This is a genomic window from Streptomyces sp. NPDC045968, from assembly GCF_056430475.1.
Map to the genome: position 1 here is coordinate 419,649 of NZ_JBWKLF010000001.1, position 46,459 is coordinate 466,107.

The window sequence follows — 46,459 nt, forward strand, 5'->3', positions numbered from 1 at the left end:
ATACCCATCCCCCCCCCCCCCCCCCCCCCCCCCCCCCCCCCCCCCCCCACCACCCCCCCCCCCCCCCCCCCCCCCCCCTCCCCCCCCCCCCCCCCCCCCCCCCCCCCCACGGTCGTGTCACAGCAACCTCCACACCTGTACGGGAGCCGACGTGCCCGAGGGACACACGATCCACCGCCTCGCCGCGGACCACAGCGAGCGGTTCTCGGGTGCCCCGGTACGGGTCAGCAGCCCTCAGGGCAAGTTCTCCGGCAGCGCAGCCCTGCTCGACGGCCGCACCTTCACGGGCGTGGACGCCCACGGCAAGCACCTCTTCCTCGGCTTCGGGGACATCGGCTGGGTCCACATCCACCTGGGCCTCTTCGGAAAGCTCGGCTTCGGTACGGCCCCGGCCCCGCCACCCACCGACACGGTCCGGCTGCGCCTGGTGAACGCGGACCACCACGCGGATCTGCGCGGCCCCACCACCTGCGCTCTGATCACCCAGGCCGAGAAGCAGGCGATACACGACCGCCTCGGCCCGGACCCGCTGCGCACGGACGAGGACGGCGAGCGGGCCTGGCGGCGCGTCTCCAGCAGCCGCGTCACCATCGCGGCGCTCCTGATGGACCAGAAGGTCGTCGCGGGCGTGGGCAACGTCTACCGGGCCGAGGTCCTGTTCCGGCACGGCATCGACCCGTACCGCCCCGGCAAGGACCTCAGGCGCGCCGAGTGGGACGCGATCTGGGCCGACCTCGTGCTGCTGATGCGCGAAGGCGTCCGCAACAACCGCATCGACACGGTCCGCCCCGAGCACCTCCCCGAGGCGATGGGCCGCCCCCCGCGCGTCGACGACCACGGCGGCGAGGTCTACGTCTACCGCCGCACGCACCAGCCGTGCCACATCTGCGCGACGGAGATCCGCACGGCCGACCTGGCCGCCCGCAACCTCTTCTGGTGCCCCACCTGCCAAGCGGGCTGAGCCCCACGGACCACCCGCTCTAGAACCCGTGCGGCAGCCACGGCTCGACGTCCGACGAGAACGCCGTCGCCGCCACGCCCAGCGCACCCGCCCGAAGCTCCCGCACCCGGCCCGCCGCCGCCAGCGGGACGAGCGGCACACCCCCCAGGTACACGGACCCCAGTTCCCGGACAGAGAGCGCCAGATCCGCCTCGTCCTCGGTCCGCCGGCAGCTCGCGCCGCCCTTCGCGTCGGCCTGGAGCCGCCAACGCCCCGCGTTCCACGGGCAGAAGGCGTCCTCCACCTCCAGCACCACGTCCACCGGCGCCCGGTACGCACGCGCCTCCAGCGCGGCCCCCACGTCCACCAGACGCACGTACAGCCCGTCCCGCAGCCGCACACCGCAGCGCCGTACGTCCGAGACGAGGTGCAGCAGCGCGTCGTCCGCCGGCCGGTTGGGGCACTCGACCGTGGAGGTCAGGTCGATGTCGAACAGGAACTGCCACAGCGCCGCGTACGAGGCCGGGTCCAGTGCCGCCAGATCACGTACCGCGATCGTGCCCTTGGGTCCCGACCGGTCCCACGCGGGCCTGATGTGGAACGTCGCGTACCCGACGACCTCCCCGCCCCGCTCCGCGAGCACGCACTGCAACGGAGAGCCGCCGCCCCGGGCGGACTCGGGATCGAGCACCGCGTTGCGCTCCCACCCGGGCCTGCGCACCGGCGTTCCCGGCCGGCCCGGAGCCAACCGCGCGTACACCGCCTCGCAGGCGTCGAGTGCCTCCACCGGGTCCGCGAACCGCAGGCGGACCTCGGCGGAGCCGGCAGGCGCCCGGAGCCGCACCCGCGTGGTGTCGATCTCCAGCCCCATCTCCCGGCTGGCCACCCCGTAGCCGAAGCGCCCGTAGATCGCGGGCTCGGAGGCCGTCAGGACGGCCAGCGGTTCACCCAGGGCCCGCACATCGTCCAGTTGGCGCCGCATCATCGACGTCAGCAGACCGCGCCGCCTGTGCGTCGCGGCCACGCTCACCATCGTCACCCCGGCGGCGGGCACGGCCGCCCCGCCGGGCACGGTCACCCGGAAGCTGAACGCCCCGGCCGTCCCCACGCACTCCTCGCCGTCCCAGATCCCGAGGGACCGCTCGGGCTCGGTCAGCGCGGCCCAGAGCTCACGGGCCTCCGGTGACGTCGGCACCGCGCCGAACGCCCGCTCCAGCTTCCCGAACCAGGTGTCCCATTCGGAAGGCCGCAGCACGCGAAGTTGTGTCGTCATATGCCATCCCTACCAGCGGTGCGCCGGACGAGCTACCCGATTTCGAACGCATTGTCGCCGGGGTCCCCCTGCACTGGAGCCCCCAGGGTGGATAAGGTCCCCGCAATGGCACGTCGCGGAGGACCAGACTCGTACGCGGCCCGGTGGCGAAGATCGGCGCACCGGGCCCGCATCGCGCTGCGCAAGTCCGGCGTGGACTACTTCCGCGGCGACGGCTCCGACTGGATCGCCCTCGTCGGCCTGCTGCTCACCGTTCCCGCCATCACCTGCGCCACCCTCCTCAACCCCCTGTGGTGCGCCCCCGCCGCGCTCGTCCTCCCGATCGTCGCGGGCGGCCTGCTGCTGCGGCCGGCCAGCCTGCTCGGCCTGTACGCGACGGCCGCCGCCGCGCTGATCGTGGAGTCCATCGCCCTCGGCCCGTACGGCGCGGAGCCGGTCCGCGTCACCCCCGGCACCGTCCTGGTGGTCGCGGCCTGCGGCTTCTTCGGCCTGGTCCTCGCCCAGTTCAGGGCACGAGTCGGCGTCCCGTGGCGCCGCGGCGGCACCATGCTCTTCGACCTGCGCGAACGCATCCGCGTCCAGAGCGCCCTGCCGAGGCTGCCCCAGGGCTGGCACCGCGAGATGGCCCTGCGCCCCGCGGGCGGCCAGTCCTTCTCCGGTGACTTCGTCGTCGCCGCCCGCACCAACGGCGGCCGGACCCTGGAAGCCGTCCTCACCGACGTCTCGGGCAAGGGCATGGACGCAGGCTCCCGGGCCCTGCTGCTGTCCGGAGCCTTCGGCGGTCTCCTCGGCTCGCTGCCCCCGCACGGCTTCCTGCCCGCCGCCAACGGCTATCTGCTGCGCCAGGACTGGGACGAGGGCTTCGCCACATCGATCCACCTGGTCCTGGACCTGGAGTCGGGCGACTACGAACTCCTCTCCGCGGGCCACCCGCCGGCCCTCCAGCTCCACGCGGGCAGCGGGGTGTGGGAGGAGATGGCGGCGGAAGGCCCCCTGCTCGGTGTCTACGACGGCGCGGAGTTCGACGCGGTCAAGGGCCATCTCGCACCCGGCGACGTCCTGATGCTCTTCACCGACGGCCTCGTGGAGACCTCGGACCGGGACATCGCCGAAGGCATCGACCGGCTGACGGGCGAGGCCGACCGCTATGTCGCCACGGGCTTCGAGGGCGCCGCCTGGCACCTGATCGAAGCGTGCGCGAAGGACGTCAACGACGACCGCGCGCTGCTCCTGCTGTCCCGCCGTACCTCAACCGCCCCCGAACCCTACGGAAGCGGTTGATACACCCCGCCCGTCAACCGGGCAGGGCCCCGTACTCCTTGTCGCGCCCGCCGGGCAGAATCCGGGCCAGTACGTGCGAGCGCCCGGCGGCCAGCGGTGCGAGGACCGCGAGGACGAGTACGTATCCGGCGATGAACGGGGAAAGCCGTTCGTCCAGCCCCGCGCCCGCCGCCATCGTGGCGAGGATCAGGGCGAACTCGCCGCGCGCCAGCAGCGTCGTGGAGATGTTGGCCGTGGCCTTCGGCCCGAAGGCGTACACCTTGGCGGCGGCCAGTCCCGCGCACACGTTCATCGCGACGGTCACCGCGACCGCCGCCAGCACGGGCCACACCACGCTGGGCAGGTCGCCCGGGTTGATCGAGAGCCCGAAGGCGAAGAAGAAGATCGCGCCGAAGGCGTCCCGCAACGGGTGGACCAGCTTGAGGATGCGTGCGCCCGAGGTCGTGCTCCCGAGCATCAGACCGACCATGAAGGCGCCGATCGCGTCGGCGACACCGAACCACTCCGAGACACCGGCGACGAAGACCGCGGCCCCGAGGAAGGAGATGACGAGGAGTTCGTCGTCCTTGGTGTCGATCAGCCGGGAGACGGCCTTGGTGCCGAAGCGGGCGACCAGGGCGAGCAGCAGCAGGAAGCCGAACGCCTTGCCCCCGTCCAGGACCGCCGCGCCGAGACTGTCCGCACCGGACAGGACCGGCTGGAGAGCGGCGAGGTAGAGGGCGAGGAAGACGTCCTCCACGACGATGATGCCGAGGATCGGCTTGGTCTCCGGATTGCCGATGCGTCCGAGGTCGACCAGGACCTTGGTGACGATGGCCGACGACGAGATGCCGAGGACACCGGCGAGCACCAGCGCCTCCGAGGTGCCCCAGCCCAGCGCGAAGCCGAAGCCGAGCCCCGCGCCGACGTTCAGGGCGAGGTACGCGCCCCCGGCGAGCGCCATCCTGCGCCCGCCCTCCTTGAGGTCGTCGAGGTGGAACTCGAGCCCCAGGTAGAAGAGCAGCAGCACCAGACCGAGCGCGGACAGCATCTCCAGGTCGTGCGGGTCGTCGACGAGGACGATGCCGGGGGTGTGCGGGCCGAGCAGGATCCCGGCCAGGATGAACAGGGGAATGGTCGGCAGGCCGATCCGGCCGCCGACGCGGGCGAGGACTGCGGCGGCGAGGAAGGCGCCGCCCATGGCGATGAGGGTGTCTGCGTGTCCGATGAGCCTGATCCTCCGGTCGGTCAAGAGAGCGTCAAGGAATCGTCAGTAATTAGTTTACCGAACGATTGACGTTGCAACTCTCCGTACGGTCCGGACCCCGCCGAACCCCGCCCCCACCTCACAGTCCGTCCGTAGAGTCGGCACCGTGACCACTCCCCAACTGACCCTGGCCGAAGTCGAGGCGATCGCCCGCGAGGCCCACGCAAACCAGACCGACAAGGCAGGACGCCCGTACGCCGACCATCTCGCGGCGGTCGCCGAGGGTGTACGGAAGCGGGGCGGCAGCGACGAACAGATCGCCGCCGCCTGGCTGCACGACGCGGTCGAGGACGACGCGCTCACCCGCGACTGGCTGGACGGGGCGGCCCTGCCGCGGCCCGTCAAAGACATGGTCCTCGCCGTCACCAGACGGGACGGCGAGGACCTCTCCTCGTACACCGCGAGGATTCTCGCGACTCCTGGCGCCCTGCTCGTCAAGGAGTCCGATCTCGCCCACAACGCCGACCCGGCCCGGCTCGCGGTGCTGGAACCGGCCACGCGTACCCGTCTGACCGCGAAATATGCGCAGGTACGAAGGCTGTTGGGGCTCATGGACGGCGAACCGCCCACCGAACAGCGGGTTCAAGCCAACCCGTCGTCGCCCTGACTCAGAGCCTGGCGGCATCCCGGCGGAACGCCCAGTTCATGTCCGGTTCCGTGGCGAAGCGCAGGATGCGGCGTACCGGAGGCGTGCAGAACAGAGTGACGGCCGCCGCCGCGACCAGCGAGACGAGCACGAGCCCGCCGGGCGAACCCAGCCACTCGAAGCGGTCGAACAGCCCGGCGTATCCGGCGCCCTTCACCAGGAAGCCGTGCAGCAGGTAACCGCAGATCGTCCCGGCGCCCAGCACCGTGAACCACAGGTGCCGACGCGGCACCCAGGCCAGGAACGCGGCGGTCAGGACCAGTGCGCAGCCGAACATCGCCAGTGACATCACGGCCCCCGACCACCACGGCGCGCCCATCTCCTGCGCGCTGTTGCTGCGGTAGAACCAGCCGAGCTGCATACGCGGCGCGGCCCAGTAGGCGAAGAGCAGGGCCCCGGCGAGCAACGGCAGGCTCAGCAGCCTGACCTCGCGCCGTCGGACCAGCTGGAAGTGCTCGGGCTTCAGGACCAGTCCGAGCACGAAGAAGGGCAGGAACTGCAGGACGCGCTGGAGATCGAGGTCGTCACCGATCGCCGGTGTCACGGAGGCGAGCACGGCGATCGCGAGCGCCACCGGCAGCGGGTGGCGCAGGGCCTTCCACACCGGAGTGGTGACCCGCCAGACGAACAGCGCGATCAGGAACCAGGTGAGGAACATCGGGTCGAGCAGGCTGATCTCCTGCTCGGGCGCCCCGCCGGCGTACCGCTTGAACAGCGAATAGGCGGTCTCGAACAGCACGTAGGGCACGGCGACACCGGTGATCAGGCGCTTCACCTTGCCCGGGGTCATCTCGAACGAGCGTGAGAAATAACCGGAGATGAGGATGAAGGCCGGCATGTGGAACGCGTACACGACCATGTACAGCGCCCGGGCGGCCCGGCTGCCGTCCATCACCGGTTCCCAGGCGTGCGCGACGGCGACGAGCACGATCGCGAGGAACTTCACGTTGTCGAAGTAGGCATCACGCTTTTTGGCCGGTGCGGTGGCGGCGGGACGGCTCGGCACGGGGGTGGGGGGAGTGCCGGGGGCCGTCAGGGTCTGCACGTGTCTGGGCTCCGACTCCCGGGTCGCAGGGGGGAGTGGGGCCCTCTGAAATACGCTCGGAGCTTGGAACATCTAAGGCACCCTAGACCCGGCGATTGCAATTCGTAAAACCCTCATCAGATATCGCGTGTTCCCGCTCATTCGGAAGTGAAACCACCGACATCTGACCGCTATGCACCATTTAATCCCCCTTAAATAGTGCATAGCGGAGGGTAGTTGGGGCACGTGAATTTCGTCCCACTCTTCGCTGGGAATGGGCTGTGAACGAAGTGTGGGGGTATGGAAACGATCACACTCATTTAAATTCCACTTATCCGGCGCACAGAAAGCTCACAGCTTCCGCGCGGCCCGTCCCGCAGCCCTTGCCCCGCACGGCCCGGGGCCGCCGGGGCGCCCGCCGGGAGCCATCCGCCCCGGAGTGCGCGCGGGCGCGAGTATGGCGCGATTCGGACAGGTTGATTCGTCACCTGGCAGCAACCACAGGGGAGTTGGTGGCACGATGGATGCGACGGGGCGTGCCGCAACGCACGCAGCCGGGCCGGCAAGGCGGACCGACCAAGGGTGTGATCAGTCGTGGCCATTTCACTGTCTGTGGTGCTTCTGTTGGCGATCATCCTGGTGGTGCTGATCCGTGGTGGGTCCATCAAGGCCGGGCCCGCGATCGTCGCGGTGCTCTTCGGCTTCTTCCTGGCATCGACCGGCATGGCGCCGTCGATCAACAGGTTCATGAACTCGCTCGCGGACACCATCAACCAGATCAGCTTCTGATCCGTACGGTCCGAGGGTCCTCCGAGGGTCCGGGGTCAACGCGGAAGGCCCGGTTCGGCAGTCACTGCCGAACCGGGCCTTCGCATGGAGCGGGCGACGGGAATCGAACCCGCGTAGCTAGTTTGGAAGACTAGGGCTCTACCATTGAGCTACGCCCGCACAGACCGCACCGCAGGTCCGTGGACCTCGGCACGAACAGCATCGTAGCGGGTCCGCGGTGTGCTCCGCACACCCGTTGCGGGACCGGCCGGCCGAGTCGGCGGACACCCGCTGTGAAGCGTCCGGTGCAAAGCGTGCGATGCACTGCCCGACTGCATGTACCCTACGTGTCGCACCGACGGGGTGTGGCGCAGCTTGGTAGCGCGTCCGCTTTGGGAGCGGAAGGTCGTCGGTTCGAATCCGGCCACCCCGACCACAGGCAAGATCGCATTGGGGGAGTCATCCCCCTTGCCGTTACTATGCAAATTGCGTGCCCGTGTGTCCGATGAACCGGGCCCGATCCGCGAAGCCGCCGCTGGCGGTCCAGCAGAACCCCAAGAAGTCAGCCCCCAAGGAGACCGAACCGTGAAGAGCGCCGTGGAGACCCTGAACCCGACCCGGGTTCGGCTCAGCATTGAGGTGCCCTTCGAGGAGCTCAAGGACAGCCTCGACGCGGCGTACAAGAAGATCAACCAGCAGGTCACGGTGAAGGGCTTCCGTAAGGGCAAGATCCCCAACCGGGTCATCGACCAGCGGTTCGGCCGTGGTGCTGTGCTGGAGGAGGCCGTCAACGACGCCCTCCCGAAGTTCTACACCGAGGCTGTCAACGAGGGTGAGCTCAACGTTCTGGGCCAGCCCGAGGTCGACATCACCGAGCTGAAGGACGGCGAGCTGCTGTCCTTCACTGCCGAGGTTGACGTGCGCCCCGAGATCGAGATCCCGGACTACTCCGGCATCGAGGTCACCGTGGACGCCCTCGAGGTCACCGACGAGGACGTCGAGAAGGCCGTGGAGCAGCTCCGCGAGCGCTTCGCCTCCACCAACCCGGTCGAGCGCGCCGCCGCCGAAGGCGACGTCGTCACGATCGACCTGGAGGCCAAGGTCGAGGGAGAGGTCCTTGAGGACGGCGTGGCCGCCGGTGTCTCGTACACCATCGGTTCCGGCGAGCTCCTCGAAGGCATCGACGAGGCCGTGACCGGCCTGGAGGCCGGTGGCGAGGCCACCTTCACCTCTCAGCTGAAGGGCGGCTCCGCCGAGGGCAAGGACGCGGAGGTCACCGTCAAGGTCACCTCCGTCGCCGCCCGTGAGCTTCCCGAGCTGGACGACGAGTTCGCCCAGATGGCGAGCGAGTTCGACACGCTCGACGAGCTCAAGGCGGACAGCCGCAAGCGCCTCGAGAACACCAAGCAGTACGACCAGGCCACCCAGGCCCAGGAGCGCGTCCTGGACGAGCTGCTGAAGCTGGCCGAGGTCCCGATCCCCGAGAAGCTTCTCGCGGACGAGGTCCAGACCCGCAAGCACAACCTCGAGCACCACCAGCTCGGTCAGATGGGTCTCGACCTCGAGAAGTACCTGGAGATCCAGGGCAAGACGCTCGAGGAGTTCGAGGCCGAGACCGCCGAGCAGGCGATCAAGGGCATCAAGACCCAGTTCATCCTCGACGAGCTCGTCAACAAGGAGAAGCTGAACGTCAACCAGGAGGAGCTCACCGAGCACCTCATGCGGCGCGCTGCTTCCTCCGGCATGAGCCCCGACCAGTTCGCCCAGGCCGTCGTCGAGGGTGGCCAGGTGCCGATGCTCGTCGGCGAGGTCGCCCGCGGCAAGGCGCTCGCCGTCGTCGTCGAGGCCGCCAAGGTCGTCGACACCAACGGTGAGATCGTCGACCTCGAGGACGACGAGGAAGAGACCACGGAGGCCGTCGAGGCCGCCGAGGGCGACACCGAGAACGCCGAGGACAAGCCCCAGGGCTGAGCCTCGTACCGATCCGTTCGACGGGCTCCGGACGCTGTGCGTCCGGGGCCCGTCGTCGTATCGGCGTGCGACCGTCGGAACCCTTGTGCGGACTGCTTACCTTGCGCTCCCAGCGAACAGTTGGGGAAGCGGGATGGCGTTGTCCTACCTGCGCGTTAGGGTCCATGAAGGAAGGGTGGGGGAGTCCCCGCCCACCCGGTACGAAGACGCTGAGACGGCCGGAGCCGTCAGAGACGAGCAGGTGGATACGTGACGAATCTGATGCCCTACGCCGCCGGAGAGCCGTCCCTCGGTGGTGGCCTCGGCGACCAGGTCTACAGCCGACTGCTCGGCGAGCGCATCATCTTCCTCGGACAGCAGGTCGACGATGACATCGCCAACAAGATCACCGCACAGCTGCTGCTCCTTGCCGCCGAGCCGGACAAGGACATCTACCTCTACATCAACAGCCCCGGTGGCTCGGTGACCGCAGGCATGGCGGTCTACGACACCATGCAGTACATCCCGAACGACGTCGTCACGATCGGTATGGGCATGGCGGCCTCGATGGGCCAGTTCCTGCTGACCGGTGGCGCGGCGGGCAAGCGCTTCGCGCTCCCGAACACCGACATCCTCATGCACCAGGGTTCGGCCGGCATCGGCGGCACCGCCTCGGACATCAAGATCCAGGCCCAGTACCTGCTCCGGACGAAGACGCGTATGGCGGAGATCACCGCCCGCCACTCCGGTCAGACCGTGGAGACGATCATCCGCGACGGCGACCGTGACCGCTGGTACACCGCGGAGGAGGCCAAGGAGTACGGCCTCATCGACGAGATCATCTCGGCCGCGTCGGGCATCCCGGGCGGCGGCGGCACCGGCGCCTGATCCGGCTTCCACCGGACCGGCACCACCTTCCGCACCTCTCGTACGCCGAGAACCCAGCCCACAGAACGCCACCAGGATGGTGAACACCCACATGAACAACTTCCCCGGCGCCTCCGCGAGCGGCCTCTACACCGGCCCGCAGGTGGACAACCGCTACGTCGTCCCGCGCTTCGTGGAGCGCACCTCGCAGGGTGTGCGTGAGTACGACCCGTACGCGAAGCTCTTCGAGGAGCGCGTGATCTTCCTCGGCGTCCAGATCGACGACGCCTCGGCCAACGACGTCATGGCGCAGCTCCTGTGCCTGGAGTCGATGGACCCGGACCGCGACATCTCGATCTACATCAACAGCCCCGGCGGCTCGTTCACCGCGCTCACCGCGATCTACGACACGATGCAGTTCGTGAAGCCGGACATCCAGACGGTCTGCATGGGCCAGGCGGCCTCCGCCGCCGCCGTCCTGCTGGCGGCGGGCACGCCGGGCAAGCGCATGGCGCTCCCGCACGCCCGTGTGCTGATCCACCAGCCGTCCTCGCAGACCGGCCGTGAGCAGCTCTCCGACCTGGAGATCGCGGCCAACGAGATCCTCCGGATGCGCACGCAGCTGGAGGAGATGCTGGCCAAGCACTCCACCACCCCGCTGGAGAAGATCAGCGAGGACATCGAGCGCGACAAGATCCTTACCGCGGAGGACGCTCTCGCGTACGGTCTGGTGGACCAGATCGTCTCCACCCGTAAGACCACAGCAGGCGCTTCCGTCTGAGTCGGTCTTTCCCCTTGGCACGTTCCGTTTGCACGGTCTCGGCCGTGTGAACCGTGCCAAGGGGGGCCCGTACGGGGGGTCAGGCAAGGTACCGTCGGATAGAGGCACCAGGAGCCGCTGAACCAGGCGTCTCCCAGGCGAAGGGGAAGCACCTCGTGGCACGCATCGGTGATGGCGGCGACTTGCTCAAGTGCTCGTTCTGCGGAAAGAGCCAGAAGCAGGTGAAGAAGCTCATCGCGGGACCCGGTGTGTACATCTGCGATGAGTGCATCGATCTCTGCAACGAGATCATCGAGGAGGAGCTCGCGGAGACCTCCGAGGTGCGGTGGGAGGAGCTTCCCAAACCGCGCGAGATCTACGAGTTCCTCGAGGGGTACGTCGTAGGGCAGGAGCCCGCGAAGAAGGCCCTCTCGGTCGCTGTGTACAACCACTACAAGCGGGTCCAGGCCGGCGAGAACAGCAGCGGGGCCAACCGCGACGACGCGATCGAGCTCGCGAAGTCCAACATCCTGCTGCTGGGCCCCACGGGCTCGGGCAAGACGCTCCTCGCGCAGACGCTGGCCCGCATGCTCAACGTCCCGTTCGCCATCGCGGACGCGACGGCGCTGACGGAGGCCGGCTATGTCGGCGAGGACGTCGAGAACATCCTGCTGAAGCTGATCCAGGCCGCCGACTACGACGTCAAGAAGGCCGAGACCGGGATCATCTACATCGACGAGATCGACAAGGTCGCCCGCAAGAGCGAGAACCCGTCGATCACCCGCGATGTCTCCGGCGAGGGCGTCCAGCAGGCCCTGCTGAAGATCCTGGAGGGCACCACCGCCTCCGTACCGCCGCAGGGCGGCCGGAAGCACCCGCACCAGGAGTTCATCCAGATCGACACGACGAACGTGCTGTTCATCGTGGGCGGCGCCTTCTCCGGTCTGGAGAAGATCATCGAGTCGCGGGCCGGCGCCAAGGGCATCGGCTTCGGCGCGACGATCCGCTCGAAGCTGGAGATCCAGGCGAGCGACCAGTTCCAGGAGGTCATGCCGGAGGACCTGGTGAAGTTCGGGATGATCCCGGAGTTCATCGGCCGTCTTCCCGTGCTGACCTCGGTCCACAACCTGGACCGCGAGGCACTGCTCCAGATCCTGATCGAGCCGCGCAACGCCCTGGTGAAGCAGTACCAGAAGCTGTTCGAACTCGACGGCGTGGAGCTGGAGTTCGAGCGTGAGGCGCTGGAGGCCATCGCCGACCAGGCGATCCTGCGCCAGACGGGCGCCCGCGGTCTGCGCGCCATCATGGAGGAAGTCCTCCAGTCCGTGATGTACGAGGTGCCGTCCCGCAAGGACGTCGCCCGCGTGGTCATCACACCGGATGTCGTCCGCAACAACGTCAACCCGACGCTGGTCCCGCGCGAGCCGCGCACGATCGGCAAGAACGACGGCGGCCGCCACGAGAAGTCCGCGTAGCGGCAGCGGTTCTCACACGTACGCCGAAGGGGCGCCCGGCCGGTTGAACGGCTGGGCGCCCCTTCGGCGTCGTACCGGGATCAGATCTTGGTGCGAGAGGTGTTGTAGAGCTTCGCGGCCAGCGCGGCCACGTCGTCCTGAGCCATGCCCTTGCCGCTCATGGAGAGGGCCACGTCCACACCGACGAGCACGCCGACGGTGCTGTAGTCGGCCCAGACGCAGATGGGGACCTGGAACTCCTTGGGGCCCTTCGCGGCGCTGCCGTCGCCCTCCTTGTTGACCATCTTCATGTCCTGGCACTTCATCAGTGCGCCCTTGAATCCGGCCGGTGTGACGGCCTTGGGACTGCCGATCAGCGAGACCTCCATCCCGGAGCCTCCGTTGAAGTCCTCACCGGCGTTGTCGAAGGAGCCGTCGATGACCTTCGCCGGGTCGGTGACATCGCCCCAGATGCCGCTGAGGGTGAGGACCTTCCCGGAGAGCTCGGCGCCGGAGTTGTACGAAGCGCCCGCCTGCTGGGGGTTCTTGATCCCCATGGCCTCCGCCTCGGTCTTGTCCTTGCCGGTCAGCGGACCCGACGCCGCCTGGCCCGCGCCGTCCTTCTTGTAGTCGTCCACGGAGGCCGCGGGCGTCAGCTTGTAGCCCTTGGTGGAGTCCGAGACGTCACTGTTGCTCGCGCCGCCCCCCGACGTCGCGAAGTACACGCCGCCGCCGATGACGGCCAGCGCCACGACGACGCCCGCCACGATCAGACCGGTCTTCTTCTTGGGCGCCGCCGGCGGCATCTGGCCGCCGTAGGCCGGCTGGCCGCCGTACGGGGGCGTGGGCGGCTGCTGGCCGTACGGGCCCGGCTGCTGGCCCTGCGGGTAGCCGTAGCCCTGCGGGGGCTGCTGCTGCGGCGGGACACCCTGAGGGGCCTGCTGCGGGTACCCGTAACCGGGCTGGCCCTGCGGCGGACCCTGCGGCGGCTGGCCGCCGTACGGGCCCGGCTGCTGTCCGTACGGTCCGGGCTGGCCCTGCGGCTGCTGCCCACCGTACGGGCCCGGCTGGTTGTAGCTCATGCTGCTGTCCCCTCCAGAATGCTTATGCGTTCCCGACATCCTCGCGGACACGGCCCTGACGTGGGGCACCGGGCGGCACACCGTTACTGAACCAACCGGTTTCAGTGCAGGACTGTGACGGCCCTAAACTGTCCCTCGTGACCGAGAACACTCAGCAGCAGACAGCCAGCAACCCCGAACTGCCGACCCAGTACGCGCCGGCCGAGGTAGAGGGGAAGCTGTATGAGCGCTGGGTAGAACGTGGGTATTTCGAAGCCGACGAGCACAGCGACAAGCCCGCGTACAGCATCGTCATCCCCCCGCCGAACGTCACCGGAAGCCTCCACCTGGGGCACGCCTTCGAGCACACGCTGATCGACGCCCTCGTCCGCCGCAAGCGGATGCAGGGCTTCGAGGCGCTCTACCAGCCCGGCATGGACCACGCCGGCATCGCCACCCAGAACGTCGTCGAGCGCGAGCTCGGCAAGGAGGGCAAGTCCCGCCACGACCTGGGCCGCGAGGCGTTCGTCGAGCGCGTCTGGCAGTGGAAGGACGAGTCCGGCGGTCAGATCTCCGGTCAGATGCGCCGCCTCGGCGAGGGCGTCGACTGGTCCCGTGAGCGCTTCACGATGGACGAGGGCCTCTCCAAGGCCGTCCAGACCGTCTTCAAGCGCATGTACGACGACGGCCTGATCTACCGCGCCGAGCGCATCATCAACTGGTGCCCCCGCTGCCTCACCGCGATCTCCGACATCGAGGTCGAGTACCAGGAGGACGACGGCGAGCTCGTCTCCATGACGTACGGCGAGGGCGACGAGACCATCGTCGTCGCCACGACGCGGGCCGAGACGATGCTCGGTGACACAGCCGTCGCCGTCCACCCCGACGACGAGCGCTACAAGCACCTCGTCGGCAGGCAGATCAAGCTGCCGCTCACCGAGCGCACCATCCCGGTCGTCGCCGACCACCACGTCGACCCGGAGTTCGGTACCGGCGCCGTCAAGGTGACCCCGGCCCACGACCCGAACGACTTCGAGATCGGCAAGCGCCACGACCTGCCGTTCCTCACGGTCATGGACGAGCGCGCCGTCATCACGGTCCCCGGCCCCTTCGAGGGACTCGACCGCCTGGAGGCCCGCTCCGCCATCGTCGCCGCCCTGCGCGCCGAGGGCCGGATCGTCGCCGAGAAGCGGCCGTACGTCCACTCCGTCGGCCACTGCTCGCGCTGCAAGACCACGATCGAGCCGCGCCTCTCCCTCCAGTGGTGGGTCAAGGTCGCCCCGCTCGCCAAGGCGGCCGGTGACGCCGTCCGCGACGGCAGCGTCAAGATCCACCCGCAGGAGATGGAGAAGCGGTACTTCGACTGGGTCGACAACCTCCACGACTGGACGATCTCGCGCCAGCTCTGGTGGGGCCACCGCATCCCCGTCTGGTACGGCCCGAACGGTGAGGTCGTCTGTGTCGGACCGGACGACGAGGCCCCCACGGGCGAGGGCTGGACGCAGGACAGCGATGTCCTGGACACCTGGTTCTCCTCGGGCCTGTGGCCCTTCTCGACGCTGGGCTGGCCCGAACAGACCGACAGCCTCGCGAAGTTCTACCCGAACTCCGTCCTGGTCACCGGCTACGACATCCTCTTCTTCTGGGTCGCCCGGATGATGATGTTCGGCCTGTACGTCAACGACGGCGTCCCGCCGTTCGAGACGATCGTCCTGCACGGCATGGTCCGCGACGAGCACGGCAAGAAGATGTCGAAGTCCTTCGGCAACGTGGTCAACCCGCTGGACTGGATGGACAAGTACGGCTCCGACGCCCTGCGCTTCACGCTGGCGCGCGGCGCCAACCCGGGCGTCGACGTCCCGATCGGCGAGGAGTGGGTCCAGGGTTCGGCGAAGTTCGCCAACAAGATCTGGAACGCCACGCGCTTCGCGCTTATGAACGGCGCCACGATCGAGGGCGAACTCCCGTCCGCCGACGAGATGTCGGTGACGGACCGCTGGATTCTCTCGCGGCTCAACAAGACGGTCGCCGAAGTCGACGCGTTCTACGACGACTTCCAGTTCTCCAAGCTCAGCGAGGCGCTCCGGCACTTCGCCTGGGACGAGGTCTTCGACTGGTACGTCGAGCTGTCCAAGACCACGTTCTTCGCGGGCGGCAAGCCCGCCGAGGTCTCGGGCCGCGTCCTCGGAGAGGTCCTCGACGTGATGCTGCGCCTGCTGCACCCCGTCGTCCCGTTCGTCACGGAGACGCTGTGGACGGCGCTCACCGGCCGTGAGTCCGTCGTCATCGCCGACTGGCCCACCGACTCCGGCTTCCGCGACGACGCCGCTGAGCAGGAGATCGAGCTGGTCCAGCAGGTCGTCACCGAGGTCCGCAGGTTCCGTTCCGACCAGGGGCTCCAGCCGGGCCAGAAGGTTCCGGCGCGGCTGACCCTGACCGGCACGGCGCTCGCCCCGCACGAGGCGGCCATCCGCCAGCTGCTGCGTCTCCAGCCCGCCGAGGACGGCTTCCAGGCCACGGCGACGCTGCCGGTCGCGGGCGCCACGGTGGCGCTCGACCTCTCCGGCACCATCGATGTCGCGGCCGAGCGCAAGCGCCTGACGAAGGACCTCGACGCGGCCCGGTCGGAGGTCGCTCAGGCCAACGGCAAGCTCGGCAACGAGGCGTTCGTGGCGAAGGCCCCGGACCACGTCGTCGACAAGATCCGTGGCCGCCTGACCAAGGCCGAGGCGGACATCGCGCGAATCCAGGGACAGCTGGACAGCCTGCCCGCGGCCTGACCACCCGCGCGGCCTGACCACCCGCGCAAGGCCCCGGACCCCACGGTCCGGGGCCTTGCGCGTCCCGCGGGGGAGAGCCGGGGAGGCCGTGTCGGTGGTCCTCCGTAGACTGGACCCGTGACCGAGCAGCCCGACCCCAGCGACAACAGCTTCGACGAGATCGTCGACGCCGAGACCCAGCGCGACCCCGACCTGGCGGTGATCGAGGCCGGGAGCCGCACACTGCGCACCCATTCGGGACCGCCGCAGGGCGCCGAGGTTCCCGCCCGCCCCACCGACCCGGAGATCGACAAGGCACTGCGCGCCGTGGAGCAGGAGCTCGCCGGCCGCTGGGGCGAGACCAAGCTCGAACCTTCGGTGACGCGCATCGCGGCACTGATGGACGTGCTCGGTGAGCCGCAGCGCGCGTACCCCTCCATCCACATCACCGGGACCAACGGCAAGACCAGCACGGCCCGCATGATCGAGGCCCTGCTGAACGCCTTCGACCTGCGCACCGGCCGCTACACCTCGCCGCACGTCCAGTCGATCACCGAGCGGATCAGCCTGGACGGCGTCCCGATCGAGGCCGAGCGCTTCGTCGAGACGTACGAGGACATCAAGGCGTACGTCGAGATGGTCGACGCCCAGCAGGACATCCGGCTGTCGTTCTTCGAGGTGCTGACGGGCATGGCGTACGCGGCCTTCGCCGACGCGCCGGTCGATGTCGCGGTCGTCGAGGTCGGCATGGGCGGCACCTGGGACGCGACCAACGTCATCGACGCCTCGGTCGCGGTCGTCACCCCCATCTCGCTGGACCACACGGACCGCCTCGGCAACACGCCCGCGGAGATCGCGGGGGAGAAGGCCGGCGTCATCAAGCAGGGCGCGACGGTCATCCTGGCGCAGCAGCCCGTGGACGCCGCTCAGGTGATGCTGAAGAAGGCCGTCGAGGTGGACGCCACCGTGGCCCGCGAGGGCATGGAGTTCGGCATCGTCTCCCGGGAGATCGCGGTCGGCGGCCAGTTCCTGACCCTGCGCGGGCTGGGCGGTGAGTACGACGGGATCTTCCTCCCGCTGTACGGAGCCCACCAGGCGCACAACGCGGCGGTCGCGCTCTCCGCGGTCGAGGCGTTCTTCGGCATCGGCGCCGAGCAGAGCGGCTCGCTGGACATCGAGGCGGTCCGCAAGGCGTTCGCCTCCGTCGTCTCGCCGGGCCGCCTCGAAGTCGTGCGCAGCAGTCCGACCGTCGTCCTGGACGCGGCCCACAACCCGGCCGGCGCGCGCGCCACCGCGGACGGGCTGTCGGAGGCGTTCAGCTTCTCCCGGCTCATCGGCGTGGTCGGCACGAGCGGTGACAAGGACGTGCGCGGGCTCCTCGAAGCCTTCGAGCCGATCTTCGCCGAGGTCGTCATCACGCAGAACTCCAGCGGGCGGGCGATGGACGCGGACGAACTGGCCGCCATCGCCGTCGAGGTCTTCGGCAACGACCGCGTCCAGGTCGAGCCGCGCCTCGACGACGCGCTGGAGGCGGCGATCACCCTGGCCGAGGAGGAGGACGAGTACGCGGGGGCGGGAGTCCTCGTGACCGGCTCGGTGATCACGGTCGGCGAGGCCCGGCTGCTTCTGGGAAAGGGCTGACCTGTGCGTATGCTCTGCGCGTCGACGCTGCTCGGCGAGTTCTTCGTCATCGGCTTCGCCGGTCTGGTGGCCATGAAGTCCGACGACCTGTCGACGGCCACGGTGTGGACCGTCTGCGGTATCGGCATGCTGCTGTCCGTGGTCCTCTGCGGTCTCATCACCCGTCCGGGCGGCATCCAGCTGGGTTGGGCGCTCCAGGTCGCGCTGGTGCTGAGCGGCTTCGTCGTCCCGATGATGTTCGTCCTCGGCCTGGCCTTCGGCGGCCTGTGGTGGGCCTCTCTGCACTACGGGCGCAAGATCGACGAGGCGAAGGCCAGATGGGCGGCGCAGGAGGCCGCGCGGACACCGGCCGCGAGCTGACGTCCACCGTGCCGCCGGGCGCACCGGCGGCACGTAAACCCGCCCGTCGGTCCGTTCACGCGCCCCTGTAATCTCGCTTCACCGCACCCGTATGCCTGCAAGGAGCCGTACATGACTCAGCGCACCCTCGTCCTTCTCAAGCCCGACGCCGTCCGGCGTGGGCTGATCGGCGAGATCGTCGGCCGCATCGAGCGCAAGGCCGGCTGGCAGATCACCGCGCTGGAGCTGCGCACGCTCGACCAGGAGACGCTGGAGCAGCACTACGGCGAGCACAAGGGCCGCCCGTTCTACGAGCCGCTCGTCGAGTTCATGGCATCCGGCCCCGTCGTCGCTCTGGTGGCCGAAGGCGAGCGGGTCATCGAGGGCGTCCGCGCCCTCGCGGGACCGACCGACCCGATCGCCGCCGCGCCCGGCTCGATCCGTGGCGACTTCGGCACGATCACCCGTGAGAACCTCATCCACGCCTCGGACTCCGAGGAGTCCGCAGAGCGAGAACTGAAGCTGTTCTTTCCCGGACTTTCCTGACCCCGGATCAGCCAAACAGCGCTCATGACCTGGGGCGACCGAAGTAATTCGGTCGCCCCTCCGCATAGGGTCTGCGATCGCGGGAACGCATCCCTCCGACGTATCGTCACCATGAGTGGAACGGACACCCGTTCCGCCCACAATGGCGCAGGACCGTCGCGCTGTGTCCGTGCTCACGGCACTACGATGGAAGCTTCCACGCCCACAGCGCCAACCTCGCCTACCAAAAACAAGCCAATCGCTTCAATTGGGAAGGCCCGACGCATCCTCATGGGGAACAAGGGGAACTCAATGTCGTTCATCGGCCGTGACATGGCTATCGACCTCGGGACTGCCAACACGCTGGTGTACGTCAGGGGGCGCGGCATCGTTCTGAACGAGCCGTCCGTCGTGGCCATCAACACCAACACGGGTGGCATTCTCGCGGTCGGTTCCGAGGCCAAGAAGATGATCGGCCGCACACCGGGCAACATCGTCGCCGTGCGGCCACTGAAGGACGGCGTGATCGCCGACTTCGAGATCACGGAGCGCATGCTCCGCTACTTCATCCTCAAGATCCACAAGCGCCGCTACCTGGCCCGTCCGCGGGTCGTCGTCTGTGTGCCCTCCGGCATCACAGGGGTCGAGCGACGCGCCGTCATCGAGGCATCGACGCAGGCCGGCGCGCGTCAGGTGCACATCATCGAGGAGCCCATGGCGGCGGCCATCGGCGCCGGCCTGCCGGTCCACGAGGCCACCGGGAACATGGTCGTCGACATCGGTGGCGGCACCACCGAGGTCGCGGTGATCTCGCTCGGCGGAATCGTCACTGCCCAGTCGATCCGGGTCGCCGGTGACGAACTGGACAACGCGATCATCCAGCACATCAAGAAGGAGTACTCGCTCCTCCTCGGTGAGCGGACCGCCGAACAGATCAAGATCACGATCGGTTCCGCGTACGACCTGGACAAGGACGAGCACACCGAGATCCGGGGCCGCGACCTCGTGTCCGGGCTCCCCAAGACCGTCGTCATCTCGGCAGCCGAGGTCCGCAAGGCCATCGAGGAGCCGGTCAACGCGATCGTCGACGCGGTGAAGACGACCCTCGACAAGTGCCCGCCGGAGCTCTCCGGCGACGTCATGGACCGGGGCATCGTCCTCACCGGCGGCGGCGCGCTGCTGCGCGGTCTCGACGAGCGGCTCCGCATGGAGACCGGCATGCCGATCCACATCGCCGAGGACCCGCTGGACTCCGTGGCACTCGGTTCCGGCAAGTGCGTCGAGGAGTTCGAGGCGCTCCAGCAGGTGCTGGACGCCCAGCCGCGCAGGTGACGGTCCCTCGGTCGGCCCCCGCACCCGTACGGGTGCGGGGGGCCCGGCGGACGCAGCCGCCCCGTAGAACAGATCGTTGATATACAGGCACGAACATTCCGACGAGGAAGGCACGGCCGCCGCACGTGAGGGACACACGAGAGAGCCGGCTGCTCCTGGTGCTGCTGGTTGCCACCGCGTTCGCACTGATCACGGTGGACATCCGTGGCGGCGAGGAGTCGCCGGTCGACGGCGCCAGGCAGGCCGCCGCAACGGTCTTCGGGCCGGTCGAGAACGGCGTCGCGGCAGCGGTGGACCCGGTGGGCAACGCCATAGGAGCCGTACGGGACTCCGGAGACCGGCATGACCGGATCGCGGCCCTCGAACACGAGAACGCGGCACTGAAGGCGAAGCTCGGCAGCGACGACCGCAACCGCAGCCGGGTCCGCCAGCTCGACATGATGATGAAGAACGCGGGCGCCGGACAGTACGGCATCAAGGCCGCCGAGGTCATCGCCATAGGAGCGGCCCAGGGCTTCTCCTGGACGATCACCATCGACGCGGGCGCCCACGACGGCCTCAAGCGCGACATGACCGTCCTCAACGGTGAGGGACTGGTCGGCCGGGTCACCACCGTCGGACCGAACACCGCGACCGTCCTGCTGGCCAACGACCCCGACTTCACCGTCGGCACCCGGATGGAGAAGACCGACGAGCTCGGCTTCGCCACCGGCCAGGGCTCCCGGCCGCTCTCGGTCCAGTTCCTCAACGGCAAGGCCAAGGTGAAGAGCGGCGATCGTCTCGTCACCTTCGGCTCCAGCAAGGACAAGCCGTTCGTCCCCGGAGTCCCCGTCGGCGAAGTCGTCCGCGTTGACCCGTCCGGCGGCGCCCTCACCCGGACGGTCTACGTCAAGCCGTACGTCGGCTTCACCAAGCTCGACATCGTCGGCATCGTCGTCCAGGCACCGCGCGAGGACCCCCGCGACATGGTCCTGCCCAAGCAGCCCAAGAAACCCGAGAAGCCGAAGCCCACCCCGACGGTCACGGTCACCCTCCAGCCGAACGGCGACCTCGTCGACGGCGCCGGAAAGGTCGTCGGGAACGTCAACGAGAGCGGCGGGCCCACGGAGAACGACGCCGCCGGCCAGCCGGGGAACGCCGATCCCGCCGACCCGGCGGGCAACGCCGATCCCGCCGGCGACACCGCAAACGACCAGGAGTAGAGCTGACCCCCATGCGCCTCAACCGGACACTGCTCTCCGTCGCCCTGGTCGTGGTCGCCCTCGTCGTCCAGGTCTCCGTACTCGCCCGGCTCCAGCTCCCCGGCGCCGTCCCCGACCTCCTGCTGCTCGTCGTGGTCGCGCTCGCCCTCGTCTACGGCCACGTCAGCGGAGCCCTCATCGGCTTCGGCGCGGGCCTCCTCGCCGACCTGGCACCCCCCGCCGACCACGCCGCCGGGCGCTACGCCCTGGTGCTCTGCGTCATCGGCTACCTCGTGGGCCTGGCCAGACCGGAGAACGGGCAGCTCAAGTCGGCGTTCGTCCCGATGGCCGTCGTCGTCGCCGCGGCCGTCGGATCGACCTTGCTGTACGCGGGAGTCGGCGCCCTCGTCGGTGACACGGCCGCCCGCCACGTGGGCCTGGCCAGTCTGCTGTTCACCGCCGCGGTCTACGACCTGCTCCTCGCGCCGTTCACCGTGCCGCTCATCATGGCGCTCGCCAGACGTACCGAGAACGACCCGCTCGCCGAGAGTTCGAACGGCGGCGACGTCGCCGCGGGCTGGCTCTCCTCGGGCACAGGACTTCGCATCGGCAGCCAGCGCGGCGGACTGCGCGTCAAGGCAGCCCGGAACCGCGCCGCACGCGCGGGAAGGATCAAGGGGGTCAAACGACTGTGAGGCCGGACCAGTACCTGATCACCACCGGGGGCGCCGCATGAGGCTCTGCTTCCCGGGGGGCAACCACAACCCCCGAACCCCCGGCCGGACCACCACCGGGGGCGCCGCATGAGCAACATTCCCGAGACGGGCCGGACCCAGCGGGTCCAGATCCGTCTCATCGTCATTCAGGTCCTTGTCTTCTCCCTGCTGCTGACGCTCGGCGGCCGTCTCTGGTACCTCCAGATCCGCAACGGCCAGGAGTACACGGACGAGGCGAAGAACAACCACGTCCAGCAGGTCGTCCAGCCCGCCGTCCGCGGCGCCATCCTCGACGCGCGGGGCGTGCCCCTCGCCGACAACGAGACCCGGCTCGTCGTCTCCGCCAGCCGCACCGAGCTGATGAAGATGAAGGACGACGGCCAAGGCGTCCTCACCCGGCTGGCCGAAGTCCTGGACATGGAACCCAAGGACGTCCTCGACAAGGTCCGGCTCTGCGACTCCAAGACACCGCAGCCCTGCTGGAACGGCTCGCCCTACCAGCCCATCCCGGTGACGGACGAGGCCACCACCCAGCAGGCCCTCCAGATCCGTGAGCGTGCCGAGGACTTCCCCGGCATCACCGCCGAACCCACGGCCGTACGCCGCTACGCCGCACCCGGCAAGGCCAACACCGCCCAGGTGCTCGGCTACCTCTCACCGGTCACCGACGAAGAGCTCACCAAGGCCCAGGACACCGACTCCCCGTACCTCCGCTCCGACCAGGTCGGCCGCTCCGGCCTGGAGCGCACGTACGACAAGGAACTGCGCGGCAAGGCCGGCGTCACCCGCTACGAGGTCGACAACCTCGGCCGTGTCATCGGGCAGGCCGAGAACGACAAGGCGGAGCCCGGCGCGAGTGTCGTCACCTCCATCGACGCACGGGTCCAGGCCGTCGCCGAGTACGAGCTGAACAAGGCCATGGAGACGGCCCGCAAGGAGATGGACCGCAACACCAACGAGCTCTACAAGGCCGACTCCGGCGCTGTCGTCGTCATGGAGTCCAAGACCGGACGCATCGTCTCGATGGCCTCCCTGCCCACCTACGACCCCAACGCCTGGGTCGGTGGCATCTCCGGCAAGGACTACGCCGAGCTCACCGGCAAGAAGTCCAACTTCCCGCTGCTGAACCGGGCCATCCAGGGGCAGGCCGCCCCCGGGTCCATCTTCAAGGTCGTCTCCTCGACCGCAGCGGTCAACGCCGGATACCCCTTCGACGGCAACTACCCCTGCCCCAGCTCGTACTCCATCGGCGGTCAGGTCTTCAAGAACTTCGAGTCCCAGGGCTACGGCAGCATCAGCCTCGGCCGCGCCCTGGAGGTCTCCTGCGACACCGTCTACTACGGCCTCGCGCACAGGGAGTGGCAGCGCGACGGCGGCATCCAGCCGAAGAAGAAGACCAACGACTGGTTCTACAAGACGGCCCACCAGTTCGGTCTCGGCAAGGAGACCGGAATCGACCTCCCCAACGAGGTCACCGGCCGTGTCCCCGACCGCCAGTGGAAGGAGAACTTCTTCCGGGCCAACAAGGACGGCTGGTGCAAGCAGGGCAAGAAGGACGGCACGTACGTCGAGAAGATCGCGTACGAGAACTGCCTCGAAGGCGACAAGATGCGCGCCGGTGACTCCGTCAACTACTCGATCGGCCAGGGAGACACCCTCGTCACCCCGATCCAGATGGCGACGATCTACGCGGCCATCTCCAACGGCGGCACGCTCTACAACCCGACCGTCGGCAAGGCCATCGTCAGCGGCGACGGCAAGACCGTCCGCGAGATCAAGCCGAAGTCGCACGGCAAGCTGCCCTTCAAGGGAAACACCCGCGACGTCATAGACGAAGCCCTGGCGGGTGTCGCGACCCGGGGCAGCGCTGCCTGGCGATTCGGCGGCTGGCCCCAGGACAAGATCGCGATGCACGCCAAGACGGGCACGGCCGAGGTCTACGGCAAGCAGACGACCTCCTGGTTCGCCACGTACACCAAGGACTACTCGATCGTCATGACGATCTCCCAGGGCGGTACGGGTTCCGGCGCGTCCGGGCCCGCCGTGCGCAACATCTACAACGCGCTCTACGGTCTCGACGCCGAGGGCAAGCAGAACCTGAAGAAGGCCCTCCTGCCCACGCCGCAGAAGGCCCTGCCCAAGATCCAGCCCGACGGCTCGATCGACGCGCCGAAGATCAAGCCCTACGACCCCGACTCGCAGAAGCCCGCCGGTGAGGTGGAGCAGGCACTCGCCGGAGCCCCGGGAAGGCGGGACTGATGGCCGGCTTCTCCGTCTCCCGGTACGCCCCCGAGCGGACCTCCTGGGCCAGGCTCACCGCCCGCGACTCGCTCGTACGGCGGCTCGACTGGCCGCTGCTCGGCTCGGCGCTCGCGCTGTCCCTCATCGGCTCGCTGCTCGTCTGGTCGGCGACCCGCAACCGCGACACGCTCACCCACGGCGACCCGTACTACTTCCTGTTCCGGCACGCCCTCAACACCGGCATCGGCGTCGCCCTGATGATCGGCACGATCTGGCTCGGCCACCGCACCCTGCGCGGCGCGGTCCCGGTCCTGTACGGCCTCTCGGTGCTCCTGGTGCTCGCGGTCCTCACACCGCTCGGCGCCACGGTGAACGGGGCGCACGCCTGGATCATCATCGGTGGCGGTTTCTCCCTCCAGCCCTCCGAGTTCACCAAGATCACGATCATTCTCGGGATGGCGATGCTGCTCGCCGCCCGCGTCGACGCGGGCGACCAGCTGCACCCCGACCACCGGACCGTCGCCAAGTCGCTCGGTCTGGCGCTCATCCCGATAGCGGTCGTCATGCTGATGCCCGACCTCGGCTCGGTCATGGTCATGGCCGTCATCGTCCTCGGGGTGCTCCTCGCCTCCGGGGCATCGAACCGCTGGGTCTTCGGACTGCTCGGCGCGGGCACCGCCGGCGCCGTCTCGATCTGGCAGCTCGGGCTCCTCGACGACTACCAGATCGCCCGGTTCGCGGCCTTCGCCAACCCGGCGCTGGACCCGGCCGGCGTCGGCTACAACACCAACCAGGCCCGCATCGCGATCGGTTCCGGCGGCCTCGCGGGAACCGGTCTGTTCAAGGGCTCCCAGACCACCGGCCAGTTCGTCCCCGAGCAGCAGACCGACTTCGTCTTCACCGTCGCGGGCGAGGAACTGGGCTTCCTCGGCGCCGGACTGATCATCGTCCTGCTCGGCGTCGTCCTGTGGCGCGCCTGCCGGATCGCCCGCGAGACGACCGAGCTGTACGGCACGGTCGTCGCCGCCGGAATCATCGCCTGGTTCGCCTTCCAGTCCTTCGAGAACATCGGCATGACCCTCGGCATCATGCCGGTCGCCGGGCTACCACTGCCGTTCGTCTCGTACGGAGGATCATCGATGTTCGCCGTCTGGGTGGCGGTCGGACTGCTCCAGTCGATCCGGGTTCAGCGGCCGATAACCGCCTGATCCACGGCCGATCGGCCGCCGCCCCCTGCCCGCCCACGCCCAACGCGTCTAGATTCGTTACATGGCGGACTCGAAGCGCGAGATCGAGCGGAAGTACGAAGCGACCCCCGATACCCGGCTGCCCGACCTGACCAGGGTGGCCGGGGTCTCGGCTGTCACCCACCACGGCGTCACCGAACTCGACGCCGTCTACTACGACACCGCGGACTTCCGGCTCGCGGCCGGCTCCCTCACCCTGCGGCGCAGGACCGGCGGGGCCGACGAGGGCTGGCACCTCAAGCTCCCCGTCTCCTCCGGTGTCCGTGACGAGATCCGGGCCCCGCTCGCCGACACCCTGCCGCAGAGCCTCGCCGTACTGCTCCGCTCCAGGGTCCGGGAAGCCGAGGTGGCACCCGTCGTCCGGCTGCTCTCCGCCCGGGACGTCCACCACCTCGTCGACGCGGACGGCACCCTCCTGGCCGAACTGAGCGTCGACGAGGTCCTCGCCGAACGGCTCACCGAGGAGGGCCGCGGCACCACCGCCGCCTGGACCGAGATCGAGGTGGAACTCGCGGACGACGGCGACCCGGCCTTCCTCGACGCCGTCGAACGCCGACTGCGCAAGGCCGGTGTGCGGCCCTCCGCGTCCGCCTCCAAACTCGCCAGGGCCCTCGCCGAGACGGGCCCCCCGGAGAAACAGCACCTGGTGAAGAAGGCGAACAAGGCGAAGAAGACGAAGAAGGAAGGCAAGCGGCAGCCCCAGGCCGCCGGTGACCACGTCCTCGCCTACGTGCGCACCCAGGTCGAGGCCGTCATCGCCCTCGACCCCGCCGTCCGCCGCGACCTTCCCGACTCCGTACACCGGATGCGCGTCGCCACCCGCCGGATGCGCAGCGCCTTCACGTCGTACCGGAAGATCCTCGACCGGACGGTCACCGACCCCCTCGCCGACGAACTGAAGTGGCTGGCCGCCGAACTCGGCGTCGACCGGGACCAGGAAGTCCTCGACGCCCGCCTCCACGCCCGCACCGCCGCTCTGCCCGCAACCCTGCTCCTGGGCCCCGTCGAGAGCCGGCTGCGCGTCTGGTCGGTGGGCCGGCGCACCGGCTCCAGGCGCCGCGTCCTGGCCGTACTCGACGGAAAGCGCTACCTGGCCCTCCTGGACTCCCTCGACGCGCTCCTCGCCGACCCGCCCCTGCTGCCCGCCGCCGCCCGGGAGCCCGGCGACGCGCTGCCCCGCGCCGTACTGAAGGACTACAGGCGCCTCGCCACCCGCGTCGGCCACGCCCTGGAGCGGCCCGCAGGCCAGGACCGGGACCTGGCGATGCACGAGGCGCGCAAGGCGGCGAAGCGCGCACGGTACGCGGCCGAACTGGCCCGGCCCGCACTCGGCAAACCCGCCAAGAGGTTCGCCAAACGGATGAAGGCCGTGCAGAAGGTCCTCGGCGACCACCAGGACAGCGTGGTCGCCCGCGACGCGCTGCGGGGCCTGGCGGTCCAGGCGCACGCGGCGGGGGAGACCGCGTTCACCTGGGGACTGCTGTACGGACACGAGCAGGCGGCGGCCGCCGAGAGGGAGCGGGAACTGCCGGAGGTGTGGGCCGGAGCGGCGGCGCCGGAATTGCGGACGGCGTTGAAGGGCTGAGCGAAGGGTTACGCTGGATGGTCACCCCTGCCAGCTCACGAAGGTCCCCAGATGTCTGCCGAGTCGGTCTTCCCACAGCTCGAAGCTCTGCTCCCGCATGTGCAGAAGCCCATCCAGTACGTCGGCGGTGAGCTCAACTCCACCGTCAAGCCGTGGGACGAATGCGACGTCCGCTGGGCCCTGATGTACCCCGACGCGTACGAGGTCGGACTCCCCAACCAGGGCGTCATGATCCTGTACGAGGTGCTCAACGAGCGCGAAGGCGTCCTCGCCGAGCGCACGTACAGCGTCTGGCCGGACCTCGAAGCGCTGATGCGCGAGCACGAGGTGCCGCAGTTCACCGTGGACAGCCACCGGCCCGTCGGCGCGTTCGACGTCTTCGGGCTGAGCTTCTCCACCGAGCTCGGCTACACCAACATGCTCACCGCCCTGGACCTCGCGGGCATCCCGCTGGAGTCCAAGGACCGTACGGTCGACGACCCGATCGTGCTCGCGGGCGGCCACGCGGCCTTCAACCCCGAGCCGATCGCGGAGTTCATCGACTGCGCGGTCATCGGCGACGGCGAGCAGGCGGTCCTGGAGATCACCGAGATCGTCCGCGCCTGGAAGGCCGAGGGCCGCCCCGGCGGCCGCGACGAGGTGCTGTTCCGCCTCTCCAAGACCGGCGGCGTCTACGTACCCCGCTTCTACGACGTCGAGTACCTCCCCGACGGCCGCATCGGCCGCGTCGTGCCCAACAAGTCGGGCGTGCCGTGGCGGGTGTCCAAGCACACCGTCATGGACCTCGACGAATGGCCGTACCCGAAGCAGCCCCTCGTCCCCCTCGCCGAGACCGTCCACGAGCGGATGTCCGTCGAGATCTTCCGCGGCTGCACCCGCGGCTGCCGTTTCTGCCAGGCCGGCATGATCACGCGCCCTGTGCGGGAGCGAAGCATCACCGGCATCGGCGACATGGTCGAGAAGGGCCTCAAGGCGACCGGCTTCGAAGAGGTCGGACTGCTCTCGCTCTCCTCCGCGGACCACACGGAGATCGGCGAGATCGCCAAGGGCCTCGCCGACCGGTACACCGAGGACAAGATCGGCCTCTCGCTGCCCTCGACCCGGGTGGACGCCTTCAACGTCGACCTGGCCAACGAGCTGACCCGCAACGGCCGTCGTTCCGGTCTCACGTTCGCCCCCGAGGGCGGTTCCGAGCGGCTGCGCAAGGTCATCAACAAGATGGTCTCGGAGGAGGACCTGATCCGTACGGTCTCCACCGCGTACGGCAACGGCTGGCGCCAGGTGAAGCTGTACTTCATGTGCGGCCTGCCCACCGAGACCGACGAGGACGTCCTCCAGATCGCCGACATGGCGGTCAAGGTGATCGCCAAGGGCCGCGAGGTGTCCGGGCAGAACGACATCCGCTGCACCGTCTCCATCGGCGGCTTCGTACCCAAGCCCCACACCCCGTTCCAGTGGGCCCCGCAGCTCGGCGCCGAGGAGACCGACGCCCGGCTGAAGAAGCTCCGGGACAAGATCCGCGACGACAAGAAGTACGGCCGCTCGATCGGTTTCCGCTACCACGACGGCAAGCCGGGCATCGTCGAGGGCCTGCTCTCCCGCGGCGACCGCCGGGTCGGCTCCGTCATCCGCGCGGTCTACGAGGCCGGCGGCCGCTTCGACGGCTGGCGCGAGCACTTCAGCTACGACCTGTGGATGACCAGCGCCGAGAAGACGCTGCCCGGGTTCGGCGTGGACGTCGACTGGTACACCACCCGCGAGCGCACGTACGAGGAGGTCCTGCCCTGGGACCACCTGGACTCCGGTCTCGACAAGGACTGGCTCTGGGAGGACTGGCAGGACTCGCTCGACGAGACCGAGGTCGAGGACTGCCGCTGGACACCGTGCTTCGACTGCGGGGTGTGCCCTCAGATGGACACGAGCATTCAGATCGGCCCGACCGGCAAGACGCTGCTGCCGCTCACGGTCGTGAAGTAGACGCACACCGCGTCCGAGTGACACGACTCGGTGACGAAGGCCCGGTCCCGTAAACCACGGACCGGGCCTTCGCGTCATGTCGGTCATGGACCAGGAAGCGCAGCCCAGCCCCTACGGAAAGCACCAGGCGCCCGCGCGGTACGAACCGGGTGACGGCTGCCTGACCACCCTCGTCAGGATTCCGGTACGGATCGTGGTGCTGGTGGTCGTCCTTCCCGTACGCATGGTCTGGGACGTCCTCGTCGCCGGTGGCCGCGCCGCCGACCGCATCCTGCTGCGCCCCCTCGGCAGGGCGCTGACCTGGCTCTTCGACGTACTCATCGCGATCCCGGCGGTATGGCTGTACGGCTCCGTCCTCACCCCGCTGGGCCACGCGCTGCTCTGGCTCGCGGCAGCCGTCCTCGTCCGGCCCTGGGTGGGCCTGTGGCGCCACGTCGTCGTCCCCGTGGTCCACTACGGCGTCGTCGTCCCGCTCAGCTGGTTCTACGCGGCCCTCCTCACCCCGCTGGGGCACGGCTTCGGGTGGGTCGGCCGCACGCTGCTCGCACCCGCCGGACGAGGGATCGCGCTCGCGGTGGGATGGGTGCTGACCGCGCTGTTCGTGTGGCCGGTGGTGGGCGTGTGGACCTACGTCCTGACACCGCTCGGCCACGCCCTGGCCTGGATGGCGCGGAACCTCGTCGTGCTGCCGCTGACCTGGGCGTACCGGCGGCTGCTGACCCCGCTCGGCCACGGCGCCGTCCTGCTGCTCACCGCGCTCCTCGTCGTCCCCGTCGCCTGGGTGTACCGCGCGGTCCTCGCGCCCCTCGGCCGCGAGATCGTCGACGCGCTCGCCGTGGCGTGGCGGATCGCCGGGTTCCTCTCGCGCGCCGTCGGCCGGGCCCTGGCCTGGCTGGCCTGGCACCTGGTCGGCGCACCGGTCACCTGGGCCTACCGCACGGTGTGCACTCCGGTCGGACATTTCGTACGGGACCAGGTCTGGGCACCCGCCAGGCGGGCGGCTCTGGAGGCGGGAAGCGCGGCGCGAGGAGCCCTGCGCACGGCACGGGAAACCGTGCGCAGGGCCCGCCGTGACGCGTGGAGGGCGCTGGCCGGGGAGCACCGGGTGGCCGAGCCCCGGGAACTCGATGGGTCCGCTGCGCGTAGGCTGGGTAGTGAGCACCATGCAACGACTGACCCCAGCGCGGCGCCCGCACCCGAGATCTCCCCGCTGACAGCACAAGCCGTCAAGCGGGGGTGAGCCGGAGCGGACACCCCGGGGCACCCCCATACTTCGTGGGCGGTACGCCACCGCGTCCGCCCCGCACCGAGGAGAAGAACCACTGGGCAAGCGACAGCCCGAAGGCCCGCCGCCCGCACCGGCAGTGCAGCGCATCCGACTGCGCTACACGAAGCGCGGCCGCCTCCGGTTCACCAGTCACCGAGACTTCCAGCGTGCCTTCGAGCGGGCGCTGCGCCGCTCCGAGGTGCCCATGGCCTACTCGGCGGGCTTCACCCCCCACCCGAAGGTCTCGTACGCCAATGCCGCTCCCACCGGCACGGGCAGCGAGGCCGAGTTCCTGGAGATCGCCCTCACCGAGGCGCGTGACCCGGACACCCTGCGGGAACTGCTCAACGAGTCGCTGCCGGACGGCCTGGACGTCACCGACGCGGTGGAGGCCCGTACCTCGGGTCTCGCCGACCGGCTGACCGCCTCCGTATGGGAGATGCGTCTCGACGGCGTGTCCGTCGAGGACACGGCGAAGGCCGTCTCCGCCTTCATGGCCGCCGAGACCGTCGAGGTCCAGCGCCGTGCCAAGAACGGGATGCGTACCTTCGACGCCCGCGCCGCCGTCGCCGACCTGCAGGCCCTTGATCCACCGGCTGATAGGCCGGGGGACAAGCCCTGTGCGATACTGCGGCTGGTTGTTCGGCACGTGACGCCTGCCGTGCGACCCGACGACGTCCTGTCCGGTCTCCGCGTTGTGGCCGACCTCGCGCCGCCGGTCCCCGCAGCGGTGACCAGGCTGGCGCAGGGGCTCTTCGACGAGGAGTCCGGCACGGTGACCGACCCGCTCGCGCCCGACCGCGAGGCAGCCCCGACCGCTTCATCAGCGGTCGCCCCGGCCGCCGTCGCGACGGCGCCGGAAGGTGCAGGTTCCGCGTAAGGCGGTCGTTGTAGCGCGGCCCTTCGACTCGGGAGCCACCTGGGTCGGGCCGCGAACTGACCAGAAGACTTTCGCCAGGCCGTCCGCATACCGCGTACGGAACCGGCGAGCCAGACATCAGCTCCCGTGCGGCGCCCGCGCCCCGGACGGCGGTATCGCGCACATCACGCGAACCGTGCCGGACCGGAATCAGGCGCGGCGCCCGGGAGCGTGACGGGAGAACCGCCCGCATGCTTGAGCCGACCGAACCCGGAACCAACGGGAACACTGAAGACAACAACAGCCCCGGCGACAAGCTGCCGCCGCGCCGCAGGCGCCGCGCGGCTTCGCGCCCCGCGGGACCGCCGTCGGCGGGTACGCAGGGAGCGGCTGTCGCCGAGGACGCCACGCCGGCCATACCGGCCGATGACAGCGCGCAGACCGCAACCACCGGCACGGCGGACGCCGCGCCTCCGGCACGTACCCGCCGTCGTGCGGTCCGCAAGGCGACCGCTCCGGCGGGCGCCCCTGCCGAGGCCGCTGCTGAGCCCCCTGCCGAAGCCCCTGTCGTCGCGGAGGCCGCTGAGCCCGCGGAGGCCGAGGCGCCCGCCGCCCCGCCGCGTGCGCGCCGCCGGGCGGTCCGTAAGGCCACGGCTCCGGCCGGTGCGCCGCAGGCCGCCGAATCCGTGACCGAGCCCGTGGCCGAGCCGGCCGCCGAGCCCGTCGCGGACGTCACCGAGGCACCCGAGGCTCCGCGTGGCCGTCGCCGTGCGGTGCGCAAGGCGACCGCTCCGGCGGGCGCCCCGCAGCCCACCGAGGACATCGCCGCTGAGCCCGTGGCACCTGTGGCACCCGCGGCGTCCGCCGCTCCTGCCGAGGAGCCGGCAGCCGCACCGGTCGCCGAGGCGGCCCCCCGTGGCCGTACCCGTCGCCGTGCGTCGGCCCCGGCCGGCACGCCGCAGGCCGAGACCGCCGCCGAGCCCGAGGTGGTCGTCGAGCCGGCCGCCGAGGTCACCGCGACGGCCGAGGCAGTCGAAGAGGCCCCGGCCGAGGCCGCGCCTCCGGCGCGTGCCCGCCGCCGTGCCGTACGCAAGGCGACCGCTCCGGCGGGCGCCCCCCAGCCCGCCGAGACCCCCGCTGTCGCGGAGGACGTCGCCGAGACCGGTGAGAGCCTTCCCGCGGCCGTGGCCGAGGAGCTCGCCGCCGAGCCCGAGCAGGTCGAGGAGGCCGCCCCGCGCGGCCGCCAGCGCCGCCGGGCCACCGCGGCGGCCGGCCGGCCGGAGTTCACCGGCAAGGTCGAGGAGCCCGCCCGCAAGAGCCGTCGCGCGACGCGCCCGGCCGTGGCCGTCTTCCAGGCCCCGGTCTTCGCCGAGCCGATGTTCCAGACCCCGGAGACCGCCGCTGCCGCGGCTGCCGCTGCCGGTCCCGTGGCGGAGCAGGACGAGGTCGAGGAGGCCGAGCAGGCCCCCGTCGCCGAGCCCGCGGCCGAGGTCGTGGAGACGCAGGCGGAGCCCGCCGAGGCCGCGCCGCAGGGTGGCTCGCGCCGCCGTCGCCGCCGCCGTGGTGAGGCCGCCGAGGCCGAGCCCGTCGCCGCCCCCGTCGCCGCTCCGGTGGAGGAGGCCGTGGAGGACGAGCACGAGGCCGAGGCCGAGACGGACGCCGAGCACGAGGGCGAGGAGACGGACGAGTACGGGGACCGGCCTTCGCGCCGTCGCCGTCGTGGTGGCCGTCGCCGCCGTCGCGGCGAGAACAACGAACTGGACGACGCCGAGCACGGCGACGAGGCCCCCGCGGATCACTCCGATGACGAGGCCGAGCGCGCCCAGGAGCACGACGACGAGGACGAGGACGACAACGAGTCGGCCGCCGGCTCCAGCAGCAGCCGTCGCCGCCGTCGCCGTCGCCGTCGCAGCGGTGAGGCCGCGGCCGAGGCCGACAACGGCACGGACGACCCGGAGCGTACGGTCGTCAAGGTCCGCGAGCCCCGCAAGAAGGAAGTCGAGCGCGAGCCCGGCACCGGTTTCGACGAGGTCCAGTCCATCAAGGGCTCGACCCGTATGGAGGCCAAGAAGCAGCGTCGCCGCGAAGGCCGCGAGCAGGGCCGCCGCCGGGTGCCGATCATCACCGAGGCGGAGTTCCTCGCGCGCCGCGAGGCCGTCGAGCGCGTGATGGTCGTCCGTCAGAGCGGCGAGCGCACCCAGATCGGCGTCCTGGAAGACAACGTGCTCGTCGAGCACTACGTCAACAAGGAGCAGGCCACCAGCTACGTCGGCAACGTCTACCTGGGCAAGGTGCAGAACGTACTGCCGTCCATGGAGGCCGCGTTCGTCGACATCGGCAAGGGCCGCAACGCCGTCCTGTACGCCGGTGAAGTGAACTTCGAGGCGCTCGGCATGGCTCACGGGCCGCGTCGCATCGAGTCCGCGCTGAAGTCCGGCCAGTCGGTCCTCGTCCAGGTGACGAAGGACCCGATCGGACACAAGGGCGCCCGCCTGACCAGCCAGGTCTCGCTGCCCGGCCGCTACCTGGTCTACGTGCCCGAGGGCTCGATGACCGGGATCAGCCGCAAGCTGCCCGACACCGAGCGGTCCCGGCTGAAGACCATCCTCAAGAAGATCGTTCCCGAGGACGCGGGCGTCATCGTGCGCACCGCGGCCGAGGGAGCGAGCGAGGACGAGCTGCGCCGCGACGTCGAGCGGCTGCAGGAGCAGTGGGAGGACATCCAGAAGAAGTCGAAGAGCAGCGGCAGCTCCAATGCGCCGACGCTCCTCTACGGCGAGCCGGACATGACCGTCCGCGTGGTCCGCGACATCTTCAACGAGGACTTCTCGAAGGTCATCGTCAGTGGTGACGACGCCTGGGAGACGATCTACGGCTATGTCTCGCAGGTGGCACCGGACCTGACGGACCGGCTGTCCCGCTGGACCTCCGAGGTCGACGTCTTCGCGACGTACCGGATCGACGAGCAGCTGATGAAGGCGCTGGACCGCAAGGTCTATCTGCCGAGCGGCGGCTCGCTGGTGATCGACAAGACCGAGGCGATGGTCGTCGTCGACGTCAACACCGGCAAGTTCACCGGTCAGGGCGGAAACCTCGAGGAGACCGTCACCAAGAACAACCTGGAGGCGGCCGAGGAGATCGTGCGTCAGCTGCGGCTGCGCGACCTCGGTGGCATCGTCGTCGTCGACTTCATCGACATGGTGCTGGAGTCCAACCGGGACCTCGTACTGCGGCGTCTGCTGGAGTGCCTGGGCCGTGACCGTACGAAGCACCAGGTCGCCGAGGTCACCTCGCTCGGCCTGGTCCAGATGACCCGTAAGCGGGTCGGCCAGGGTCTGCTGGAGTCCTTCTCCGAGACCTGTGTCCACTGCAACGGGCGCGGCGTCATCGTCCACATGGAGCAGCCGGCCTCGGTCGGCGGCGGTGGCGGTGGCGGCAAGCGCGCCAAGAAGCGTGGCCGCGGCGGCGTGGGCCAGGACCAGGTCCACGAGCACGACCACGAGCAGGCCGACGAGCACGAGCACGAGATCGAGAGCGAGGCCGAGGTGGCGGCGGAGATCGCCGCTCCGATCGCGCTGCCCGAGCCGGAGTTCGTCCCCGACGAGGAGCTGTACAGCAGCCCGGCCGAGGCCGAGGCAGCCGCCGGGCGCGGTCGTGGCCGTCGGCGTGCGACCCGCAAGGTGTCGGCTCCGGCCGGCGCCCCGAGGGCCGCGGCCGAGCGAGTGACGGCACCCGAGCCGGTGGCCGAGGCCGCTCCGGTCGTCGAGCCGGAGCCCGAGCCGCAGCCCGAGCCGGTCGTCGAGACCCCGGTGGCCGCTCCGGCCCCCGAGGCCGAGGCGCCCGTCCAGGGCCGTACGCGTCGCCGGGCGACCCGTAAGGCGACCGCCCCGGCGGGTTCGCCGAAGTCCGCCGAGACGGTGGAGCCGGTCGCCGAGGAGGACCCGGTCGTCGGGTCGCCTGTCGTCTCGGTGCCGGACGCCGAGGCGCCCGCTGTCGAGACTCCCGTCGTCGAGACGCCCGAGGCCGGGACCGAGGCCCCGGCTCCGGTCACGGCGCCCCGCGCGCGTCGCCGGGCGACCCGCAAGGCCACCGCCCCTGCGGGCTCGCCCGCAGGTGCCGAAGAGGCCGAGGTCGTCGTGGTGACCGCCACGCCCGTGACCGAACCGGCTTCCGAGACCACGGAGGCCGAGACGGAGGCGGAGGCACCGGCCAAGAAGACGGCCCGCAAGGCCGCCGCCAAGAAGGCGCCGGCCAAGAAGGCCGCCGCCAAGAAGACGGTCGCCAAGAAGACCGCCGCGAAGAAGACGACCGCCAAGAAGACCGCCACGAAGAAGACGGTGGCCGCCGAGCAGTCGTCGCCCTCCGTGACGGCTTCGACCGGGTCCTCGGATTCGGCGCAGTCGGCGAACTGAGCACCCCGTAACCGGTCGTGCGACAACACGTGTCCCGCCCCGAGGCTCTCGGGGCGGGACACGTGCTTTGTTCCAGAACTGATGCACCGGCCGGTTAACCGGCCCGAAATGGCACAAGAAATCCCTGATAATGTGACGGCGGTTGCTGTGCTGTCAGGGTCCTGTTCAAGGAAACTACGGACAGTGACCGGGAGCCGGTGGAGGACAGACCGGCCCCGGATTCCTCGGCAGGGCGTCGGCATTCCGCCGGTGGGGTTAAGCGCGGCCTCGTAAGACGTCCCGCACCCCAGATCTCTGCCAGTAAAGAGCTCTTGCGGTGTTCAAGGAGGACGTCCATGACGATCATCAACGAGCAGCCGATTCCTGCTGCCCGCCCGGTCATCGGTGAAGAAGAGATCGAGGCCGCCGTACGCGTTCTGCGCAGCGGACGCGTCGTACAAGGGCCGGAAGTAGCGGCGTTCGAGGAGGGCTTCTCGGAGCTGGTCGACGGCCGTCACTGTGTCGCCGTCAACTCGGGCACCTCCGCGCTGCACCTCCTGCTGCTCGCCCTGGGCATCGGTCCGGGCGACGAGGTGATCGTCCCCTCGTTCTCCTTCGCCGCGTCCGCGAACGCGGTCCGCCTCGTCGGCGCCGACGTCGTCTTCGCCGACATCGAGCCCGGCAGCTTCGGCCTGGACCCGGCAGCCGTCGAGGCGGCGATCACGCCGCGCACCGCCGCGATCATGCCGGTGCACCTCTACGGTCACCCGGCGGCCATGGACAAGCTCATGCCCATCGCCGAGAAGCACAAGCTGGCCGTCGTCGAGGACGCCTGCCAGGCGCACGCCGCGGCGCTGAACGGCACCCCGGTGGGTGCCTTCGGAGCGGGCGGAACGTTCAGCTTCTACCCGACCAAGAACATGCACTCCCTCGAAGGCGGCATGGTCACCACGGCCGACGCCGAACTCGCGCGCACCCTGCGCCTCCTGCGCAACCAGGGCATGGAGCAGCGGTACGCCAACGAGATCGTCGGCGCCAACATGCGCATGACGGACGTGGCCGCCGCTGTCGGCCGCGTACAGCTGACGAAGCTCGACGGCTGGACCGAGCAGCGCCGCGCCAACGCTGCGTACCTCGACGCGCACATCAGCAACCCTGCCGTGGTCACCCCGCCGGTCGCCGAGGGCGCGCGCCACGTCTACCACCAGTACACGATCCGGGTGCGCGGCGACCGCGACGCCGCGATGGCCGCGCTCACCGAGGCCGGCGTCGGCAACGCCGTCTACTACCCGACGCCGATCCACCGGCTCAAGCCCTACTGGGAGCCGGACCAGAAGGCCGGCCGCACCTGGGACCTGCCGGAGACCGAGCGCGCCGCCGCCGAGGTCGTCTCGCTGCCCGTCCACCCCTCGCTCTCCGAGAGCGAGCTGGAGCGCATCGCCAACGCCGTGAACACGCTGGGAGCGGAGCTGTGACCGTCGCACTCAGGGCCGGACTGATCGGCCTGGGCTCCATGGGGCGCCACCACGCCCGGGTGCTCACCGCGCTCGACGGCGTGACGCTGGTCGGCGTCGTCGACCCGATGGGGGACAAGAACGGCTGGGCGCAGGGCGCTCCCGTCCTGTCCACGGTCGAGGAGCTCATCGCCCTCGGCATCGACTACGCCGTCGTGGCGTGCCCCACGGGCCTGCACGAGGAAGTCGGTCTGCAACTGGCCGACGCCGGAATCTGCGCCCTGATCGAGAAGCCGCTCGCGGACACCGTCGAGGGTGCCCGCCGTCTCGTGGACGCCTTCGAGTCGCGTGGTCTGGTGGCCGGTGTCGGTCACATCGAGCGCTGCAACCCGGCCCTGCTCTCGCTGCGCAGCCGCCTGGAGGCCGGTGAGCTCGGCGACGTGTACCAGGTCGTCACCCGCCGCCAGGGCCCCTTCCCGCACCGCATCGCCGACGTCGGCGTGGTGAAGGACCTGGCCACGCACGACATCGACCTGACGGGCTGGGTGACCGGCCAGACGTACACCTCGATCGCCGCGCACACCGTGTCGAAGTCCGGCCGCCCGCACGAGGACATGGTCTCCGCCGTCGGCAAGCTCTCCGACGGCACGATGGTGAACCACCTGGTCAACTGGCTGAGCCCGCTCAAGGAGCGCTTCACCTCGGTCACCGGCGAGCGCGGCTGCTACATCGCCGACACCCTCACCGCCGACCTGACGTTCCACTCCAACGCCGCGGTGACCACCGAGTGGGAGGCGCTCCGCGCGTTCCGCGGTGTCTCCGAGGGCGACATGGTCCGCTACGCGATCCCGAAGCGCGAGCCGCTGCTCGTCGAGCACGAGCTCTTCCGGGACGCGGTGCTGGGCGAGCCGGCCGACATCTGCACCTTGCGGCAGGGGCTGCGTACGGTCGAGGTGGCGGCGGCCGTACTCAGGTCCGCCTCGACAGGTCTCGCCGTTTCGCTGGAGGACCAAGGCATCTCGCCCGAGGGTGTGGCCAGTTGACCGCACCCGATGTCACCGTCGTCGTCGCCGTCTACAACACGATGCCGTATCTCACCGAGTGCCTGAATTCGCTCGTGGGGCAGAGCATCGGTCTCGAACGGCTCGAAGTCATCGCAGTGGACGACGGTTCGACCGACGAAAGCGGCAAGGAACTGGACCGCTTCGCGGCGAAGTACCCCGGCACCGTCAAGGTGATTCACCAGGCGAATTCGGGTGGCCCCGCGGCCCCCAGCAACCGCGCTCTGGAGATCGCCACCGGACGTTTCGTCTATTTCATCGGGTCCGACGACTACCTCGGTGAAGAGGCGCTGGAACGGATGGTGGCCTGCGCCGACGAGCACGATTCCGACGTGGTCATCGGCAAGATGGTCGGGACGAACGGCCGTTACGTCCACCAGAAGCTGTACACCGGGAACAACCCCGACATCAGCCTCTACGACTCGGTGCTCCCCTTCACCCTGGCGAACACCAAGCTGTTCCGCCGGGCGCTCGTCGAGAAGCACGGGCTGCGCTTCCCCGAGGACCTGCCGGTCGGCAGCGACCAGCCGTTCACCATCGAGGCGTGCGTCCGGGCCCGCAAGATCTCGGTGCTCTCCGACTACACGTACTACTACGCGGTCAAGCGCGGTGACGCGAGCAACATCACCTACCGCGCCAACCACCTGGCACGGCTGCGCTGCACCGCGAGGATCATGGAGCACACGGCCGGTCTCATCGAGCCCGGTCCGCAGCGCGACGCCGTCTTCAAGCGGCACTTCGACTGGGAGCTCTCCAAGCTTCTCCTGAAGGACTTCCCCGCTCTCGACGCCGACACCAGGCGTCAGGTGTGCGAGGGCATCGCCGCCCTGGTCGACGCCTACTACACCGACACCCTGCGCGAGGGTACGGGCGTGAAGCGGCGGGTACGCTTCGGCCTCGCCCAGCGCGGTGCCGTCGACGAGCTCACCCGTGCCATCCAGGACGAGACCGAGCACGGAGCACCGCCCTTCCTGCTGGAGGGCGACCGGGCCTTCGCCGCCTACCCGGGCTTCCGTGATCCGGCCGTCGGCCTGCCCGACCACTTCTACGAGGTGCGCGAAGCGGTCGCCGGCCGGCTCTCGGCCAGCACGGAACTGGAGTCGGCCGACTGGGAGCAGGACGGCGAGGAGCTTTCCCTCGTCCTGCGCCTGCGGCTCGGCGTCATCGGCGACACGGACACGGCGGTGGTCGCCCTGGCGCAGGGCGCGATGCCCAAGAGCGCCGACAAGGCCGGAGCCCGCAAGCTGCCGGCCGACGCGCGACGCCCGCGTGTCGTCGGCGAGTTCACCAGGGAGACGGTGCGCGACGGGGCCCGTACGCGGCTGACCGCCCGTATCCCGATCCCGCCCGCCAAGGCCAAGCGAGGCGTCCGCGTCTACGTGGACCTGGCAGGCTCGACGTATGAGATTCCCGTGCGGACCGACGGGCTGCCGATGCCGCTGGCACGCCGGTGGGGTCGGACGAACCCGTACCGGGTATCGGCGAACCCGAACACCAAGGGCCGGCTCGTGATCACCACGGCTCCGCTGTGGGAGAGCAAGTCCGGCGCGGGCCCGCGGCTGCGCCGCATGCTGTCCAGGCTGAAGAGGAAGTAAACCCGATGAACATCTGTGTAGTCGCGCTCGGCAAGATCGGTCTTCCGCTCGCCGTGCAGTTCGCCGCCAAGGGCCACAAGGTCATCGGCGCGGACGTCAACGAGAAGGTCGTCGAGCTGGTCAACGCGGCCACCGAGCCGTTCCCCGGCGAGTACGACCTCGACGTCAAACTCAAGGAGACGGTGAGCGCGGGCCTGCTGTCCGCGACGACGGACACGACCGCCGCTGTCGCCGCGTCCGACGCCGTCGTGGTCGTCGTCCCGCTCTTCGTGGACGCCGAGGGCACCCCGGACTTCGGCTGGATGGACTCGGCGACGAAGGCCATCGCCGCGGGCCTGAAGCCCGGCACCCTCGTTTCGTACGAGACCACCCTGCCCGTCGGCACGACCCGCACCCGCTGGGCACCGATGCTCGCCGAGGGCTCCGGCCTCACCCCGGGCGAGGACTTCCACCTCGTCTTCTCCCCGGAGCGGGTGCTCACGGGCCGCGTCTTCGCGGACCTGCGCCGCTACCCGAAGCTCGTCGGCGGCATCGACGAGGCGTCGGCGCAGCGCGGTGTCGAGTTCTACGAGGCCGTCCTCGACTTCGACGACCGCGAGGACCTGCCGCGGCCGAACGGCGTATGGGACCTCGGCACGGCCGAGGCCTCGGAGCTCGCCAAGCTCGCCGAGACGACCTACCGCGACGTCAACATCGGTCTGGCCAACCAGTTCGCCCGGTTCGCCGACAAGAACGACATCGACGTCAAGAAGGTCATCGAGGCCTGCAACAGCCAGCCCTACAGCCACATCCACCAGCCCGGCATCGCCGTCGGCGGCCACTGCATCCCGATCTACCCGCGGATGTACCTGTGGAACGACCCGGAGGCAACGGTCGTCCGCTCGGCACGCGAGGCCAACGCCGCGATGCCCGAGTACGCCGTGGACCTGCTGGCCGCCGCCTACGGCGACCTGGACGGCGTCGGCGTGCTGGTGCTCGGCGCCGCCTACCGCGGCGGCGTCAAGGAGACGGCCTTCTCCGGCGTCTTCGGCGTCGTCGAAGCCCTGAAGGCGCGCGGCGCGGTGCCGTTCGTCTCGGACCCGATGTACACCCCCGAAGAACTGACCGCGCACGGACTCGTCCCGCACGAGGCCCAGGCCGTCACCGCGGCCATCCTCCAGGCGGACCACGCCGAGTACCGCGAGCTGTCCGCCGCCGACCTGCCGGACGTCCGCGTCCTGGTGGACGGGCGCCGGACCACGGACCCGGCGAACTGGGCCGGCGTGCGGCGGGTGGTCATCGGTGGTTGATCGAATATGTCCGAGATTGCCCAGCTTGTCGTGTAAGGATTGAAGCATGTCACCATCTGTCGCCCGCCCCAAACTTGCCGTCATCGTCGCCAACGGCATCAGCGGGGACTCCCGGGTGCAGAAGACAGCGCTCGCCGCAGCGCGCGCCGGCTGGGATGTCACACTCATCGGCCGTAGTTCTTCCAAGCACACCGAGCACTCCTGGTTCGGACCGGTCAAGGTCGTGCGGGTGCCTGTCGCCGCCCATATGAAGCGACGAGTGGCTGCGCAGGCCGTTCAGGGCGGGCCCCGTGCCCACCTGACACAGTTCGGCATCAAGGACCGCGCCGCACTGGATCAACTGCGTGCCGCGCACGGCGCCTGGGTGCGTGAAAAGACCGCCAGAATCGGATGGTTGAGCCAGTCCACGGTGATCGGGGCTCCAGCTGCCGCGGGACTCAAGGCCGTGGTACGGGCTCGTCGCAGCGCCCACAAGCTGCGGCTCAAGGCGTACAAGTGGGAACAGCGGCGCAAGCCGGAGCAGAAGCCCACCGGTGACTGGCGCAAGGACTGGCCGAGTCTGCTCGACCTGGACCTGGCCTTCGGTCCCGTCATCGAGAAGCTCGCGCCCGACGTCATCCACGCCAACGACATCACCGCGATCAACCTGGGGGCCATGGCGGCCGCCCGGCTGCGGGCGAGCGGCCGCGCGTGCGTCTGGTTGTACGACGCGCACGAGTACGTCGCGGGTGTCGAATGGCCCCAGCCGCTGATGACCACCGCTTTCCCCGCCGTGGAGAAGGAGTTCATCCACAAGGCGGACGCGGTGGTGACGGTCTCCCCGGAGATCGCCGAGGTCATCCGCAAGGACTACGGTCTGCTGAAGACGCCTCTCGTGGTCCGCAACACCCCGATTCGCGAGACGATCGGCGGGGCTGTCGGCCGGGTGTCGGTCCGTCAGGCATGCGGCCTGGAGGACGGCGTTCCGTTGCTCGTCTACTCCGGCTGGATCTCCTCCGAGCGCGGTCTCGGCACCGCTGTGGAGGGTCTGGCTCAGCTTCCCGAGTACCACCTGGCGATCGTCGCGGGCAAGCGCAGCGCGGAGCTGGTGAGGCTGCTCGCGCTCGCCGAGGAGACCGGCGTACGTGAACGCATTCATGTAGTGCCCTACGTGGCCCAGCACGAGGTGGCCGACTATCTTTCCACTGCTGACCTCGGGCTGATCTGTTCTCAGCGGACGATCAACTACGAGCTGTCGCTGCCGACCAAGACGGCCGAGTACCTGCATGCGGGGCTGCCGATCATCGCCAGTGATGTGAAGACCCTCAGCGCGTTCGTACGCGAGCACGGCGTCGGCGAGGTGTATGTCTCCGGTGATGTCGCCTCGTTCGTCGAGGCCGTTGACCGGGGCATCTCCAACGTCGAGGCGATGAAGGGTCACATCACCGAACCCATCCTCGCCGAGCTCTCCTGGGAGCATCAGTCCGAGCGACTGGTCGCGCTGTACAGCGAGATCTCGGGCCTGACACCGCCAGGAGCTCTGGCGGACTTCTCCTGGGGCGCCGTCGAGCGTGCGGTCGCCGCCGACGACGAGGGCGACGAACCGGCCGAGGAGCTGAAGCGGGGCTGGACCCCCCTCGGCAAGACCCCGATCAAGCTCGGTCTGGGCCCCGCCAATTACGCCGGGCAGCTCGCCGCCTTCGCGCAGGCGGTCACCCGGGTGCGGTCCGACGTATCGGCGGAAGTGGTCAAGCACCGCACCGCGCAGACGCACGACTACCCCGCCGATGTCTACGTCGACGGCAAGGCACTCAAGAACCTCGACGTACAGCTCGAACAGGTGCAGCGGATCGTGCCGCGCTACACGCACCTCATCGCCGACGCCTTCCGGCCCGTCTTCGGCGGACTGAACGGCGACAGCATCGAGGGTGATCTGCCCGCGCTCCTCAACGGTGGACTCAAGGTCGCGCTGCTCGCCCACGGCAGCGAGGTCCGCCACCCCGCGCTGCACAAGAAGCGCAACCCCTACTCGCTGTTCCTCGACGCTCCCGAGGGATACGAGGAGACGCTGACCGCCATCGCGGAGCGGAACCGGCGCGTCGCGGAGGAGAGCGGTCTTCCGGTCTTCGTGACCACCCCCGACCTGCTGCTCGACCTGCCGATGGCGACCTGGGCTCCGCTGGTCGTGGATGTGGACGCATGGGCCTGTGACCGGCCGGTCATGAAGCGCGAGCGCCCTGTGGTCCTGCACGCTCCTTCGGCACGGTGGACCAAGGGCACCGACCGGGTGCTACCGGTACTCCAGGACCTTCACGACCGTGGCCTGATCGAGTTCCAGCTGGCGGAGAAGGTCGCCTGGTCCACCGTGCGAGAGATGGTGATGGAGGCAGACATCATCATCGACCAGTTCGCCATCGGTACGTACGGCACGTTCGCCTGCGAGGGCATGGCGGCAGGCAAGCCGGTGGTCGCGTACCTCGACAAGGAGTCCATCGCGGCGTGCGGAGTGACCCCGCCGATCGTCAATGCCACACCGGAGACGCTGGACTCCGTCATGGAAGCCCTGCTCGCGGATCGTGAGGGCACGGCGCAGCTCGGTGTCGAGTCCGCCCGATTCGCGCGGGAGTACCACGACGGCACTGCCACCGCCCGCGCTCTGGACGGCTTCCTGAGGCGTTAGCCCTGAAGCTCACGGGCGATACGGAAGAGGCTCCCCGGACCGATGCGGTCGGGGGAGCCTCTTCCGTATCGCATGCGGCCGGGATCAGCCGCGCAGCGCTTCTTCCATCAGCTCCAGCACGCGTACGGCCGCCGTGCCCTCGCCGTACGGCGTGCCGCGCTCGGTCTCGGGGGCGGGGCGGGTGGCCAGCGCCGCGAACTCGGTGGAGGGCAGCTCGTGCGGGTCGGGCACGAGGACGTTCCAGCCGCCTTCGAGGGTCTCGATCCACTCGGTCTCCGGGCGCACCGTGGTGCAGGCGCGGCCGAGCAGGAACGCTTCCTTCTGCAGACCGCCGGAGTCGGTGACGACACCGGACGAGGCCAGGACGGCGGCCACCAGGCCGGCGTACGGCAGCGGACGGCCGACGTGCAGGTTGCCCTGTTCCAGCTTGATGCCGTGCTCTTCGGCGCGGGCCACCAGGCGCGGGTGGGCGAGCAGCGCGACCGGCACGGGCAGCGCGGCCAGCGAGGCCAGGATGGCCGACAGCCGCTCCGGGTCGTCGGTGTTGTCCGGGCGGTGCAGGGTGGCGAGCAGGAACGGCTGCGAAGGGTCGATGCCCTCCGGGAGCGCAGGCTTCGGGTGCTCGCCGGCCAGGACCGCGTCACGGATGCGCAGGCAGATGTCGACCATCACGTCGCCCGCGAGCCGGGACCGCTCCGCGAGCCCCTCGTTGGCCAGGTGGCGCATTGCCTCCTCGGTGGGGGCGAGCAGTAGGTCTGCGCAGTGGTCGGTGAGGACGCGGTTGTGCTCCTCCGGCATCCGGCGGTTGAAGGACCGCAGGCCCGCTTCGAGGTGGGCCACCGGCAGGTGCATCTTCACAGCGGACAGCGCGCCGGCGACGGTGGAGTTGGTGTCCCCGTAGACCAGGACCCAGTCGGGCCGCTCGGCTTCCAGCACCTTGTCCATGGCGGCGAGAACCGCTCCGGTCTGCACACCGTGGCTGCCGGAGCCCACACCGAGGTGCACGTCCGGGGCCGGGATGCCGAGCCCGTCGAAGAACACATCGGACAGATCGGCGTCGTAGTGCTGGCCGGTGTGCACGATGACGTGCTGGTGCGGGGTGCCCGCGAACGCTGCGGCGATGGGCGCGAGCTTCACGAGCTGGGGCCGGGCCCCGACGACGCTGAGGACCTTCACGTTGCTGTTCTCCTTGAGGGGCTGCCGGGCCCGTACCGGGCCGCGTCCGATGGTACGTGGCCCCTTGCCGGACACCGTCATCGAAGGGTTCCGAGGGGGCCGGTATGCTCGCTCGTTGCGGTATGTCTGCGGCGTTAGAAGGCCGTGACGGCGGCTATAGGGAAAGGCGCGTACATGGAGCCGGACAGCACCACGCGGCAGAAGACCCGGGGACGGGTCGTCATGCTCGTCGACAACGGGGTCAAGGGTGACTCCCGGGTCCAGAAAGCAGCCCGGTCCGCGGCGGACGCGGGCTGGGACGTCGTGCTCTTCGGAGTCTCGCCCACCAGTGAGAAGCAGTCCTGGAAGGTCGGCAGTGCCCAGGTGCGGCTGATCCCCAAGCCCACCCCGCTCAACCCGCGCCGCCACGACATGCGCCGCCCCTTCCTGCGCCGCCCGCTGGCCTACCGCTCACCCCAGGTGGCCCGCTACCGGGTGCAGGCGGCCAAGGCATGGCGATCGGACCTCCGTTTCCGGCAGGCTGCCTCGAAGGCGGCCGAGGCCGGGTACCCGGGCCGCAGCGCCAGTGGCTCGAAGGGCCGCCTCCTGGTGCCCCGCGTGAGCGCCAAGATCTACAGCAAGTGGGTCGCGCTGCGTGCTCGCGAGACGACCACCCTGCAAGAGCGCCGCTCGATGCTCGACGCCCCGCTGGACCGCACGACGACCGCCATGTGGCAGAAGCTGATGAAGCAGCGCTCGTGGCGCCGCCTCAGCCCCAATCTGTGGGACTTCGAGCTGGCATTCGCCAAGCACATCGACGCGCTCAAGCCCGACCTCATCCACGCCCACGACTTCAAGATGCTGGGAGTCGGAGCCCGTGCCGCCGTGCGCGCTCGTGCCGCGGGCCGACCCGTGAAGCTCGTCTGGGACGCCCACGAGTACGTCCCCGGGCTCCCCCCGCGCCACGGCCGCTGGCTGCCCGCGCACGTGGCGTGGGAGAAGGAGCACGCCGTGTTCGCCGACGCGGTGATCACGGTCTCACCGGCCCTGGCCGAGCTGCTCAAGGAAGGCCACGAACTGGCAGAGCTGCCGACAGTCGTGCTGAACGCCCCGGTGCTCTCCCCGGACCCCGACGAGGTGGCGGGCGCGGAACCGGTACCGGACCTGCGCGCCCTGTGCGGCATCGGCCCGGACACCCCGCTGCTCGCGTACGTCGGTGGCATCAACCCGGTCCGCGGTGTGGAGACGATCATCGAGGGCCTCGCCCTGCTGCCCGACGTACACGTGGCGATGGTCTCCGTACCTCCGGGGAAGCCGTACGCCGCGACGGCCACGATCCGCAAGCTCGTCAAGGAGCTCGGCGTCGGCGACCGTGTGCACTTCCTGCCGTTCGTCCCGCACTGGCAGGTGGCCGATTTCGTGGCGCCGGCCGATGCCGCCGTCAGCCCCCTGCACCACCTGGCCAATCATGAGCTGGCACTGAGCAACAAGTTCTTCGAGTACTCGCAGGCCAGGTTGCCCCAGATCGTCAGTGACATCCGCACGATGTCCGAGATGGTCAAGTCCACCGGCCAGGGCGAGGTGTTCCGGGCCCAGGACACCGAGGACTACGTCCGGGCGGTCAAGGCCGTGCTGGCCGATCCCGAGCGTTACAGGGCCGCGTACGAGAAGCCGGGTCTGCTGGAGAAGTGGACCTGGGAGGCGCAGGCCGAGATTCTCGACGGCATCTACAGCCGCCTGCTGCCGGACCGTCCCAAGGTCCCCGCGTCGGCCTCGGAAGCCAAGACGGACGCCCACGCCTGAGCCCTCGGCGGGGGGGGGGGGGGGGGGGGGGGGGGGGGGGGGGGGGGGGGGGGGGGGGGGCAGGGGGGGGGGGGGGAACACCTCCCCGTCTCTCACCAAGCCAAAACAGCAAT

33 protein-coding genes and 2 tRNA genes are annotated in these 46,459 nt (G+C 69.8%); 29 read left to right on the plus strand and 6 right to left on the minus strand.

The window, feature by feature from the left end:
• The first annotated feature begins 151 nt into the window (after window positions 1–151).
• Window positions 152–961 (plus strand): Fpg/Nei family DNA glycosylase, encoded by an 810-nt coding sequence (locus AC07FA_RS01745; RefSeq protein ID WP_479072699.1) that lies wholly within the window; start codon window positions 152–154, stop codon window positions 959–961.
• Window positions 962–980: 19 nt separating this feature from the next.
• On the opposite strand, the gene AC07FA_RS01750 is transcribed toward AC07FA_RS01745, so the two are convergent.
• Complete coding sequence (locus AC07FA_RS01750; protein ID WP_479072700.1) at window positions 981–2,213, minus strand: GNAT family N-acetyltransferase; 1,233 nt, start codon at window positions 2,211–2,213, stop codon at window positions 981–983.
• A 105-nt stretch (window positions 2,214–2,318) separates the two neighbouring features.
• On the opposite strand from AC07FA_RS01750, the gene AC07FA_RS01755 reads away from it, so the two are divergent.
• Window positions 2,319–3,494 carry a PP2C family protein-serine/threonine phosphatase gene (locus tag AC07FA_RS01755; RefSeq protein WP_479072701.1) on the plus strand — a complete coding sequence of 392 codons (1,176 nt, stop codon included), beginning with the start codon at window positions 2,319–2,321 and terminating at the stop codon, window positions 3,492–3,494.
• A gap of 13 nt (window positions 3,495–3,507) precedes the next feature.
• Here AC07FA_RS01755 and AC07FA_RS01760 read toward each other — a convergent pair whose 3' ends face one another.
• Window positions 3,508–4,674, minus strand: coding sequence for a cation:proton antiporter (locus AC07FA_RS01760; RefSeq protein WP_479072702.1), 1,167 nt, complete (start codon window positions 4,672–4,674; stop codon window positions 3,508–3,510).
• A gap of 172 nt (window positions 4,675–4,846) precedes the next feature.
• Here AC07FA_RS01760 and AC07FA_RS01765 point away from each other — a divergent pair, with 172 nt between their 5' ends.
• Window positions 4,847–5,347, plus strand: coding sequence for an HD domain-containing protein (locus AC07FA_RS01765; RefSeq protein ID WP_479072703.1), 501 nt, complete (start codon window positions 4,847–4,849; stop codon window positions 5,345–5,347).
• Between the two features lies 1 nt (window position 5,348).
• On the opposite strand, the gene AC07FA_RS01770 is transcribed toward AC07FA_RS01765, so the two are convergent.
• Complete coding sequence (locus AC07FA_RS01770; RefSeq protein ID WP_479072704.1) at window positions 5,349–6,503, minus strand: acyltransferase family protein; 1,155 nt, start codon at window positions 6,501–6,503, stop codon at window positions 5,349–5,351.
• Window positions 6,504–7,004: 501 nt separating this feature from the next.
• On the opposite strand from AC07FA_RS01770, the gene AC07FA_RS01775 reads away from it, so the two are divergent.
• Window positions 7,005–7,199 carry a hypothetical protein gene (locus AC07FA_RS01775; RefSeq protein ID WP_173313276.1) on the plus strand — a complete coding sequence of 65 codons (195 nt, stop codon included), beginning with the start codon at window positions 7,005–7,007 and terminating at the stop codon, window positions 7,197–7,199.
• Window positions 7,200–7,284: 85 nt separating this feature from the next.
• Here the strand turns inward: AC07FA_RS01775 and AC07FA_RS01780 are convergent.
• Window positions 7,285–7,358: transfer RNA gene (locus tag AC07FA_RS01780), tRNA-Gly, on the minus strand.
• Between the two features lie 179 nt (window positions 7,359–7,537).
• On the opposite strand from AC07FA_RS01780, the gene AC07FA_RS01785 reads away from it, so the two are divergent.
• From AC07FA_RS01785 to clpX, 5 genes are all read left to right on the plus strand, one after another.
• Window positions 7,538–7,614: transfer RNA gene (locus tag AC07FA_RS01785), tRNA-Pro, on the plus strand.
• Window positions 7,615–7,763: 149 nt separating this feature from the next.
• Window positions 7,764–9,149, plus strand: coding sequence for a trigger factor (gene tig / locus AC07FA_RS01790; RefSeq protein ID WP_479072705.1), 1,386 nt, complete (start codon window positions 7,764–7,766; stop codon window positions 9,147–9,149).
• Window positions 9,150–9,410: 261 nt separating this feature from the next.
• Window positions 9,411–10,016 carry an ATP-dependent Clp protease proteolytic subunit gene (locus tag AC07FA_RS01795; protein WP_479073414.1) on the plus strand — a complete coding sequence of 202 codons (606 nt, stop codon included), beginning with the start codon at window positions 9,411–9,413 and terminating at the stop codon, window positions 10,014–10,016.
• A gap of 76 nt (window positions 10,017–10,092) precedes the next feature.
• Complete coding sequence (locus tag AC07FA_RS01800) at window positions 10,093–10,776, plus strand: ATP-dependent Clp protease proteolytic subunit (RefSeq protein ID WP_328910152.1); 684 nt, start codon at window positions 10,093–10,095, stop codon at window positions 10,774–10,776.
• 155 nt (window positions 10,777–10,931) lie between these two features.
• The gene (clpX, locus tag AC07FA_RS01805; protein ID WP_479072706.1) at window positions 10,932–12,230 is read left to right on the plus strand and encodes an ATP-dependent Clp protease ATP-binding subunit ClpX; all 1,299 of its coding nucleotides are present in this window, start codon (window positions 10,932–10,934) and stop codon (window positions 12,228–12,230) included.
• An 80-nt stretch (window positions 12,231–12,310) separates the two neighbouring features.
• Here clpX and AC07FA_RS01810 read toward each other — a convergent pair whose 3' ends face one another.
• The gene (locus AC07FA_RS01810; protein ID WP_479072707.1) at window positions 12,311–13,291 is read right to left on the minus strand and encodes a hypothetical protein; all 981 of its coding nucleotides are present in this window, start codon (window positions 13,289–13,291) and stop codon (window positions 12,311–12,313) included.
• A 137-nt stretch (window positions 13,292–13,428) separates the two neighbouring features.
• On the opposite strand from AC07FA_RS01810, the gene AC07FA_RS01815 reads away from it, so the two are divergent.
• From AC07FA_RS01815 to AC07FA_RS01905, 19 genes are all read left to right on the plus strand, one after another.
• On the plus strand, window positions 13,429–16,050 hold the full coding sequence (locus tag AC07FA_RS01815) for a valine--tRNA ligase (RefSeq protein ID WP_479072708.1): 2,622 nt from the start codon (window positions 13,429–13,431) through the stop codon (window positions 16,048–16,050).
• A 117-nt stretch (window positions 16,051–16,167) separates the two neighbouring features.
• The gene (gene folC, locus AC07FA_RS01820) at window positions 16,168–17,670 is read left to right on the plus strand and encodes a bifunctional tetrahydrofolate synthase/dihydrofolate synthase (RefSeq protein WP_479072709.1); all 1,503 of its coding nucleotides are present in this window, start codon (window positions 16,168–16,170) and stop codon (window positions 17,668–17,670) included.
• 3 nt (window positions 17,671–17,673) lie between these two features.
• Window positions 17,674–18,030 carry a DUF4233 domain-containing protein gene (locus AC07FA_RS01825; RefSeq protein WP_479072710.1) on the plus strand — a complete coding sequence of 119 codons (357 nt, stop codon included), beginning with the start codon at window positions 17,674–17,676 and terminating at the stop codon, window positions 18,028–18,030.
• A 111-nt stretch (window positions 18,031–18,141) separates the two neighbouring features.
• Window positions 18,142–18,555: a nucleoside-diphosphate kinase gene (ndk, locus tag AC07FA_RS01830; protein ID WP_266930635.1), complete on the plus strand. Its 414-nt coding sequence runs from the start codon at window positions 18,142–18,144 to the stop codon at window positions 18,553–18,555.
• 291 nt (window positions 18,556–18,846) lie between these two features.
• Window positions 18,847–19,866: a rod shape-determining protein gene (locus AC07FA_RS01835; protein WP_479072711.1), complete on the plus strand. Its 1,020-nt coding sequence runs from the start codon at window positions 18,847–18,849 to the stop codon at window positions 19,864–19,866.
• 125 nt (window positions 19,867–19,991) lie between these two features.
• Window positions 19,992–21,068, plus strand: coding sequence for a rod shape-determining protein MreC (gene mreC, locus AC07FA_RS01840; RefSeq protein WP_479072712.1), 1,077 nt, complete (start codon window positions 19,992–19,994; stop codon window positions 21,066–21,068).
• A gap of 11 nt (window positions 21,069–21,079) precedes the next feature.
• Window positions 21,080–21,742, plus strand: a complete 663-nt coding sequence (gene mreD, locus AC07FA_RS01845) for a rod shape-determining protein MreD (RefSeq protein ID WP_479072713.1) — start codon at window positions 21,080–21,082, stop codon at window positions 21,740–21,742.
• 108 nt (window positions 21,743–21,850) lie between these two features.
• Window positions 21,851–24,022: a penicillin-binding protein 2 gene (gene mrdA, locus AC07FA_RS01850; protein WP_479072714.1), complete on the plus strand. Its 2,172-nt coding sequence runs from the start codon at window positions 21,851–21,853 to the stop codon at window positions 24,020–24,022.
• Complete coding sequence (rodA, locus tag AC07FA_RS01855; RefSeq protein ID WP_479072715.1) at window positions 24,022–25,212, plus strand: rod shape-determining protein RodA; 1,191 nt, start codon at window positions 24,022–24,024, stop codon at window positions 25,210–25,212. The genes mrdA and rodA overlap by 1 nt, the downstream gene beginning before the upstream one ends.
• A gap of 61 nt (window positions 25,213–25,273) precedes the next feature.
• On the plus strand, window positions 25,274–26,836 hold the full coding sequence (locus tag AC07FA_RS01860; RefSeq protein ID WP_479072716.1) for a CYTH and CHAD domain-containing protein: 1,563 nt from the start codon (window positions 25,274–25,276) through the stop codon (window positions 26,834–26,836).
• 51 nt (window positions 26,837–26,887) lie between these two features.
• Window positions 26,888–28,813 carry a TIGR03960 family B12-binding radical SAM protein gene (locus tag AC07FA_RS01865; protein WP_479072717.1) on the plus strand — a complete coding sequence of 642 codons (1,926 nt, stop codon included), beginning with the start codon at window positions 26,888–26,890 and terminating at the stop codon, window positions 28,811–28,813.
• Between the two features lie 85 nt (window positions 28,814–28,898).
• Window positions 28,899–30,053 carry a hypothetical protein gene (locus AC07FA_RS01870; RefSeq protein WP_479072718.1) on the plus strand — a complete coding sequence of 385 codons (1,155 nt, stop codon included), beginning with the start codon at window positions 28,899–28,901 and terminating at the stop codon, window positions 30,051–30,053.
• A gap of 124 nt (window positions 30,054–30,177) precedes the next feature.
• Window positions 30,178–30,960: a TIGR03936 family radical SAM-associated protein gene (locus AC07FA_RS01875; protein ID WP_479072719.1), complete on the plus strand. Its 783-nt coding sequence runs from the start codon at window positions 30,178–30,180 to the stop codon at window positions 30,958–30,960.
• 230 nt (window positions 30,961–31,190) lie between these two features.
• Window positions 31,191–35,351 (plus strand): Rne/Rng family ribonuclease, encoded by a 4,161-nt coding sequence (locus AC07FA_RS01880; RefSeq protein WP_479072720.1) that lies wholly within the window; start codon window positions 31,191–31,193, stop codon window positions 35,349–35,351.
• Window positions 35,352–35,686: 335 nt separating this feature from the next.
• A complete protein-coding gene (locus AC07FA_RS01885) occupies window positions 35,687–36,805 on the plus strand; it encodes a DegT/DnrJ/EryC1/StrS family aminotransferase (RefSeq protein WP_479072721.1) in 1,119 nt (372 codons plus the stop codon).
• Between the two features lie 38 nt (window positions 36,806–36,843).
• Complete coding sequence (locus AC07FA_RS01890; RefSeq protein ID WP_479073415.1) at window positions 36,844–37,827, plus strand: Gfo/Idh/MocA family protein; 984 nt, start codon at window positions 36,844–36,846, stop codon at window positions 37,825–37,827.
• Window positions 37,824–39,440: a glycosyltransferase family 2 protein gene (locus AC07FA_RS01895; RefSeq protein ID WP_479072722.1), complete on the plus strand. Its 1,617-nt coding sequence runs from the start codon at window positions 37,824–37,826 to the stop codon at window positions 39,438–39,440. Before AC07FA_RS01890 ends, AC07FA_RS01895 begins: the two co-directional genes overlap by 4 nt.
• A 5-nt stretch (window positions 39,441–39,445) precedes the next feature.
• Window positions 39,446–40,729: a nucleotide sugar dehydrogenase gene (locus AC07FA_RS01900; protein WP_479072723.1), complete on the plus strand. Its 1,284-nt coding sequence runs from the start codon at window positions 39,446–39,448 to the stop codon at window positions 40,727–40,729.
• 46 nt (window positions 40,730–40,775) lie between these two features.
• A complete protein-coding gene (locus AC07FA_RS01905) occupies window positions 40,776–43,388 on the plus strand; it encodes a glycosyltransferase (RefSeq protein ID WP_479072724.1) in 2,613 nt (870 codons plus the stop codon).
• An 84-nt stretch (window positions 43,389–43,472) separates the two neighbouring features.
• Here the strand turns inward: AC07FA_RS01905 and wecB are convergent, their stop codons facing one another.
• A complete protein-coding gene (gene wecB, locus AC07FA_RS01910; protein WP_479072725.1) occupies window positions 43,473–44,564 on the minus strand; it encodes a non-hydrolyzing UDP-N-acetylglucosamine 2-epimerase in 1,092 nt (363 codons plus the stop codon).
• 174 nt (window positions 44,565–44,738) lie between these two features.
• Between wecB and AC07FA_RS01915 the strand changes: the two genes are divergently transcribed.
• Complete coding sequence (locus AC07FA_RS01915) at window positions 44,739–46,346, plus strand: glycosyltransferase family 4 protein (RefSeq protein WP_479072726.1); 1,608 nt, start codon at window positions 44,739–44,741, stop codon at window positions 46,344–46,346.
• Window positions 46,347–46,459: the final 113 nt, after the last annotated feature.

Bases quoted from the DNA above. Each gene is read 5' to 3' on its own strand.
- AC07FA_RS01860 (WP_479072716.1), top strand. From the start codon at position 25,274: ATGGCGGACTCGAAGCGCGAGATCGAGCGGAAGTACGAAGCGACCCCC.
- AC07FA_RS01750 (WP_479072700.1), bottom strand. From the start codon at position 2,213: ATGACGACACAACTTCGCGTGCTGCGGCCTTCCGAATGGGACACCTGG.
- AC07FA_RS01760 (WP_479072702.1), bottom strand. From the start codon at position 4,674: ATGGGCGGCGCCTTCCTCGCCGCCGCAGTCCTCGCCCGCGTCGGCGGC.
- AC07FA_RS01800 (WP_328910152.1), top strand. From the start codon at position 10,093: ATGGTGAACACCCACATGAACAACTTCCCCGGCGCCTCCGCGAGCGGC.
- AC07FA_RS01905 (WP_479072724.1), top strand. From the start codon at position 40,776: ATGTCACCATCTGTCGCCCGCCCCAAACTTGCCGTCATCGTCGCCAAC.
- AC07FA_RS01810 (WP_479072707.1), bottom strand. From the start codon at position 13,291: ATGAGCTACAACCAGCCGGGCCCGTACGGTGGGCAGCAGCCGCAGGGC.
- AC07FA_RS01795 (WP_479073414.1), top strand. From the start codon at position 9,411: ATGCCCTACGCCGCCGGAGAGCCGTCCCTCGGTGGTGGCCTCGGCGAC.
- AC07FA_RS01900 (WP_479072723.1), top strand. From the start codon at position 39,446: ATGAACATCTGTGTAGTCGCGCTCGGCAAGATCGGTCTTCCGCTCGCC.
- AC07FA_RS01880 (WP_479072720.1), top strand. From the start codon at position 31,191: ATGCTTGAGCCGACCGAACCCGGAACCAACGGGAACACTGAAGACAAC.
- AC07FA_RS01835 (WP_479072711.1), top strand. From the start codon at position 18,847: ATGTCGTTCATCGGCCGTGACATGGCTATCGACCTCGGGACTGCCAAC.
- rodA (WP_479072715.1), top strand. From the start codon at position 24,022: ATGGCCGGCTTCTCCGTCTCCCGGTACGCCCCCGAGCGGACCTCCTGG.
- ndk (WP_266930635.1), top strand. From the start codon at position 18,142: ATGACTCAGCGCACCCTCGTCCTTCTCAAGCCCGACGCCGTCCGGCGT.
- AC07FA_RS01770 (WP_479072704.1), bottom strand. From the start codon at position 6,503: ATGTTCCAAGCTCCGAGCGTATTTCAGAGGGCCCCACTCCCCCCTGCG.
- mreD (WP_479072713.1), top strand. From the start codon at position 21,080: ATGCGCCTCAACCGGACACTGCTCTCCGTCGCCCTGGTCGTGGTCGCC.
- AC07FA_RS01755 (WP_479072701.1), top strand. From the start codon at position 2,319: ATGGCACGTCGCGGAGGACCAGACTCGTACGCGGCCCGGTGGCGAAGA.
- AC07FA_RS01870 (WP_479072718.1), top strand. From the start codon at position 28,899: ATGGACCAGGAAGCGCAGCCCAGCCCCTACGGAAAGCACCAGGCGCCC.
- AC07FA_RS01865 (WP_479072717.1), top strand. From the start codon at position 26,888: ATGTCTGCCGAGTCGGTCTTCCCACAGCTCGAAGCTCTGCTCCCGCAT.
- AC07FA_RS01915 (WP_479072726.1), top strand. From the start codon at position 44,739: ATGGAGCCGGACAGCACCACGCGGCAGAAGACCCGGGGACGGGTCGTC.
- AC07FA_RS01885 (WP_479072721.1), top strand. From the start codon at position 35,687: ATGACGATCATCAACGAGCAGCCGATTCCTGCTGCCCGCCCGGTCATC.
- AC07FA_RS01890 (WP_479073415.1), top strand. From the start codon at position 36,844: ATGGGGCGCCACCACGCCCGGGTGCTCACCGCGCTCGACGGCGTGACG.
- mrdA (WP_479072714.1), top strand. From the start codon at position 21,851: ATGAGCAACATTCCCGAGACGGGCCGGACCCAGCGGGTCCAGATCCGT.